This is a genomic window from Bartonella sp. CL435QHHD (assembly GCF_042195095.1).
Lineage (GTDB): Bacteria > Pseudomonadota > Alphaproteobacteria > Rhizobiales > Rhizobiaceae > Bartonella.
Window position 1 is genome coordinate 1 of record NZ_JBHINS010000081.1, and the last position, 57671, is coordinate 57671.

General features: G+C 36.8%; 54 protein-coding genes and 2 pseudogenes. 49 read left to right on the forward strand and 7 right to left on the reverse strand.

The features are described from left to right. The 32 genes and pseudogenes from ACFILH_RS07350 to alaS all read left to right on the forward strand — a co-directional run. A pseudogene (locus tag ACFILH_RS07350) lies at positions 1-463 on the forward strand (hypothetical protein); the annotation flags it as partial. Between the two features lie 60 nt (positions 464-523). Beyond that, positions 524-832, forward strand: coding sequence for a 30S ribosomal protein S10 (gene rpsJ, locus ACFILH_RS07355; RefSeq protein ID WP_005773267.1), 309 nt, complete (start codon positions 524-526; stop codon positions 830-832). A 27-nt stretch (positions 833-859) separates the two neighbouring features. Continuing rightward, positions 860-1597, forward strand: coding sequence for a 50S ribosomal protein L3 (gene rplC / locus ACFILH_RS07360; protein ID WP_273791404.1), 738 nt, complete (start codon positions 860-862; stop codon positions 1595-1597). A gap of 2 nt (positions 1598-1599) precedes the next feature. Then, complete coding sequence (gene rplD, locus ACFILH_RS07365) at positions 1600-2220, forward strand: 50S ribosomal protein L4 (RefSeq protein ID WP_273791405.1); 621 nt, start codon at positions 1600-1602, stop codon at positions 2218-2220. Next, positions 2217-2510 carry a 50S ribosomal protein L23 gene (locus ACFILH_RS07370; RefSeq protein WP_273723987.1) on the forward strand — a complete coding sequence of 98 codons (294 nt, stop codon included), beginning with the start codon at positions 2217-2219 and terminating at the stop codon, positions 2508-2510. The genes rplD and ACFILH_RS07370 overlap by 4 nt, the downstream gene beginning before the upstream one ends. Positions 2511-2530: 20 nt before the next feature. Then, positions 2531-3364: a 50S ribosomal protein L2 gene (gene rplB, locus ACFILH_RS07375; protein WP_273791406.1), complete on the forward strand. Its 834-nt coding sequence runs from the start codon at positions 2531-2533 to the stop codon at positions 3362-3364. Between the two features lie 15 nt (positions 3365-3379). Further along, positions 3380-3658, forward strand: coding sequence for a 30S ribosomal protein S19 (rpsS, locus tag ACFILH_RS07380; protein WP_004855734.1), 279 nt, complete (start codon positions 3380-3382; stop codon positions 3656-3658). Between the two features lie 2 nt (positions 3659-3660). Further along, a complete protein-coding gene (rplV, locus tag ACFILH_RS07385; protein WP_273791407.1) occupies positions 3661-4050 on the forward strand; it encodes a 50S ribosomal protein L22 in 390 nt (129 codons plus the stop codon). Next, positions 4050-4760, forward strand: coding sequence for a 30S ribosomal protein S3 (gene rpsC, locus ACFILH_RS07390; protein ID WP_273791408.1), 711 nt, complete (start codon positions 4050-4052; stop codon positions 4758-4760). The genes rplV and rpsC overlap by 1 nt, the downstream gene beginning before the upstream one ends. A gap of 36 nt (positions 4761-4796) precedes the next feature. Further along, positions 4797-5210 (forward strand): 50S ribosomal protein L16, encoded by a 414-nt coding sequence (gene rplP / locus ACFILH_RS07395; RefSeq protein ID WP_273791409.1) that lies wholly within the window; start codon positions 4797-4799, stop codon positions 5208-5210. Between the two features lie 12 nt (positions 5211-5222). Further along, positions 5223-5423 carry a 50S ribosomal protein L29 gene (gene rpmC / locus ACFILH_RS07400; protein WP_375660067.1) on the forward strand — a complete coding sequence of 67 codons (201 nt, stop codon included), beginning with the start codon at positions 5223-5225 and terminating at the stop codon, positions 5421-5423. Positions 5424-5434: 11 nt separating this feature from the next. Then, positions 5435-5674 carry a 30S ribosomal protein S17 gene (gene rpsQ, locus ACFILH_RS07405; RefSeq protein ID WP_012231991.1) on the forward strand — a complete coding sequence of 80 codons (240 nt, stop codon included), beginning with the start codon at positions 5435-5437 and terminating at the stop codon, positions 5672-5674. Positions 5675-5818: 144 nt separating this feature from the next. Then, the gene (rplN, locus tag ACFILH_RS07410; RefSeq protein WP_004855715.1) at positions 5819-6187 is read left to right on the forward strand and encodes a 50S ribosomal protein L14; all 369 of its coding nucleotides are present in this window, start codon (positions 5819-5821) and stop codon (positions 6185-6187) included. Positions 6188-6199: 12 nt separating this feature from the next. Beyond that, on the forward strand, positions 6200-6514 hold the full coding sequence (gene rplX / locus ACFILH_RS07415; RefSeq protein WP_015856579.1) for a 50S ribosomal protein L24: 315 nt from the start codon (positions 6200-6202) through the stop codon (positions 6512-6514). Then, positions 6507-7064: a 50S ribosomal protein L5 gene (gene rplE, locus ACFILH_RS07420; RefSeq protein WP_273791411.1), complete on the forward strand. Its 558-nt coding sequence runs from the start codon at positions 6507-6509 to the stop codon at positions 7062-7064. Before rplX ends, rplE begins: the two co-directional genes overlap by 8 nt. Positions 7065-7088: 24 nt before the next feature. Next, on the forward strand, positions 7089-7394 hold the full coding sequence (rpsN, locus tag ACFILH_RS07425) for a 30S ribosomal protein S14 (RefSeq protein ID WP_273791412.1): 306 nt from the start codon (positions 7089-7091) through the stop codon (positions 7392-7394). Between the two features lie 14 nt (positions 7395-7408). Continuing rightward, positions 7409-7807: a 30S ribosomal protein S8 gene (gene rpsH / locus ACFILH_RS07430; RefSeq protein WP_375637438.1), complete on the forward strand. Its 399-nt coding sequence runs from the start codon at positions 7409-7411 to the stop codon at positions 7805-7807. 39 nt (positions 7808-7846) lie between these two features. Next, complete coding sequence (gene rplF, locus ACFILH_RS07435; protein ID WP_273791413.1) at positions 7847-8380, forward strand: 50S ribosomal protein L6; 534 nt, start codon at positions 7847-7849, stop codon at positions 8378-8380. Between the two features lie 12 nt (positions 8381-8392). After that, positions 8393-8755 carry a 50S ribosomal protein L18 gene (gene rplR, locus ACFILH_RS07440; RefSeq protein ID WP_273791414.1) on the forward strand — a complete coding sequence of 121 codons (363 nt, stop codon included), beginning with the start codon at positions 8393-8395 and terminating at the stop codon, positions 8753-8755. Between the two features lie 111 nt (positions 8756-8866). Further along, positions 8867-9415 (forward strand): 30S ribosomal protein S5, encoded by a 549-nt coding sequence (gene rpsE / locus ACFILH_RS07445; protein WP_273791415.1) that lies wholly within the window; start codon positions 8867-8869, stop codon positions 9413-9415. 31 nt (positions 9416-9446) lie between these two features. Next, positions 9447-9653, forward strand: a complete 207-nt coding sequence (gene rpmD / locus ACFILH_RS07450; protein WP_375631283.1) for a 50S ribosomal protein L30 — start codon at positions 9447-9449, stop codon at positions 9651-9653. A 20-nt stretch (positions 9654-9673) separates the two neighbouring features. Continuing rightward, on the forward strand, positions 9674-10141 hold the full coding sequence (gene rplO / locus ACFILH_RS07455) for a 50S ribosomal protein L15 (protein WP_273791417.1): 468 nt from the start codon (positions 9674-9676) through the stop codon (positions 10139-10141). Between the two features lie 162 nt (positions 10142-10303). Next, on the forward strand, positions 10304-11650 hold the full coding sequence (gene secY / locus ACFILH_RS07460) for a preprotein translocase subunit SecY (protein ID WP_273791418.1): 1347 nt from the start codon (positions 10304-10306) through the stop codon (positions 11648-11650). Beyond that, the gene (locus tag ACFILH_RS07465) at positions 11647-12225 is read left to right on the forward strand and encodes an adenylate kinase (protein ID WP_375631284.1); all 579 of its coding nucleotides are present in this window, start codon (positions 11647-11649) and stop codon (positions 12223-12225) included. The genes secY and ACFILH_RS07465 overlap by 4 nt, the downstream gene beginning before the upstream one ends. A 180-nt stretch (positions 12226-12405) precedes the next feature. After that, positions 12406-12774: a 30S ribosomal protein S13 gene (rpsM, locus tag ACFILH_RS07470; protein WP_026500557.1), complete on the forward strand. Its 369-nt coding sequence runs from the start codon at positions 12406-12408 to the stop codon at positions 12772-12774. Positions 12775-12890: 116 nt separating this feature from the next. Then, positions 12891-13280 (forward strand): 30S ribosomal protein S11, encoded by a 390-nt coding sequence (gene rpsK, locus ACFILH_RS07475; protein WP_007347762.1) that lies wholly within the window; start codon positions 12891-12893, stop codon positions 13278-13280. A gap of 94 nt (positions 13281-13374) precedes the next feature. Continuing rightward, positions 13375-14388: a DNA-directed RNA polymerase subunit alpha gene (locus ACFILH_RS07480; protein ID WP_273791420.1), complete on the forward strand. Its 1014-nt coding sequence runs from the start codon at positions 13375-13377 to the stop codon at positions 14386-14388. Between the two features lie 24 nt (positions 14389-14412). Further along, the gene (rplQ, locus tag ACFILH_RS07485; RefSeq protein WP_273791421.1) at positions 14413-14841 is read left to right on the forward strand and encodes a 50S ribosomal protein L17; all 429 of its coding nucleotides are present in this window, start codon (positions 14413-14415) and stop codon (positions 14839-14841) included. A 269-nt stretch (positions 14842-15110) separates the two neighbouring features. After that, the gene (locus tag ACFILH_RS07490) at positions 15111-16505 is read left to right on the forward strand and encodes a DegQ family serine endoprotease (protein WP_375654492.1); all 1395 of its coding nucleotides are present in this window, start codon (positions 15111-15113) and stop codon (positions 16503-16505) included. 8 nt (positions 16506-16513) lie between these two features. After that, on the forward strand, positions 16514-17839 hold the full coding sequence (locus ACFILH_RS07495; protein WP_375643221.1) for a replication-associated recombination protein A: 1326 nt from the start codon (positions 16514-16516) through the stop codon (positions 17837-17839). Positions 17840-18804: 965 nt separating this feature from the next. Beyond that, positions 18805-19848 (forward strand): recombinase RecA, encoded by a 1044-nt coding sequence (gene recA, locus ACFILH_RS07500; RefSeq protein ID WP_273791424.1) that lies wholly within the window; start codon positions 18805-18807, stop codon positions 19846-19848. Between the two features lie 205 nt (positions 19849-20053). Beyond that, positions 20054-22720 (forward strand): alanine--tRNA ligase, encoded by a 2667-nt coding sequence (gene alaS, locus ACFILH_RS07505; protein ID WP_375667591.1) that lies wholly within the window; start codon positions 20054-20056, stop codon positions 22718-22720. A gap of 1211 nt (positions 22721-23931) precedes the next feature. Here alaS and ACFILH_RS07510 read toward each other — a convergent pair. Further along, the gene (locus tag ACFILH_RS07510; RefSeq protein ID WP_375637441.1) at positions 23932-25713 is read right to left on the reverse strand and encodes a glucan ABC transporter ATP-binding protein/ permease; all 1782 of its coding nucleotides are present in this window, start codon (positions 25711-25713) and stop codon (positions 23932-23934) included. 206 nt (positions 25714-25919) lie between these two features. On the opposite strand from ACFILH_RS07510, the gene ACFILH_RS07515 reads away from it, so the two are divergent. From ACFILH_RS07515 to ACFILH_RS07545, 7 genes are all read left to right on the forward strand, one after another. Next, positions 25920-26903, forward strand: a complete 984-nt coding sequence (locus tag ACFILH_RS07515; RefSeq protein ID WP_375643218.1) for an RluA family pseudouridine synthase — start codon at positions 25920-25922, stop codon at positions 26901-26903. 783 nt (positions 26904-27686) lie between these two features. Then, positions 27687-28706, forward strand: coding sequence for an ATP-binding cassette domain-containing protein (locus ACFILH_RS07520; RefSeq protein ID WP_375667593.1), 1020 nt, complete (start codon positions 27687-27689; stop codon positions 28704-28706). Then, the gene (locus ACFILH_RS07525; protein ID WP_375631291.1) at positions 28681-29505 is read left to right on the forward strand and encodes an ABC-2 family transporter protein; all 825 of its coding nucleotides are present in this window, start codon (positions 28681-28683) and stop codon (positions 29503-29505) included. Before ACFILH_RS07520 ends, ACFILH_RS07525 begins: the two co-directional genes overlap by 26 nt. Continuing rightward, positions 29489-30277 (forward strand): ABC-2 family transporter protein, encoded by a 789-nt coding sequence (locus ACFILH_RS07530; protein WP_375657864.1) that lies wholly within the window; start codon positions 29489-29491, stop codon positions 30275-30277. Before ACFILH_RS07525 ends, ACFILH_RS07530 begins: the two co-directional genes overlap by 17 nt. A 3048-nt stretch (positions 30278-33325) precedes the next feature. Next, positions 33326-33685, forward strand: coding sequence for a hypothetical protein (locus ACFILH_RS07535; protein WP_375631292.1), 360 nt, complete (start codon positions 33326-33328; stop codon positions 33683-33685). A 986-nt stretch (positions 33686-34671) separates the two neighbouring features. Next, the gene (locus ACFILH_RS07540; protein WP_375667629.1) at positions 34672-35031 is read left to right on the forward strand and encodes a hypothetical protein; all 360 of its coding nucleotides are present in this window, start codon (positions 34672-34674) and stop codon (positions 35029-35031) included. Positions 35032-35570: 539 nt separating this feature from the next. Then, the gene (locus ACFILH_RS07545) at positions 35571-35936 is read left to right on the forward strand and encodes a response regulator (RefSeq protein ID WP_005773308.1); all 366 of its coding nucleotides are present in this window, start codon (positions 35571-35573) and stop codon (positions 35934-35936) included. 311 nt (positions 35937-36247) lie between these two features. On the opposite strand, the gene rpsI is transcribed toward ACFILH_RS07545, so the two are convergent. Together rpsI and rplM are read right to left on the reverse strand one after the other, a co-directional pair. After that, the gene (gene rpsI / locus ACFILH_RS07550; protein WP_015856545.1) at positions 36248-36733 is read right to left on the reverse strand and encodes a 30S ribosomal protein S9; all 486 of its coding nucleotides are present in this window, start codon (positions 36731-36733) and stop codon (positions 36248-36250) included. Between the two features lie 2 nt (positions 36734-36735). Continuing rightward, a complete protein-coding gene (rplM, locus tag ACFILH_RS07555) occupies positions 36736-37200 on the reverse strand; it encodes a 50S ribosomal protein L13 (protein WP_015856544.1) in 465 nt (154 codons plus the stop codon). A 296-nt stretch (positions 37201-37496) separates the two neighbouring features. Between rplM and recJ the strand changes: the two genes are divergently transcribed. Next, positions 37497-39281, forward strand: coding sequence for a single-stranded-DNA-specific exonuclease RecJ (recJ, locus tag ACFILH_RS07560; protein ID WP_375631293.1), 1785 nt, complete (start codon positions 37497-37499; stop codon positions 39279-39281). A 17-nt stretch (positions 39282-39298) separates the two neighbouring features. On the opposite strand, the gene parE is transcribed toward recJ, so the two are convergent. The 4 genes from parE to ACFILH_RS07580 form a co-directional block, all read right to left on the reverse strand. Next, positions 39299-41365 (reverse strand): DNA topoisomerase IV subunit B, encoded by a 2067-nt coding sequence (gene parE / locus ACFILH_RS07565; protein ID WP_375637445.1) that lies wholly within the window; start codon positions 41363-41365, stop codon positions 39299-39301. 81 nt (positions 41366-41446) lie between these two features. Continuing rightward, positions 41447-42184, reverse strand: coding sequence for a lipoyl(octanoyl) transferase LipB (gene lipB / locus ACFILH_RS07570; RefSeq protein ID WP_375660573.1), 738 nt, complete (start codon positions 42182-42184; stop codon positions 41447-41449). A gap of 146 nt (positions 42185-42330) precedes the next feature. Then, positions 42331-43182 carry a YgcG family protein gene (locus tag ACFILH_RS07575; protein WP_273791580.1) on the reverse strand — a complete coding sequence of 284 codons (852 nt, stop codon included), beginning with the start codon at positions 43180-43182 and terminating at the stop codon, positions 42331-42333. Continuing rightward, the gene (locus ACFILH_RS07580; protein ID WP_273724085.1) at positions 43182-43814 is read right to left on the reverse strand and encodes a LemA family protein; all 633 of its coding nucleotides are present in this window, start codon (positions 43812-43814) and stop codon (positions 43182-43184) included. Before ACFILH_RS07580 ends, ACFILH_RS07575 begins: the two co-directional genes overlap by 1 nt. A 390-nt stretch (positions 43815-44204) precedes the next feature. Here ACFILH_RS07580 and ACFILH_RS07585 point away from each other — a divergent pair, with 390 nt between their 5' ends. The 9 genes and pseudogenes from ACFILH_RS07585 to ACFILH_RS07625 all read left to right on the forward strand — a co-directional run bounded on the left by ACFILH_RS07585 (position 44205) and on the right by ACFILH_RS07625 (position 57155). After that, on the forward strand, positions 44205-45014 hold the full coding sequence (locus ACFILH_RS07585; RefSeq protein WP_375667595.1) for a class I SAM-dependent methyltransferase: 810 nt from the start codon (positions 44205-44207) through the stop codon (positions 45012-45014). Between the two features lie 1306 nt (positions 45015-46320). After that, a complete protein-coding gene (hutH, locus tag ACFILH_RS07590; protein WP_273791578.1) occupies positions 46321-47859 on the forward strand; it encodes a histidine ammonia-lyase in 1539 nt (512 codons plus the stop codon). 415 nt (positions 47860-48274) lie between these two features. After that, the gene (locus ACFILH_RS07595; RefSeq protein WP_375631298.1) at positions 48275-48634 is read left to right on the forward strand and encodes a hypothetical protein; all 360 of its coding nucleotides are present in this window, start codon (positions 48275-48277) and stop codon (positions 48632-48634) included. Positions 48635-49083: 449 nt separating this feature from the next. Next, positions 49084-50460, forward strand: coding sequence for an amino acid permease (locus ACFILH_RS07600; RefSeq protein WP_375660074.1), 1377 nt, complete (start codon positions 49084-49086; stop codon positions 50458-50460). 741 nt (positions 50461-51201) lie between these two features. Further along, positions 51202-51492, forward strand: a pseudogene (locus ACFILH_RS07605) (hypothetical protein); the annotation flags it as partial. Between the two features lie 215 nt (positions 51493-51707). Then, entirely contained in the window at positions 51708-52121 is a 414-nt protein-coding gene (locus ACFILH_RS07610) for a hypothetical protein (RefSeq protein ID WP_375657865.1), read from the forward strand. Positions 52122-52484: 363 nt separating this feature from the next. Continuing rightward, a complete protein-coding gene (locus tag ACFILH_RS07615) occupies positions 52485-52886 on the forward strand; it encodes a hypothetical protein (RefSeq protein WP_375631301.1) in 402 nt (133 codons plus the stop codon). Positions 52887-53048: 162 nt separating this feature from the next. Continuing rightward, positions 53049-53498, forward strand: coding sequence for a hypothetical protein (locus ACFILH_RS07620; protein ID WP_273791501.1), 450 nt, complete (start codon positions 53049-53051; stop codon positions 53496-53498). Positions 53499-54404: 906 nt separating this feature from the next. Then, positions 54405-57155 (forward strand): autotransporter outer membrane beta-barrel domain-containing protein, encoded by a 2751-nt coding sequence (locus tag ACFILH_RS07625; protein ID WP_375667597.1) that lies wholly within the window; start codon positions 54405-54407, stop codon positions 57153-57155. The last annotated feature ends 516 nt before the right edge of the window (positions 57156-57671 follow it).

Consider the following 57671-nt stretch of genomic DNA (forward strand, 5'->3'; position numbering starts at 1 on the left):
TCAAGGTCAAGCGGGTGATAATATAGGAGCTCTTCTACGTGGTGTTGATCGTGAAGGGATTGAGCGTGGTCAAGTATTGGCGAAGCCAGGATCCGTTACGCCTCATACACGTTTTAAAGCAGAAGCTTACATTTTGACAAAAGATGAAGGTGGACGTCATACGCCATTTTTCACGAATTATCGTCCTCAGTTTTACTTCCGTACGACGGATGTTACAGGTATTGTTACACTTCCAGAAGGAACGGAAATGGTTATGCCAGGTGACAATGTTGCGATGGATGTTTCGTTGATCGTTCCGATAGCGATGGAAGAGAAACTTCGTTTTGCTATTCGTGAAGGTGGTCGTACTGTTGGTGCCGGTATCGTCTCTAAGATNATAGCGATGGAAGAGAAACTTCGTTTTGCTATTCGTGAAGGTGGTCGTACTGTTGGTGCCGGTATCGTCTCTAAGATCATTGAATAAATAATGCTTGTTGAGTGCTTTAATTATTAATGCACTTTGTATAACAGGGAAATAAAGAGCATGAACAGTCAGAATATTCGCATTCGCTTGAAAGCGTTTGATCATAGAATTCTTGATACGTCGACGCGTGAGATTGTATCGACTGCTAAACGTACCGGTGCAAATGTCCGTGGTCCCATTCCGCTTCCGACGCGGATTGAGAAGTTTACGGTCAATCGTGGACCGCATATCGATAAGAAAAGTCGTGAGCAGTTTGAGATGCGAACACATAAGCGTCTTCTTGACATTGTTGATCCAACGCCGCAAACAGTGGATGCGCTTATGAAGCTCGATCTTTCTGCTGGTGTGGATGTAGAAATTAAGCTCTGAGGTTTGAGGACAGAAGGAACAGACCCGATGCGTTCAGGTGTAATAGCACAGAAGCTGGGCATGACCCGTATTTATAATGATGCTGGTGAGCATGTGCCGGTGACGGTACTTCGTTTGGAGAATTGTCAAGTCGTTGCTCAGCGTACAGTTGAAAAGAATGGTTATACTGCTGTTCAATTAGGTGTAGGCTTTGCTAAGGTTAAGAATACTTCACAAGCTCTTCGTGGACATTTTGCTAAGGCTTCTGTTGAGCCTAAAGCCAAAATAGCAGAGTTTCGTGTGAGTCCCGACAATCTTCTTGATGTTGGTACTGAGATTACAGTGGAACATTTTGTTCCAGGACAAAGAGTTGATGTGACTGGTACCAGTATTGGTAAGGGGTTTGCTGGTGTTATGAAACGACATAACTTTGGTGGGCATCGTGCTTCCCATGGTAATTCGATCACACATCGTGCTCATGGTTCTACGGGGCAGTGCCAAGATCCTGGTAAAGTTTTTAAAGGCAAAAAAATGGCCGGCCATATGGGGCAAGTGCGTGTAACAACACAGAATATTGAAGTTATTTCCACTGATAGTGAGCGTGGTTTAATTTTAGTGCGTGGTGCTGTTTCTGGTTCTAAAGGTTCTTGGATTTTGATACGGGATGCTGTGAAGAAGCGTCTTCCTGATAATGCTCCAAAGCCTGCCGGTATTCGCCGTCTTGTGAAGGAGAAAGCGGAAATGGTTACTCCGGTGACGGAAACCTCTGAAGTTGAGGGAGCCTAATAATGGATCTTGTAATTAAAACTCTTGATGGTAATGAAGCTGGCAAATTAAAGGTTTCTGAAGCTATTTTTGATCTTGTTCCGCGTGAGGATATTTTGCAACGTGTTGTTCGTTGGCAGCTTGCACGTCGTCAGCAGGGAAGTCATCAATCCCAAGGTCGTTCTGATGTGTCGCGAACAGGGGCAAAAATGTTTAAACAGAAAGGAACTGGGCGTGCTCGACATTCATCTGCACGTGCACCGCAGTTTAGAGGTGGGGGTAAGGCACATGGACCGGTGGTTCGCAGTCATGCGCATGATCTTCCTAAAAAGATTCGTGCTCTTGGGTTGCGTCTTGCTTTATCTGCAAAATTAAAAGCAAAAGATTTGATTATTGTGGATGAGTTGACTGTTAAGGATGCTAAAACGAAGATGCTTGTTTCTCATTTTTCTAAGCTTGGATTTAATAACGCTCTCTTGATTGGTGGTAAAGAGATTGATATTAACTTTTTTCGTGCAGCCTCTAATATCCCTAATATTGACATTTTGCCTATTCAGGGAATTAATGTTTATGATATTTTGCGTCGCAGCAAACTTGTTTTATCAAAAGCAGCTGTTGAGGCTCTTGAGGAGCGTTTTAAATGACAGATCTTCGCCATTATGATATAATTATTAGTCCAGTTATTACTGAAAAGGCGACTATGATTTCTGAATATAATCAAGTTGCTTTTAATGTCGCGCCGAAAGCGACGAAGCCTGAGATTAAGGCTGCTATTGAAGCGCTTTTTAGCGTAAAAGTTAAAGCAGTTAACACGATAGTCCGTAAGGGTAAAGTGAAGCGTTTCAAAGGTATAGTTGGTCGGCAGAGTGATGTCAAAAAAGCGATCGTAACTCTGGCCAGTGGTCAGACTATCGACGTTTCGACAGGTCTTTAAGAGGCTCGGAGATAGGAATAATGGCACTTAAGCAATTTAATCCAACTACACCTGGGCAGCGTCAGCTTGTTATTGTGGAACGTTCTTGTCTTTATAAGGGAAAACCTATAAAGATGTTAACTGAAGGTTTGTCTTCAAAGGGTGGACGTAATAATCGCGGTCGTGTTACTGCTCGTTTTCAGGGTGGTGGACATAAACGTAGTTATCGGTTTGTCGACTTTAAGCGTCTTAAACGTGATGTTTCAGCAAAGGTTGAGCGTTTAGAATACGATCCTAATCGTACCGCTTTTATTGCTTTAATCCGCTATGAGGATGGGCAATTGAGTTATATTCTTGCGCCACAGCGTCTTGGTGTTGGTGATTCTGTTATGGCTGGTTTAAATGTGGATGTTAAACCAGGTAATGCTATGCCTCTTGGTAATATGCCAGTAGGCACAATTATTCATAATGTTGAGATGAAGCCAGGAAAAGGAGGGCAGATTGCGCGTTCAGCAGGTGCTTATGCGCAGTTGGTTGGACGAGATCATGGTATGGCTATTCTTCGTTTAAATTCTGGTGAACAGCGTTTGGTTCCGAGTAGCTGTTTTGCAACTGTTGGCGCTGTTTCAAATCCTGATCATGGGAATATTAATGATGGTAAGGCGGGTCGGTCACGTTGGCGTGGTAAACGTCCACATGTTCGTGGTGTTGCTATGAACCCCGTTGATCATCCGCACGGTGGTGGTGAAGGTCGTACATCGGGGGGGCGCCATCCAGTATCTCCTTGGGGTAAACCTACGAAAGGTAAGCGTACGCGCTCCAATAAAGCCACTGATAAATTTATTATGCGTACGCGTCATCAACGCAAGAAATGAGAAAGGTAGTCTGAAGTGGTTCGTTCAGTGTGGAAAGGTCCGTTTGTTGACGGCTATCTTCTTGGTAAAGCAGAGAAGGTACGTGCAAGTGGGCGCAATGAAGTTATAAAAATATGGAGTCGTCGCTCTACTATTTTACCGCAATTTGTTGGTTTAACTTTTGGTGTTTACAACGGTAATAAGCATATTCCTGTTTCTGTTTCTGAAGAGATGGTTGGGCATAAGTTTGGTGAGTTCGCTCCTACCCGGACTTATTATGGTCATGGTGCCGATAAAAAAGCGAAGAGGAAGTAGGAATGGGAAAAGCTAAAGTTTCGCGCCAGCTTAAAGATAATGAAGCAAGAGCTGTCACGCGGACAATTCGTGTTAGTCCGCAGAAGCTTAATTTAGTTGCTGCAATGATTCGTGGTAAAAGAGTTAATGTAGCGCTCGCTGATTTGATGTTTTCACGCAAGCGTATTGCTGCTACTGTGAAAAAAACGCTTGAATCAGCAATTGCAAATGCAGAAAATAACCACGATCTTGATATTGATTCGCTTGTTGTGGCGGAAGCTTATGTTGGTAAGTCGATAGTGATGAAGCGCTTTCATGTTCGTGGTCGAGGGCGTGCTAGTAGAATTGAACGTCCATTTTCGCATCTTACTGTTATTGTTCGTGAAGTTACCGAAAAAGTGGAGGCCGCGTAATGGGGCAGAAGATCAATCCAATAGGACTTCGTCTTGGTGTTAATCGGACTTGGGACTCTCGTTGGTATGCTGATAGTGGTGAATATGGGCGCCTTCTTCATGAAGATTTGAAAATTCGTTCATATGTGCTTGAGGAGCTTAAACAGGCGGCTATTTCTAAGGTTGTTATTGAGCGTCCTCATAAGAAGTGTCGTATTACGATTCATTCTGCACGTCCTGGTTTGATTATTGGTAAAAAGGGTGCTGATATCGAAAAGCTTCGTCGTAAGCTTTCAGAAATGACGGATGCTGAAACTTCATTGAATATTGTGGAGATTCGTAAACCGGAGATTGATGCGACAATTATTGCGCAATCAATTGCTCAACAGTTAGAGCGTCGTGTTGCTTTTCGTCGTGCAATGAAGCGTGCTGTTCAGTCTGCTATGCGTCTTGGTGCGGAAGGTATTCGTATCAATTGTTCTGGCCGTCTTGGTGGTGCTGAAATTGCTCGTATGGAATGGTATCGTGAAGGTCGTGTTCCACTTCATACCTTGCGTTCTGATGTTGATTACGGTACAGCAGAAGCTAAGACCGCTTATGGTATTTGTGGTATTAAAGTTTGGGTCTTTAAGGGTGAGATTCTTGAGCATGATCCGATGGCTTCAGAACGTCGTGCTACGGAAGCTGATCAATCTGGTTCTTCATCGAATCGTCGCCGCGAAAATGCTTAGTTTTTGAGATTGAACTAAAATTTGGAGTAGAGAACAATGTTGCAGCCAAAGCGCACAAAGTTCCGTAAACAGTTCAAAGGCCGTATTCACGGTTCTGCGAAGGGTGGTACGGATTTGAATTTCGGTGCCTACGGTTTGAAGGCTGTTGAGCCGGAGCGGGTTACTGCTCGTCAAATTGAAGCGGCGCGTCGTGCGATTACACGTTATATGAAGCGTTCTGGTCGTGTGTGGATTCGCATTTTTCCAGATCTTCCGGTTACATCTAAACCGACTGAAGTTCGTATGGGTAAAGGTAAGGGAAGTGTTGATTATTGGGCTGCACGTGTTGCTCCTGGGCGCGTCATGTTTGAGCTTGATGGAGTTCCGGAAGATGTTGCACGTGAAGCGCTAAGGTTGGGTGCTGCAAAGTTGCCTATAAAAACGCGTTTCATCCAGCGTATTGCTGAATAATGAGGTTAAGCGATGAGAGCCACAGAATTACGGGCGCAAACGCTCGACCAAATGAAAGATGAATTGGCTAAGTTAAAGAAAGAGCAATTTAATTTGCGTTTTCAACAAGCAACAGGTCAATTAGAAAAGACTGCGCGTGTTAGACAAGTTCGTCGTGATATTGCGCGTATTAAAACTTTTCTTCGTCAAAAGATAAGTGAAACTAAGGTTTAAGGAAATAAGAGATGCCTAAACGCGTTTTGCAGGGTGTTGTTATTAGCGACAAAAGTGATAAGACTGTTGTTGTCAAAGTTGAACGCCGTTATTCTCATCCGCTTCTTAAGAAGACTGTTCGGCAGTCTAAAAATTATAAAGCGCATGACGAAAACAACCAATTCAAGATTGGGGATCAAGTTTCTATTCAAGAATCTAGACCAATTTCGAAAGATAAATGTTGGATTGTTGTAAAAGACAATGTAGCGTAATGGGTTAAGTTTATTGTTTTAGAATTTAACAGTGTTTTTATCATTGATAAATTTGAAGGCGATGAATTTATCGTTATTTGGCAGGCAAATCCGAGTGTATAAAAGGTACAATCGGATATATGTGTTAAGAGAAGGTGGCCAGTCATGATTCAGATGCAAACAAATCTCGACGTTGCTGATAATTCTGGAGCGCGTCGTGTCATGTGCATCAAGGTGTTAGGCGGTTCAAAGCGGAAATATGCTTCGGTCGGTGACATTATTGTTGTTTCGGTTAAGGATGCAATTCCTCGTGGCCGTGTTAAAAAAGGTGATGTTATGAAAGCTGTTGTGGTTCGTACTGCTAAGGATATTCGTCGCGCAGATGGTAGTGTCATTCGTTTTGATAGTAATGCTGCGGTTTTAGTGGATAATAAAAAAGAGCCGATTGGTACTCGTATCTTTGGACCTGTTCCCCGCGAATTGCGTGGTAGGAATCATATGAAGATCATCTCGCTTGCTCCTGAAGTTCTATAAGGAGTAAATGTTATGCAGAAGATTCGAAAAGGTGATAAAGTTGTTGTTTTGTCCGGTAAGGATAAAGGATGTAGTGGTGAAGTAATTAAGGTTAGTCCAAAAGAGAATAAGGCTTTTGTTCGTGGGATTAATATGATTAAACGTCATCAACGTCAAACGCAGAAGCAAGAGGCTGGAATTATTTCTAAAGAAGCTCCGATTCATCTGTCTAATTTGGCGATTGCTGATCCTAAAGATGGTAAGCCTACACGTGTAGGCTTTCGTATGAATGCAGATGGTAATAAGGTGCGTTTTGCCAAGCGTTCGGGAGAGTTGATTAATGGCTGAGGAAAGACAAGTACCGCGTATGAAAGCGCATTATTTTGAAGTGATTCGTAAAGCGCTTCAAGAGAAGTTTAATTACAGAAATGCGATGCAAATTCCGCGGATTGATAAAGTTGTAATAAATATGGGCATAGGTGAAGCAACTGCTGATTCGAAGAAGCCTTCCCTTGCTGCTGAGGATTTAGGGCTAATAACGGGTCAGAAGGCTGTTGTTACGCGTGCGCGTAATTCTATTGCGACCTTTAAGGTTCGTGAAGGAATGCCTCTTGGGGCTAAAGTTACATTGCGTAAAGATCGTATGTTTGAGTTTTTAGATCGTCTTGTTACGATTGCTCTTCCGCGGGTTCGTGACTTTCGTGGTTTAAATCCAAAGAGTTTTGATGGTCGTGGCAATTTTGCTATGGGTATTAAAGAACACATTGTGTTTCCAGAAATCAACTATGATAAAGTTGATCAAATTTGGGGCATGGATATTATCGTTTGTACGACAGCAAAAACGGATGATGAGGCTCGTGAATTATTGCGTGCTTTTAATTTTCCTTTTCGTTCGTAACGGCAAACATAGTGAGGTGAGATTATGGCCAAAGTAAGTGCCGTTGAAAAAAATAAGCGTCGTGAGGTGATGGTAAAGCGTTATGCTGCCCGTCGTGCACGTTTGAAAGCAATAGTTATGGATCAGAAGGTTTCTCTTGAAGAACGTTTTAAAGCTTCTGTTCAGTTGGCAGAGTTACCGCGTAATTCTTCGAAAGTTCGTATTCGTAATCGCTGTGAGGTTTCAGGTCGTCCGCGGGCTTATTATCGTAAATTAAAAATGTCGCGAATTGCGTTGCGTGAGCTTGGCTCTATTGGCTATATTCCTGGTATTGTAAAATCTAGTTGGTAAGAGGAGATTATTTAATGTCTATGTCAGATCCTCTTGGTGATATGTTAACACGTATTCGTAATGCACTTGGTCGTAAAAAAGGTAAAGTAGTTACTCCAGCTTCGAAGCTTCGTGCGCACGTTCTTGATGTTCTTCAGTCGGAAGGTTATATTCGCGGATATAATCAAATTGATTTAGGTGATGGAAAAGCTGAGATTGAAATCGAATTGAAGTATTTTGAAGGGCTGGCTGCTATTCGTGAGATTGCACGTGTATCAAAGCCAGGGCGTCGTGTGTATGTTTCTGCTAAGTCACTTCCACAGGTGGCTAATGGCCTTGGTATTTCGATTTTATCGACTCCTAAAGGCGTCATGGCAGATCATGAGGCGCGTGAACAGAATGTTGGTGGAGAACTCCTTTGTCGTGTTTTCTAAGTTATGTCAAGAAAACGGAAGAAAAAGTAGGTTAGAACAATGTCTCGTATTGGAAAGAAACCCATTTCAATTCCTTCTGGAGTTACTGCTACTGTTGAAGGTCAGCTGGTTAAGGCAAAAGGTCCAAAAGGTGAGTTGAGTTACGTCGTCAATGATGAAGTCTTAGTCAAACTTGAGGAAAATATCATATCAGTTATGCCGCGGGATCAGTCAAAAGATGCGCGTTCTAAATGGGGAATGTCGCGCTCAATGATTGAGAACATTTTTTGTGGTGTGAAAGATGGTTTTGAAAAGAGGTTGGAGATTAATGGGGTTGGTTATCGTGCTGCTTTGCAGGGTAAGGATGTTCAACTATCTCTGGGCTTTTCGCATGATGTGGTTTATAAAGTTCCGTCGGGTGTTACTGTGACTGTTCCTAAGCCAACAGAAATTGTTGTTTCTGGAATTGATAAACAGCAAGTTGGACAAGTTGCAGCGGAGATTCGGGAGTATCGTAGGCCTGAACCTTATAAAGGTAAGGGTGTTAAGCATGCAGATGAACGTATCTTCCGTAAAGAAGGTAAAAAGAAATAAGGATTTTGTATTATGGTTTCATCTAAGGACATTATCCAACGTCGTGCAAGGCGTGTTCGTCGTAGAATTAAAATGGTTTCTCATGATCGTCCTCGGCTTAGTGTTTATCGTTCAAATCAGAACATTTATGCTCAAGTTATCGATGATTTGCGGGGATGTACACTTGTTTCAGCCTCTACTCTTGAAAGTGATTTAAAAAAGTCGTTAAAGAGTGGTGCTGATAAAAAGGCAGCTTTTGCTGTTGGTAAGTTAATTGCTGAGCGTGCGAAGAAAGCGGGTGTTAATGAGGTGGTTTTTGATCGTGGAGCGTATGTGTACCATGGTCGCGTCAAAGCTTTAGCTGAGGCTGCTCGTGAAGGTGGTTTGAATTTCTAAAATTTCTTATTTATGAATGAGTAAGGAGAGTTTAGAGTTTTTCGTTTAAGTTCTTCCAGTTTGGTGAGGGACTTTGTTATCGTGCTTCCGGAAAAGAAAAAGGAATGAGGAATGGCACAAAAAGAACGTGGTGATAGAGAAGAACGCGATAATGAATTTGTCGATAGGCTCGTTCATATCAATCGTGTTGCTAAAGTTGTAAAGGGTGGTCGGCGTTTTGGTTTTGCTGCTCTTGTTGTCGTTGGAGATCAAAAAGGACGTGTGGGTTTTGGACATGGTAAAGCCCGTGAAGTTCCCGAAGCCGTTCGTAAAGCAACGGAATCTGCAAAGCGTGGGATGATTTATGTTCCGCTTCGGTCTGGGCGTACATTGCATCATGATCTTGAAGGTCGTCACGGAGCTGGGCGTGTTTTGCTACGTTCGGCTTCTGCTGGTACTGGTATTATTGCTGGGGGACCGATGCGTGCTATTTTTGAAGCTCTTGGTATGCAGGATGTCGTTGCAAAATCGCTAGGATCGTCGAATCCTTATAACATGGTTCGTGCAACATTTGATGCATTGAAACATCAAATGCATCCTAGAGATATTGCTGCTCAACGTGGTATAAAATATTCGACTTTGCAGGCGCGTCGTCGCCATTTAGTCGACCTAGAAGGGTAGTTTCTGAGATTATCAGAAAAGGAATTAGGAAATGGTTCAGAAAAAATCTCAGAGTAATAAAACTGTGACGGTGGAGCAAATTGGAAGCCCTATTCGAAACTCACAGATTCAGCGTGCAACCTTAAAGGGGCTTGGACTAAATAAAATGCGTCGTCGGCGCGTTTTAGATGATACACTTTGTGTGCGGGGTATGATTGCTCGGGTTCGGCATCTTGTTCGCGTTATAGATGAAGGTTAAGGGTTGCGGGAGTATTATATATGAAACTCAATGAACTGCGTGATTGCGAAGGCGCAATAAAAAATCGTAAGCGTGTTGGGCGTGGCATTGGTTCCGGTATGGGTAAGACTGGTGGTCGTGGTGTAAAAGGGCAAAAGTCACGTTCTGGTGTTTCCCTTAATGGTTTTGAAGGTGGGCAAATGCCTATCTATCGTCGTTTGCCAAAACGTGGATTTAGAAATTTCTTTGCCAAAACCTACAATGAAGTTTCACTAGGACGTATTCAGTTGGCAGTTGATGCGGGTAAGTTGAATATTGAAAAGCCTGTTGATATGATTGCTTTGAAAGAGTCTGGTATTATTCGTCGTGAAAAAGATGGGGTTCGTCTTCTTTCTGATGGTGATTTGAAGGCTAAGATTACCTTTCATGTTTCTGGTGCTTCACAAGCTGCTCGTGTTAAGATTGAAAAAGTGGGTGGTCAGGTCATTTTTCCTGATATTGCTCGATAATTTTTTTAATATGAATAGAGACCTAAAGAAGAATTATATTTGTTTTGTGGGATCTTTTGTGGAGACTTGTTTAAGTTCTGCATTTATTTGTGTATGCGTATGTGAATTTTAGGATTATACTTCTGTGATTTAAAGAACTGGAGTGTAAAGTGGAGACGTTTTATGGCATCAGCAGCAGAGCAATTTGCTTCCAATATAAACTTCGGTACCTTTTCGCGTGCAACTGAATTAAAGAAACGCATCTGGTTTACTCTGTTGGCGCTTCTTGTATATCGTTTTGGCACTTACATCTCTCTTCCAGGTATCAATATCGATGCTTTGCGGCAAACATTTGAACATCACGCGTCTGGTGTATTAGGACTCTTTAATATGTTTGCTGGAGGTGCCGTTGGGCGTATGGCTATTTTTGCGCTGGGTATCATGCCTTATATATCGGCATCTATTATTGTGCAATTGTTAACATCTATTATTCCTTCTTTGGAGACTCTTAAAAAAGAAGGGGATTTAGGTCGTAAGATTATCAATCAATATACGCGTTATGTAACAGTCGTATTGGCAATTCTACAAGCTTTTGGTATTGCGGTTGCGCTTGAAAGCGGTATAGGGTCGGGGCTTCAAATTGTTTTAGAACCAGGTCTTATGTTTCGTTTTTCTTCTGTTATTACACTTGTTGGCGGAACGATGTTTCTTATGTGGCTTGGCGAGCAAATTACGTCACGTGGTGTTGGTAATGGGGTTTCTCTTATCATTTTTACAGGGATTGTAGCCAACTTTCCTTCTACTTTTGCTCAGCTTTTGACAGCTCATAGTCAGGCTGATTTATCAACTTTTCTTTTAATAGGAATCGTTCTTATTGCTGTTTTGGTTATTGGGCTTATTGTTTTTATAGAGCGTGCACAACGGCGAATTCTTATCCAATATCCGAAACGTCAGGTCGGTAATCAAATGTTTCAAGGAGATATGTCGCATCTTCCTTTAAAGTTGAATACTGCTGGTGTTATTCCACCTATTTTTGCTTCATCTTTATTATTATTGCCTGCCACTATTAATAATTTTTCTGATAAAATGCCACAATGGGTTCAGGAGATTTCTTATGCTCTTGGTCATGGACAGCCACTTTATATGATTGTTTATGCATTTTTAATGGCGTTTTTTTGCTTTTTTTATACAGCTATTGTGTTTAATCCAAGTGATACTGCAGATCAGTTGAAAAAGCATTCTGGTTTTATTCCAGGGATTCGTCCAGGTGAGCGTACAGCCGAATATATTGATTACGTTTTGACGCGTATTACTGTTGTGGGCGCTGTTTATATTATCTTGGTTTGTTTGTTACCTGAATTTATGATATCTGCATTACAGGTTCCTTTTTATCTTGGGGGAACATCCTTGTTGATTGTTGTTACTGTTACACTTGATACGGTTGCTCAAATTCAGGGGCATCTTGTTGCCCACCAATATGAAGGGTTGATAAAAAAATCAAAACTTCGTGGAGGTAGAAGGAATCGATGAGAGTTATTCTTTTAGGTCCTCCTGGAGCGGGAAAAGGTACGCAAGCAAAAATGTTGACTGAGGAATATAACATTCCTCATTTATCAACAGGGGATATGTTGCGTGAGGTGATTGCCAAAGAAACGGAGATTGGTAAAAAAGCTAAAGCTATTATAAGTTCTGGTGCTTTGGTTCCTGATAGTATTGTTAACCAAATCGTATCAGATCGGATTGATGAAGCTGATTGTGTAAACGGTTTTGTTTTGGATGGATATCCGCGAACTGTGGGGCAGGCGGAAGCGTTGCAACAGATACTGGATTCAAAAAATACGCGGCTTAATGCTGTTATTGAGTTGTGTGTTGATGAAGACGTGTTGATTGAACGTATGAAGAAGCGTGTTGAGGAAACAATAGCGGCTGGTGGACAGGTTCGTTTAGATGACAATCCTGTTGCTTTTGCAAAAAGATTAGTGGAATATCGTGAAAAAACAGCTCCCTTATCAAAGTTTTATTCAGAGAGGGGAATGTTGAAAGTTGTTGATGGAATGATTGGTGTTGCTGAAGTGACACGTATGATTAGAAGTTTTCTTTCATGAGATTTTTTTTAGAAATAAATGAAAAGAGTTGACTTTTGAGATGAAATCTATCAGAAGTAAGTTTAATTTATTTTAGTGAAATAAGAGGATTCGGAAGAATTTTTTTCTGAGTCTATTTTTTTCTGTAAGGTATATCAGGTATTTTATAACAATTTGTCAAAATAACTAAGGAGAGTAGGCGTGGCTCGTATTGCTGGCGTCAATATCCCGACAAATAAGCGTGTAATTATTGCGCTTCAATATATCCACGGGATTGGACCAAAATTTGCTCAAGAAATTATTGAAAGAGTTGGCATTCCTTTGGGGCGTCGTGTGCATGAGCTTTCAGATGCTGAGGTGCTGCAGATTCGTGAGGCTATAGATCAGGGCTATCAAGTTGAAGGTGATCTTCGTCGTGAGGTTGCTATGAATGTTAAGCGTTTGATGGACCTTGGTTGTTATCGAGGATTGCGTCATCGCCGGTCTTTGCCTGTCCGAGGACAGCGTACACATACGAATGCCCGTACGCGTAAAGGTCCGGCTAAGGCAATTGCTGGTAAGAAGAAATAAGGGCCTTTGTGGAAGGTTTTTATATATTCTTTTTTCTTGTTTGATTTGTTTGACAAGGAAAAAAAAGGTGGAGCTGCTGATGTTACGGCAGTGATGAGATCGTTGAAAGGGAAATTATGGCCAAGGAAGCCACACGTGTTCGTCGTCGCGAACGTAAGAATATTTCATCAGGTGTTGTGCATATTAATTCAACATTTAATAACACAATGATTACTATTACTGATGCTCAGGGTAATGCAATTGCTTGGTCATCTGCTGGGGCTCAGGGGTTTAAAGGTGCGCGTAAATCGACACCTTTTGCTGCTCAAGTTGCTGCGGAGGATTGTGCAAGAAAAGCGCAAGAGCATGGTATGCGTTCTTTGGAAGTCGAAGTTTGTGGGCCTGGATCAGGGCGTGAATCTGCTCTACGTGCATTGCAATCTGTTGGTTTTGTCATTACTTCTATTCGCGATGTAACACCAATTCCTCATAATGGATGTCGTCCACGGAAAAGGCGGCGTGTTTAATTGGGTGTTGTTTTTTGTTGTCGGAGATTTCTCTGATGTTCACATTGGTCGTTACGATTGAATGGTAACGGAACTAAAGAACGGGAATAAAAATATGATCCAGAAAAACTGGCAGGAACTTATTAAACCCAATAAGGTTGAATCATGTGCACATGATAATCCAAATATTATAAGTGTGATTGCTGAGCCTCTTGAGCGTGGTTTTGGTTTAACCTTAGGAAATGCGCTTCGTCGCGTGTTGTTATCTTCGCTTCGTGGTGCTGCTATTACTGCTGTGCAGATTGACGGTGTCTTGCATGAATTTTCATCGATTCCAGGTGTGCGTGAGGATGTTACGGATATTATTCTGAATATAAAAGAAATTGCGCTTCGTATGGAAGAAGAAGGGCCTAAACGTGTCGTCGTTTATAAAGAGGGGCCTGGTGTCGTGAAAGCGGGAGATATCAGTACAGTCGGGGATATGGAAATTCTAAATCCAGATCATGTTATTTGTACTCTTGATGAAGATGCTGAGATTCGTATGGAATTTATTGTCAACACAGGAAAGGGTTATGTTCCATCTGATCGTAATTGTGTTGATGATGCACGTATAGGGCTTATTCCAATTGATAGTCTTTATTCACCAATTCGTAAAGTTTCTTATAAAGTGGAAAATACGCGTGAAGGTCAAGTTTTGGATTATGATAAATTGACCTTAACGATTGAAACGAATGGTGCTGTTAATGGAGAGGATGCTGTTGCTTTTGCAGCACGCATTCTTCAGGATCAATTATCGTTATTTATTAACTTTGAAGAGCCACAGAAGGAGCCTATTGAAGAGGTTGATTCTGAGCTTTCTTTTAATCCTGCACTTCTCAAAAAAGTGGATGAATTAGAACTTTCAGTTCGTTCGGCAAATTGTCTTAAGAATGATAATATTGTCTATATTGGTGATCTGATTCAAAAAACAGAATCTGAAATGCTTCGGACACCGAATTTTGGTCGCAAATCGTTGAATGAGATTAAAGAAGTTTTGGCGTGTATGGGTTTACATCTTGGAATGGAAATTCCTGCGTGGCCGCCTGAGAACATTGATGATCTTGCAAAACGTTATGAAGATCAATATTAAAATTAGAATTTAAGGAGAGGGCTTATGCGCCATAGTAAGTCAGGACGCAAGTTGAATCGTACTGCCAGTCACCGTAAAGCGATGTTTGCAAATATGGCAACTTCGTTGATCGAGCATGAGCAGATTGTGACAACGCTTCCAAAGGCTAAAGAAATTCGTCCTATTGTTGAAAAACTCGTTACTCTTGGTAAGCGTGGTGGTTTGCATGCGCGTCGGCAAGCAATTGCAGCACTTCGTGATGCGGGAAAGGTTGCAAAATTATTTGATACGCTTGCGCCACGTTATGCATCACGCAACGGTGGGTATTTGCGTATTATGAAAGCGGGGTTTCGTACCGGTGATAATGCACCCATGGCTGTTATAGAGTTTGTTGATCGTGATGTTGAAGCGAAGGGTGCTGGGGATCGTGCTCGCATGGAGGCTTCTGAGAATGAAAAGGGAACATCTTCGTAGAGTTTTTTTTATTCTGTTGGATTTTTAAAGGCCGCCTTGTTTTGGGCGGTTTTTTTGTGAGTATTTTTAAATTTATTTTAGTTGAGAAATAGGTGCAGAGAGAAAATTATAGAGTATTGAATTATCTTATTTTTATAATATTTATTGTTCAAATAGGTTGTTTTTATTCTCTATTATGAAATATTAATAGAGATCCTTAATTTGCGGGGATGCGTTTTTTTATTCTATTAATCTTCAACAGAATGTGCTGATTTTATAAGGAGTGGATTATGAGGTATTCTTTTTGGGTGCGGATTTTTTTTGCAATTATGATGCAGATATCATTTGATCATGTATATGCTCATGTTCCTCAAACACAAACAGAAATCACTCTTTCATTTTCTCCTTTAGTTAAAAAGACAGTTCCATCTGTTGTAAATATTTATGCAGCTCGACAAATTAGAGCACGATCACCTTTTGAAGGCGATCCATTTTTTGAGCAATTTTTTGGTCGTTTTCAAAATAAATTTCCTGTTCGTAAGCAATCGTCATTAGGATCAGGGGTGATTGTTGATGCACGTGGTTTGATTGTTACAAATTACCACGTCATTAAAGATGCAAGCGAAATTAAAGTGGCTTTTTCTGATGGGCGGGAGTTTGAGAGTAAGGTTGTGCTCAAAGATGAAGCGACTGATATTGCAATTCTTGAAGTTGAGGAAAAAGATGCTCAATTTCCTGTTCTTTCTTTGGGAAATTCTGATGCTGTTGAAGTTGGTGATCTTGTTCTGGCTATTGGTAATCCTTTTGGTGTTGGTCAAACAGTTACAAGTGGTATTGTTTCAGCGCAAGCGCGTACACGTGTTGGGATTTCTGATTTTGACTTTTTTATTCAAACAGACGCAGCCATTAATCCAGGGAATTCTGGTGGCGCTTTAATTGATATGAAAGGTCAGTTAATCGGAATTAATACGGCTATTTATTCGCGTTCCGGTGGTTCGGTAGGGATTGGTTTTGCTATTCCAGTTAATCTTGTAAAAGTAATGCTTGATACTGTTAAACGCGGTGGAAAATATTTTGTGCCGCCTTATATTGGGGCTTCTTTTCAAAATGTTACACCTGATATTGCTGGTGGTTTAGGTTTAGAACGTCCCTATGGTGCTCTGATTATTGAAGTTATCAAAGATAGTCCTGCTGAAAAAGCTGGATTGAAAGTAGGTGATGTTATTTTGAGTGTGCAGGGGGTACGCGTTGACAGTCCAGATAGTCTTGGTTATCGTTTGATGACAGCTGACGTTGAGCATAGTCTTGCCTTGGAATATTTACGAAGTGGAAAAACTTTAAAAACACAAATAACAGTTTCATCAATATCAGAAACTGCATTTTTAAAATCTGAAAAAATTACGGGTGACAGTCCTCTTGCTGGTGCTGAGGTGTTAGATTTAACACCGCAAAATAGTCGACGTTTTCATCTTCCTATATCTGCAAAAGGGGTTGTGATTACCAATCTTGAGGAAATGAGCAATGCAGCTGGAATTTTTCAGTCAGGAGATATTCTACGTGTTGTAAATGGCCATAAAATTCAAACAGTTCATCAGTTAAAAAAGGTTCTTATGCAAGGTCGCTCAAATATGTGGCAATTGGAATATGAACGTGATGGTATGTATATTCGCCAATTTATTCGTTGAGGTTTTTTTTGAAGAAAGATTTTTTTACTTCGTCGTTTGATTTTCAAGTTAATAAAAATCAGCCACTTGCAGAAAGAATGCGCCCTTGTTCTCTCAATGATGTTGTGGGACAAAAGCATTTGATTGGAGAGGATGGTTTGCTTTCACGTATGGCGGCAACTGGCTCAATTGGATCGATGATTTTTTGGGGACCTCCAGGGACGGGAAAAACGACCGTTGCACGTTTGTTAGCCCTTGAAACAAATTTCGCGTTTGAACAGGTTTCTGCTATTTTTACAGGAGTTTCTGAACTTAAAAAGATTTTTGAAGTTGCGCAGAGGCGTTTTATATCTGGGGATAAAACACTTCTCTTTGTTGATGAAATTCATCGGTTTAATCGTGCTCAGCAGGATAGTTTTCTTTCTGTGATGGAAGAGGGTACTGTGGTACTTATAGGTGCAACAACCGAAAATCCTTCTTTTGAACTGAATGCTGCCCTTCTTTCGCGTGCACGTGTTTTAACATTTCTTTCTCATGATCATGAAAGTTTGGACATGCTTTTGAAGCGTGCTGAAGAAGTGGAGGGAAAAACTCTTCCCTTGGATAATGATGCCAGAGACGTTTTGATAGAGATGTCTGATGGTGATGCGCGGGTAGCGTTAACATTGGCAGAGGAAGTTTGGTCTATTGCTCCATTGGGAGAGATTCTTGATGTTGTTGCTTTGCAAAAAGTTATTCAGCGTCGTGCGCCCATTTATGATAAAGGACGAGATGGGCATTATAATCTCATTTCAGCGTTGCATAAATCCGTTCGTGGATCTGATCCTGATGCTGCGCTTTATTATTTGGCACGTATGTTGGATGCTGGTGAAGATCCTCTCTATATTGGGCGAAGATTGGTTCGTATGGCTGTTGAAGATATTGGTTTGGCGGATCCTCAAGCTCTTGTCATTTGTAATGCAGCAAAAGATGCTTATGATTATTTAGGATCACCAGAAGGAGAGTTGGCTTTGGCGCAAGCATGTCTTTATGTTGCAACTGCGCCAAAGTCAAATGCAGCATATCTCGCGTATAAAGCAGCACTGCGTTGTGCGCGCAAAAATGGCTCTTTATCACCTCCTAAGCATATTCTTAATGCTCCTACGAAATTTATGAAGGAAGAAGGGTATGGAAGTGGTTATTGTTATGACCATGATGAACCAGACGCTTTTTCAGGACAAGAATATTTTCCCGAAAAACTTGGGCGTCAGAGTTATTATAAACCAGTTGAGCGTGGTTTTGAGCGTGAAATTGTGAAACGTCTTGAGTGGTGGCAACAGTTGCGTAAAAAACGTAAAGATCAAAATAAAATTTGAGTTGAAATACGTTTTTTATTGATCTCTTATGTTATTGTATGAGAAATTTAGCTTATATTTTAAACATTTATTGCATTGCTTGTAGAGATTTTTTTTGATATCTTCGAAAGTACATAGTTTTTCAAATTTAAATATATCATTCAACTTTTAAGCTGCTTTATTTTTTTTGGTTTTATTAAATAATATATTGACTTATAATAATAGACTGTTTCGTAAGTTGAATGAAAGTTTCAAATACCGTAAATTTCTCTCATCCCAAGTCTGTTATTTGTTGAATCAATCAAATCATTTACTTGCATGTTACGAGCAGGATTACCGTGTGATAAAAACTGTACAAGAAAGGACTAAAAATCCTTCTTATGAATTGTCTCAAGTGCCGAGAACTGTTGCAACATTGGGGGATGATAAATAGTGTGATGGGTGCCGGCTTTCTCCTTCCATAGAGTAAAGATGGTGGCGCCTAAAGGGTTTTGTAGTATACCACATTCATAGGTGTTGTCACAAAACGAGCTTAGAAGTTTTGAGAGATGTTTCTTAAATCAAGTGTATGAATATGCAACACAATGGCGTTTTGTTCTTCGATGCAATAGGGTATGAGGTTGATTGATGATGCGTTTTTTTGTGATCAATAGCAGGAGAATTCTTAGTCTCTCAAGTATTTAATCAAAGGGATAAGCAGAAGGGCTGTAGAACATTGTGTTTAAAATTAAATTGTTCCTTTTCTAGAGAGATATAAATATGTTAACTATGCTCCCATAGAGATATTACTTTATTAGAGTTTATTATGTGTCATAAGATAAGCAATGCCAATTCTTTATTGTGATGGTCATGAATGTTTATGGGCATAATGTGGAGATAGGAATGGAAATAGTCTGTGAAAATCTAAACTCAAGCCTTTAGTTAAATTAAAAGTACAGTGTACACTAAATTTTTAGGTTATTATGAATTCGGTCAAGGATATAATCGTGGATAAAACAAAAGCTCTCGATGCTGCTCTCTCACAAATTGAACGTTCTTTTGGTAAAGGCTCGATTATGCGTCTTGGGCAAAAAGAGCAGGTTGTTGAAATTGAAACAATTCCAACAGGGTCGTTATCCTTGGATATTGCTTTAGGGATTGGTGGATTACCGAAGGGGCGTATTGTTGAGATTTATGGACCAGAAAGTTCTGGGAAAACAACATTGGCTCTCCATGCTATTGCTGAGGCACAGAAAGGTGGTGGGATTTGTGCTTTTATTGATGCAGAGCATGCGCTTGATCCTATTTATGCGCGTAAGCTTGGTGTTGATTTAGAAAACTTGTTCATTTCTCAGCCAGATACCGGTGAACAGGCATTGGAAATTACAGAAACGTTGGTTCGTTCTGGTGCAGTTGATGTGCTTGTTGTGGATTCTGTCGCAGCTTTAACTCCGCGAGCAGAAATTGACGGTGAAATGGGTGATGCTTTGCCCGGATTGCAAGCTCGGTTAATGAGTAAAGCGTTACGAAAATTAACCGCAGCAATTTTTCGCTCTAACTGTATGGTTGTTTTTATTAATCAAATTCGCATGAAAATTGGTGTGATGTTTGGTTCTCCTGAAACGACAACGGGTGGAAACGCTTTAAAGTTTTATGCTTCTGTTCGTTTAGATATTCGTCGCATTGGATCCATTAAAGATAGGGATTCAATCGTTGGTAATCAGACGCGCGTTAAAGTGGTGAAAAATAAATTGGCACCTCCATTTAAGCAGGTTGAGTTTGATATTATTTATGGTGAAGGTATTTCCAAAGTAGGTGAATTGATTGATTTGGGTGTCAAGGTTGGTGTTGTGGAAAAATCTGGTGCATGGTTTTCTTATAATTCTCAGCGTTTAGGACAGGGGCGTGAGAATGCAAAGCAGTTTTTACGTGAACATGTGGAAATAGCTACAGAGATTGAAGCAGCTTTGCGCCAAAATGCTGGTTTGATTGCGATTGAACTGTTAGAAAATGCAGGGTCAGAAAATATAGAAAGTGATGAAGCCATTTGATGGAGTGTTTTTTTCGTCTATAATTTTTTCCCTTTCAGATTTTTCTGTTTTTTTGTTTGAGTTTTTAAATACGCAGTCATTTTTTTCTCAATTTTTTAAAACAAATATTCCATTTTTGATTAAATTGACTCCATGCGTGGCGAAGAGAATTTAATGAGGGGGATTTTTCTTTTATGGTTTTGTGCTGTATTGAGCAGGTGTCAACATGAATAGTGTTAATAATATTCGGTCAATATTTTTGGATTATTTTCATCGTAATGGGCATAAAGTTCTTTCTTCTAGTCCGCTTGTTCCGCGGAATGATCCTACACTTATGTTTACAAATGCAGGAATGGTGCAGTTTAAAAATGTTTTTACTGGACTTGAACAACCTTCTTATACGCAGGCAACAACGGCACAAAAATGTGTTCGTGCGGGTGGAAAGCATAATGATCTTGATAATGTTGGATATACGGCGCGCCATCATACATTTTTTGAAATGCTGGGTAATTTTTCTTTCGGTGATTATTTCAAAGAAGAAGCCATTTTTTTATCATGGAATCTTTTAACAAAGGAATTTTGCCTGCCAAAAGATAAATTGTTGGTGACAGTTTATCAGAGTGATGATGTTGCTGCTGAACTGTGGCGTAAAATTTCAGGTCTTCCAGATGAAAAAATTGTCCGTATTGCGACAGCTGATAATTTTTGGTCGATGGGAGAAACAGGCCCTTGTGGGCCTTGTTCGGAGATTTTTTATGATCATGGTGATGAAATCTGGGGCGGTCCTCCTGGAAGTATGGAAGAAGATGGTGATCGCTTTATTGAGATTTGGAATCTTGTTTTTATGCAGTATGAGCAAGTTTCCAAGGAAAAACGTGTTAACTTACCTCACCCTTCTATTGATACAGGCATGGGATTAGAGCGTATTGCTGCTGTTTTACAGGGCGTTCATGATAATTATGACATTGATCTTTTTCGTGCATTAATTGCTGCATCAGAAGAAATTACAGGGATTGAGGCAAAGGGTGATTTTATTGCCAGCCATCGTGTCATTGCTGATCATCTTCGTTCATCGGCATTTTTGATTGCTGATGGTGTGCTTCCTTCTAATGAAGGAAGAGGATATGTTTTACGTCGTATTATGCGTCGTGCTATGCGTCATGCGCATCTTCTTGGTGCTAAAGAGCCCTTAATGTGGCGACTTTTGCCTGCTTTAAATCGCGAAATGGGACAAGCTTATCCTGAGTTGGTGCGTGCTGAATCTTTGATTTCAGAAACTTTAAGGTTAGAAGAAATACGTTTTCGTAAAACGCTTGAACGAGGACTTGGTTTGTTGAACGAAGCAAGTACCGATCTTAAAGAAGGAGACTATTTGAATGGTGAAGTTGCTTTCAAACTTTATGATACCTATGGTTTTCCGCTTGATTTGACGCAAGATGTTCTTCGTCGTCGCGGAATATCTGTTGACGTTGGTGCTTTTGATAAAGCGATGGAACGCCAAAAAGAGGAAGCACGTGCCAATTGGTCTGGTTCTGGAGAAGCTGTAATAGAGAAAATCTGGTTTTCTGTTCGTGATCAAGTGGGGGCCACAGAGTTTTTAGGTTATGAAACTGAGACAGCGAAAGGTATTCTTACAGCTCTTGTATGTGATGGTAAAATTGTTGATCATATTTCTTCAGATCAGAAAGCTATGCTTGTTGTTAATCAGACACCTTTTTATGGTGAATCTGGTGGGCAAATTGGTGATAGCGGTATCATTTCTGGTGAAAATTTTATTTTTAAGGTGCATGATACCCAAAGAAAGGGTGATGGTGTTTTTATCCATATTGGGGAGGTGAAATCTGGTCAGGCATCGAGGTCTGATTGTGTAGAATTAACGGTTGATATTGTTCGTCGTAAGAAAATTCGCGCGAATCACTCTGCTACTCATTTGTTACACGAAGCTTTACGCCAAACATTGGGGGACCATGTTACACAAAAGGGCTCTCTTGTATCGCCAGATCGGTTGCGTTTTGATTTTTCACATCCAAAATCCGTTTCACCAGAAGAGTTGAAAAAAATAGAAGATTTAGCCAATGAGATTATTTTGCAAAATAGTAAAGTAATAACGCGCCTCATGGCTGTAGATGATGCAATTTCTGAAGGTGCCATGGCATTGTTTGGTGAAAAATATGGTGATGAAGTTCGCGTTGTTTCTATGGGGGAGCCATTTGAAAAGGGAGGATTTAAAAAGCGTTGGTCAATTGAGCTTTGTGGTGGCACACATGTGGAGCGAACAGGTGATATCGGTTTGATTCATATTGTTTCTGAAAGTTCTGTTTCAGCTGGAGTGCGGCGTATTGAAGCTTTAACAGGCAAAGAAGCACGTCTTTATCTTAGCCGCCAAGATGAACGTATTCATGAAATTGCTGATCTTTTAAAAACTTCTTCTGCTGGTGTGGAAGAACGGGCGCGAATTTTGCTTGATGATCGTCGTAAACTTGAAAAAGAATTGAATGATGTACGCAAGAAAATGATGTTGAGTGGTGGAATAACAGAAAGGAGCCAAGGTGATATTATCATCATCAATGGGTTTTCTTTTACCGGACGCGTTGTTAAAAATATTTTACCACGGGATCTTAAGGCGCTCGTCGATTCTGAGAAAAAACAAATCGGATCTGGAGTGGTTGCATTTATTAGTGTCTCGGAGGATGGAAAAGGGAGTGCTGTTGTCGGCGTTACGGATGATTTAACGGATAAGTTAAATGCTGTAGATCTCGTTCGTATTCTTTCAGAGATGCTTGGTGGTAAAGGTGGAGGTGGCCGTCCTGATATGGCGCAGGCTGGTGGTCCTGAGGGGAACAAAGCTGATGAGGCATTTGCGGCACTAAAAGATTTTCTTGAAAAAAATTAAAGAATGAAATCATTCTGCATAGGTATTTTTTACATTGTTATATTGGGTTGGCATCTATGTATCATGAATATCTGTCTGGTGTATTTCTGAAATGCAGATACAGCGTAATTGGGGAAAAATACAATTGTAAAGATAAAAACAGTGTTTGTCTTTATAACGTCCAAGCGTTTCAGGAGTCACCTTTTTAAGATAAGATAGATTATTCAGCACTTCATGCTTTGCTGTGTATTCTTTTACTAGGAAGACTAGTTATTGTGTTGCTCTTATAGATTTTTTAAAGAAACCTCTCTTTTTATGAAAGGAAAAATCAAGATTTATTGCATACGATTCTCCTTATAAAGTTATAAGCTGTCATTATTCGATTAGTTTTCAAATGAATAAAATCTCTTTCCTTGAAAAGGCTTATAAAAGAGTTGTTATATCTTAGAGCTATTGTTTTCATTTTGCTTGTTATGTACACAGTTTTTTGGTTTATTATTAAAAGGTTTTGAAAAGAATATTCTCCTATCTTTATAAATCTTTATTTAAAGTTATAAAGTAATGAATTATCAATATAAATCAAAGGAATATCACATAAATCTAAAGATTTAGATTAATATTTAATTTATTTATGATAAAATTGCTTTAATACATTGAGTTATAATGATAATTTATCGTTTTATCTTTTGAATAAGAGCTACGAATATTCGTAGGATTTTATTATTTCAAATTCTGGGTATGTTAAATTAATCAAAACCACTCACGAATGTCGTTGTGAAATGGGCTTAAGAGCATTGAAAAATGTTTCTTAAAAAAGTCATATGAATGTGCAAAACAATGATGTTCTGTTCTTTATGAGAGGACTATAAAGAACGTGATAAACAAAAGTGCAAAGCAATACATAATATTCATTATTTAAAAGATGTTTCTTTAGTTCGTTTTGAAATTCGTAAAGCTGAGTAAAAAGAAGACGATAAAACTGGAAATTGTTTTTACCTTTACATTTTCCCTAAATGAGAATGTATACTCGTCAATATGCACAGATATAGGAAAATATTTTTGTTCTAATCTAGTAAAATTGCAATAGCAGAGAAAATACTAAACTGTTTTAATATTTTTCTTAAATACCTAAAATGAATTGTGGCATTTTTAGAAATCTTTTTACTTGTATCATATATAAGAACTCTTGTTATCTTGAGGAGGATTTTTTTGCTTGAAAAAGAGTATCAATTTTATGATGCTATGGCTTCATGTAAGGGGATAACATTTTCTCCTTCTCTTTCTGGTGGTTTGATTGTTAAACCACTTGCCTTTAAAAAATTAGAGAAACGTCCCCCTTTATCGATCAATTCTTGAAAGTTTCCTTTTTCCATTAAGTGACCATGATCCAGAAAGAGTATCACATCAGCATTGCGTACTGTTGAGAGGCGATGTGCTATAATAAAAGTAGTGCGGTTATGGCTTATGCAATCGAGAGCATCTTTGACACGTGCTTCTGTTTCAACATCAAGAGCGCTTGTTGCTTCATCTAGAATGAGAATAGGGGAATTTTTTAAAACAGCGCGTGCAATTGCTAGTCGCTGTTTTTCTCCACCGGATAATTGAGATCCTCGTTCGCCCACCATTGTGTTATAACAATCAGCTTTTTTTAGAATAAAATCGTGAGCTTCTGCTATTTTTGCTGCTTCATAAAGTTCTTCATTTGTTGCGCTCGCTTTTCCTATTGAAATATTGTCATGAATAGTACGGTTGAAAAGACCCGAGTCTTGAAATACTGTTGCTAGAGATTTGCGTAAAGATTCGCGATTGATTGAGCATATATTTATTCCATCAATGGAGATATGCCCAAGGGTAGGGTCGTATACGCGCTGCAACAGATTGATCAATGTTGTTTTTCCAGCCCCTGTTGGCCCTACAATTGCAACAGTTTGTCCTGCTTTAACCTCAAAGGAAATATCAAAAACACCTTGAGAAGAATTGGGGAATTTATAGGTCACGTGATGAAATTGTATGGCGCCTTTAACATTTTGGAGGGAAGGAAGATTTTGCGGTTCGTTGATATGAAAGGTTGAGTCTTCCATTTCAAAAAATTCTTGCAGTTTTGCTTGTGAGGATATTGCACAATTAATAAAATTGCTCATTTGGTCTAGGCGGCTAATCATGAGTTGTGCAAATCCAACAAAAGCAACGACTTCACCTACTCGTAATTGATCTTTTGCAACAAAAAAAGCTCCAAGGAGGAGAACACAAACGATTGAAATTGTTGAAGCCATTCGATTTAAGCCACTGGCGAGCGCCCACCAATTGAGAACAGGATTTTGTGCTTTAAGCAGAGCATTTGTATGTTGATGCAGTATAGAAGCTTCTTCTTTTATTCGGTTATAACTTTGTACAATGGAAACATTAGAGATTGAATCACTGACATGTTTAAAAAGGTTGTGGTGGTAGCATTCCACAGCGGCTTGTCCGTCTTTTGTTTTTCGCATCACTAAACGTGCAATTAATACGTAGGTGATGGCAAGCACAACCAAGACTATTGAAAGACGCCAATTCATATTAAACGCTATGGGGATGAGAACTAATAAGGCGACAAGCGTTGAGAGGTGTTGGCGCATAAAATCAAGCCATATGGTTGACATGGAATCTATTGCGCGCAAAAGTGTATGGAGTGCGTTGGAAGTTCCACGTTGTTGATGCCAAATTAAAGGCATGGCAATGATACGTTCGAAAGATTCCGTTAAAACCGTTAAGCGGCGTCTATGGGCTAAGCGGTCAGCACCGCGAGCAACAAGGACATAAGCAATAATATGTGAAAGTCCAAAACAAACCCAAATGGTAAGAGTAGGAATGATAGCTGATTTTTCTGAAATAGAATCAATAACACGTCCGAATAAAATAGGTTCTGCAATAGTGATAATAGCTAACATAACATTAGCGGTACAGATTAAAAGGGATGCATTTTTTTCTCTATTTAGGTAAGTGAGAACACGTGCATAGGTTTTGAATAAGGACACGGTTAATTATCTCCATTCGCTATTAAGCGTAAAGGCTGTTGATTTTTACAACGCTTAGTTTTTAGCTAATAAAATTTGGATGTTAAGAAAAGGCAATTTTGGATACTAACTGTAATATGGTGTGATAAAACCAACTAAAATATGAATTTTTGTGTTTATAAAGGCGCAAAAATAGATCAATAAAATTATCAGGTAAGGGAATTTTCATGGCAGGCATAGAAATAAAAAAAGTTGAGGCAGATGAAAATGGAATGCGCTTAGATCGCTGGTTTAAAGTGCATTATCCAGGACTTGGTTTTGGAGCTTTGCAAAAATTGTTGCGTTCTGGTCAGATACGGGTTGATGGTGGACGTGTTAAAGCCGATACGCGTCTTTGTATAGGACAGGCTGTTCGTATTCCACCTCTCCCTATTAATGACAAGGAAAATCTTTCAATAACGGATAAAACACTTCGTGGGCAGGATGATGGGACCGTTTTGAAAAAAATGCTGCTTTATGAAGATCCAAAGGTATTTGTTTTTAATAAACCAGCTGGATTGGCTGTACAAGGAGGCTCTGGTTTAACACGTCATATGGATAGTATGCTTGAGGTATGGCGCAATAAAAAAGGTGAAAAGCCGCGTTTGGTTCATCGTCTTGATCGTGAGACGTCGGGTGTGCTTATTGTTGCGCGATCAAGGGGAGCTGCTCAGTCCTTAACTGCTGCTTTTAGAGCGCGAGAAACAAAAAAGACTTATTGGGCGTTGGTTCGGGGCGTGCCTAAAAAAAAGCAGGACAAAATTTCAACGTGGATGGTTAAGGAAATGACTGCACAAGGTGACAAAATGCGTGTTTGTGAACATGGGGAGCCAGATTCACATCATGCGGTTTCCTACTATCGCGTTTTAGATACACGAGGGCGGGCTCTTTCGTGGCTTGAAATGGAACCCTATACAGGGAGAACACATCAGCTTCGTGTGCATGCTGCCCATATGGATCATCCTATCATTGGCGATACAAAGTATTTTTTTTCTGATAGTAATTGGACATTACCAGGAGGAATTCAAAATCGTCTTCATCTTCATGCACGTCGTATTCGTATTCCTCATCCTTCAGGAGGAATATTGGACATTGTTGCACCTTTACCACCTCATATGGTTCAAAGTTTTAATCTTTTGTCTTTTAATGAGAGTGATGCTGAAACAGAGTAAAGAAACTTCATTTGTTCTTTTTGATTGATATAAATTTGATAAGATGAATAGGGCATCATTTGAAGGAAGTTTTTGATAAGTCAATCGCTATGAGAAAATTATGTTTTTGAGTGATGAAATTTTCGAATATCATGGCTTTCTTTCTACAGCTCTTTATCCATATTGATTGTATTGTTATTTTTTGGATATGGTGTATCATTTAATAATCTGAGTTTATGAAGCTGCTTCTTTGAATTATCTATAGAGGTCATATATTGGGAAGGCGTGTCTATTGAGCGAGATGAGTTAGATAAAATCTGAAAGATATTTACTAAAATAGAGAAAGCGATTTTAGTTTTTTTATGGGGAATAATGGAGGCGTTTTATAGTAATGCTGAGGAAAAGTAACCTCTCAAAAAATTCCTGTTGTCAAGGAAGTTTGTTTTATTATCAATGTGGTTTGATATGCTTATAGTATAGATTTATGCTTTGTATCTTTGCTTACACAATGAAGCCTTCTTAGCAAAGTTCTCCTTTCAATGACCAATTATTTTTCTACTTACTTAGTTTATCCAAAAGACTATCTTTCATAAAAGAAGAAATAAGTTTTTAGTATCTTAATGCTTCATTGAAGTGAACTCATCACATTGAAAAAATATCTAGACAAAAAATTGGAGATAAAACGTCAGGCGCGTTTTATTGCTCTAGGGAGGGCTTGAACAGTTTTGTTTTTTCTAGTGAACAAAACAGATATTTATTATGGGAACATTCAAAAGGGGGATAAATTGAAATTAGGAGTGACTGATGGGATCATTATTGATTGACGTTAATAACGTCTCAAAAATATATCGCAACATTGACAGAGGAATTGGTTTTAAAAACAAGGTGTTTTCTCTCTTCAAGCCGGTTTATACAAATCATCATGTGTTAAAAGATATGAGTTTCACCCTCTTTTCAGGGCAATCGTTAGCAATTCTTGGCCCTAACGGAGCGGGTAAATCGACACTGATTAAAATACTTTCTGGTATACAATACGCTGATGAGGGATGTGTTAAAGTCCTTGGTGTTGATCCTTATAAAGCGAAGAAAAATCTGTTCAAGTCTTTGGGTGTGGTCTTTGGTCACAAGAATTGTTTATGGTGGGATTTGCCCTTACGCTACAGTCTGGATATGGTTCAACCATTATATGGTCTTGAATGCGCCTCTTTTACCCGTGATCTTAAAGAGATCGCTGAGTTGCTGGGTCTTGAGCATATTATAGATAAGCCAGTGCGGATGCTTAGTCTAGGTGAGAGAGTGAAAAGTGAATTGGCATTTAATCTCTCCTTTAGACCTAAACTGTTGTTTCTCGATGAGCCAAGTATTGGTCTTGATATTACAGCTAAGCATGAAATCAGGGAGCTTCTTAAAAAACTGAAAAAGGAGCGTGGCACTGGGTATATCATTACAAGTCATGATATGGGAGATATTGATGGATACGTCGATGATATTATTCTTTTGCATAAAGGAAAGAAACAGTTTCATGGTAATCTTCATGCGCTTAAAAATGTCATTCCTTCTTTGGTGAGAATGACACTTTTTTGTGAACACATGGCTGCACCTTCAGCTGTTGTAGAAAAAATTGATGAGATTGCGTTGAAATTATCTACTCCTTTAAAAGATAAGCACTTTAACGCTGAAGAATGCTCGCTGGAGGTTTCGCTGCCCCGTGAGGATTTTGCGCGTTTTGTACGCGAAATTACAACCGAATTGAACTGTACGTTCTCTGTATCCACTCCCTCGCTTGAAGAGATGCTCCGTGTTAAATTTAAAGAATTTATCTAACCACTGCTTTGGTATGTTTCTTTTTGCCAAGAATGGATTACTCACTGTTCTAAGTGATAGAGCAATGTTTTTTACCGATATTATCATTGGGACACTTTCGCCATTTGTTATTCAACTTCTATTATGGAATGCACTTTTCTCTGATACGGGCAACACCATCAATGGCTTTAGCTTTTATGATATGATGTATTATTATGCTTTTGCTTTAGTCCTAGGTCGCTTAAATAATGGTTATAATGTGATTAAGTTTTTCTCTCATCATGTTAAAGAAGGTCAATTAGAAGTATATCTTACAAAGCCCTTTAGTTATATGACACAAATGCTTTTTACTTTTTTAGGGGAGAGTGTATTATATAGCATCCCGTTATTGGCTCTTTTTGTTGTTAAGCTTGTTTTATCCTATGAAAATATTCTGGGATTGGTCATCGCTTTTCTGTTCTTTTTTCTGGTTGTTATTCTATCACAATTGCTTTGTTTTTTACTCTCTTTTGGAATTGCCTTATTAAGCTTTTGGGTGATTGAGTACAATATATTACTCTCTTTCAGTATTCTCAGTTCAACGCTTCTTGGGGGTGTTCTTTTACCACCATCTTTTTGGCCGGTGTGGCTTATTCCGCTTATGCAATTTAATCCTTATCGTTTCATGATATCAGCTCCTGCCGAGTTTTTCGCGACGCAAAATTTAGCGTTGTTTCAGCAGTTTATTTTCGGAAGTTTTACTTATATTTTGTGTTTTTTATTCTTAATTTATATTGCTTGGAATAAAGGGATGAAAGCATATAATGGAGCGGGTGGTTGAGATGAAAATAATCCTTCATTTTATCAGTTTGAATATCCGCCGACAGATTGTTTATGGTAAGAATTTGGCTGGGGAGTTTATTCTTTCTCTATGCTATTATTTTATTCAATTCATATTTATTAATAGAATATCTTCTTTTTCAGGAAAGATCGGTAACTATAGCAGAGATGAAATCCATTTTATCTTTGTTGTCTTTGTTTTACTTGGAATATTTTTGAATATTTTTACTAATTCTATTGAAACGTTTTTTGAAAAAGTAGCGGATGGTAAAATTGAACCATACTTGATAAAGCCCGTTTCAATCTGGTTGTTGATGTTGTTTGGTTGGTGTAAACCTCTTAATCTGATCAAGCTCTTTGTTCTTTATGTTAGTGCCTATTTATTTGTATCATTACCGAATATATCCGATCTTAAGCTAAGATGGATCTCTTTTATTGTTGCAATATTTTGTGTTTTTATTGTCAATATTTGTTTTTTCATGATGTTTAATTTTGTAACATTTATTATTAGCCGTAAGATGCCTGTCGAATATTTTCATGAAATGATTTACGAGCTTTCATTTGTGCCAATAGGAATTTATCCTTTAAGCATCGTAAAATGGCTTTTGTTTATGCTTCCCATGGCTTTTTCTGCTTCCTTGCCTGTGTCATTGTTGCTTGGTAAAGGCGAATGGAATATTGGATATCTTCTGTTGAGCGCTTTTCTTTCCATGGTCATGACTTTCATAAGTTATAAGAAAACAATGCGTAAATTTAATGGATTAGGGGGATGAGATGAAAGTCAGCATGATTATAAAAATAAAAAAAATTGAGTGAATAATTCTATTGTACCATAAATTATCGTTATTTATTCTGGCGATATAAGGCATGTAGAATTTTCACATGAGGATTTTTTTATTGTTAGATAAGATTGAACAATAATATAGGCCGCATTCCCACAGTTACTGGCAAGGAGCGTGAAATAGAAATCAGAGGTTTAAACTGTTCGATTTTAGATGGCAGCTTGATGACAAAAGCCAATGGTAAGATGGCATACAATTTAGTATCATTCATAATACGAGCCAGATGTGTTCTTTTTCGGTTATAGTGCTAAAAAATTGTCAAAGTGGGTAATTTTTATATGCGTAGAATGTGGTTATTCGTGCGGATTTTGTTGGTGCATTCAATATATTATTACGTGGATGAGTTTTTTGCTTAAACAATAAGAAAATTGATAGAATAAAGCTTTTAAGTTGCCCGATAGAAAGCTAAGAGTTGTGCTAAACAACATGATAGCAATTATCAAGATAACGATCACATAGAGATTTTCAGCATGCTGAGTAGGAAAAATTCCATCAATAATTGCTTGAAAAATAAAAGGATTCACCAAGTCAAGTAGCTGTAAAACGATAGCAATAAGATTAATTTCAATAACGTAATAAATATATTTCTTTGTTGTGCGAGTAAATCAAGAGAAGGTTCTTAATTTTTCTTATGCAAACTCATTTTAAGTTATGATTTTGTTAAGAGAAAGAAAAATATAATGTGTTATATTTTAATAGTATTTGCGAATATTATTGTTTGTACGGTGTTTTTATTTTATTTTAATTTAAAATTAGGTTTGACAATTGTCTAAAACGCGTAATAATCTAATCTAATTGTATCGATATGATGCGTTTTTCTATAAAAGAAAAAGGAGAGTTCAAGCTCATCAAGTGCTTCAGGTAATTCATGCCGTCCTTCGGGTTATTATTGGGATACAATAAAATCTACAGGACAAACAGGAGTAATGATAGTGGCGCCTGTTGGGACAGTTGGAGGTGCTGTGCTTGGAGGAATCGTAAGTATAGCGGGTGCAGTTGCAATAGAAAATAGATGGTATAGTTCCTGTTAATCGTAGCTGCTGCTGTGCGGAGGGGGCTACACTAAGAGAAGGCAGTAGGCAGCACTATAAATGGTGCTCTAGTAGGGAGTTTTTAGAGTTGTGCATCATTTTTATAATTGTGTACGGTAATTTATAGAATATCTGCAATATATCTCTAAAATCATAATAATTTTGTAGATATGTTAATGAAAAATATGTCTAAGAAATATTGTTAGAATATCTTTTAATGGTATATTATTTATAATTCTATATATTTTAGTTCATAAATTTTAAGTGTTATAGATACTTTAAGTACTATTAATATTATTAATAAATTTATTTAAATTATATTATGCTTCTAAAGCGCATATTAAAACTGATATTATAAAAAATCATCAATAATATTCATTTTATTTTTTATAGTATTCTTTATTTAAGTATCTTTCTATAGAGATTATGAGATATGTTATTAATAAAGTTATGTTTTTAAATTTGTCCAAAAAAATAAAGAGAAATCCAGACAGCTTCTTTTTCAATAAACAAAAATAATGCTTTAATTTGATGTTGTAAAATAACTGATAACGATCATATGTTTTTGATTATCAGTGATGAAAATAATGTGATTTTTGATATAGAGATTGAAAAGATTGAGAACTTTTTCGCGTATCACTCATATTTTCTTACCAAATTTTTTGAAAAATTATATAAAGCAAAAAAATAAATTCTGTTAAGTTATTAGCATTTATAATGAGTTTTTTATTTTCCAGTTTTGTGATTGTTTTTGCATTTAACAATGCATTAACAACATGTGTGGTCCATTTTAAAGTTTTGTTTAAAATTACATAAGTAAGTTCTATTTTGATTTGTTATTGCATCGCTCGTATTGATGTATAACAAAAGCGTTTGAGACAATATAAGATCACAAGAATAAATTTTTAATTGGGTATATAAACTACCGATTGCTTACAGATAAAAAAATCTATGCATATCAAAGTTACGTAAGTTTTTTCTCTTCAAAATGTGTATTTGAATTAATTTTTGTGATTGATAGCTTTACTACGATGAAAATACTTGTGAGTTTATTGTTATTCATTAGATACCTATGAATTTTACATATCGATTCAAAAATATAGAATAATATAATTTTACGATTATTGTGGAGTTCATTTTGATAAACTGAAAAACATAATGCTGAGCATTACAAATATTTGCAAAAATGCTTTTATTAGGTGTTATTTTGTTTCTTTATAGTTTACATTTTTTATCTTTTTAACCTTGGTTAGAGAGAGAATTTGTATTCATTATCTATTTCTCTATTTTATTTTGAATGGGTGGAGCACTATTAATATCAAAAAGTAATGATCGTGGAAGATAATGAGCTTAAACTGAAGTTATTCTGCGATTCTGTAGAAACGAATTGTCGTAAAATCGTTGAAATGTTTAATGGCTTTATGGATTAAAGTTGGCGATTTCATCAATATTATCTCTTATCTTATCTCGTTTAGCTTTTCTAATCAAAGAGCGAAATTTTTGTTTACGCTAAATTTTTACTCGGTTAGCTATTGCCTCTCAACATACAATAAGAAAAAAATTAGCTTACTGTATGCTACCAATATAAAAAATCCATTATGTGTAATAAAAAAGACAATTTAGTAATATTTTTTTTATGTTGTGATTTAAAAATGTTGTGATTAAAAAAATCAATCGTTTTGAAGAAAAAATACAATTTAAACAATAATATAATCATATTATTGTAATAAAATTTTATCATCTAATCAGTCAGCTTAAAAACAAAAATAGAATAATTGACAAAACAAATTAAATATGGAAAGAATAAAAATATAATACAAAATGATAACTATTTTTGTATTATATTATCATTCTCTTCTCAGTAGGAAAATATGAATCATCGGTAGATGATGTGATGTTTTCTGTTTAGAGAGTAAGGTTTTATTAAATATTGTAATAGGTTATTATAATGAGAATATTTAAGCATTGTATATCATGTGTTGTTGCAGTCGCTATTTTCTTTTCACAAGTTTTAGGAGCCAATGCCGATTCTTTAAATGGTAGATCTCAAAACGCTGATTTTATTTCTGTAATGAAACAAGAGAATAGAGTTATTAAATCTGTTAAGGAGATTATTAGTCAATTTTCAGAACAAAGCAGAGAAAAAGATGTCCAAAAGGTGGCTGGTTTGATAGGAATGGAGCCAGCGATTTTTGGTTTAATCGCATTTCTTGTATATTTCTTTACTAGAAAGCCACCGGATCCTAGAAAAAGCGCAGGTGAAAAAGCATTCACTGCTTTTACTCGAAGTGCATGGGCTCTTAATTAAAAATGTTGATTTGATGAATTTTAAATTATTCTGTTTTTGAATCTTTTATAATTAATAAACCGTGATTTCTAATCACGGTTTAGCTATTTTTATATTTATTAATATGCCCATTAAGCTTTAAGTTTTTAGGCTGTACTCTTTTTTTAATATTATTACAGAAATACTTTATTGTACATAATATAGTCTTTTTGAGGTTTAAAATTTTTAATCATTTTATCTTGGTTAGAAAGAATGTGTATTTATTTCTATTTCTCTAAGTCGTAGAATTATATTAATGTTAGAAAGTTAGAATCTTGAAAGACAATGAACTTTATTAAAATTATTCCACGTTCTTGTAGAAACGAATGGCTGTGAAATCTTTGAAATGTGTAATGGCCTTATGGCATTAGATTTGGCGCGTTCACCAAAGTTATCCCTTATCTTACTTAATTTAGCTTTTTCAATCAAAGAGCTAAGTTGATACTTACGCTAATTTTTGCTGGGAAAACTATTTCTTCTCAATCTATACTAAGAAAAAATTATTTTAACAGAATATTTCAATAAAATATTTTTTTGTTTTTTGTAAATTTTAAAAATATTTATCTTACTATATTATACAAAAAATAAAAAACATTACGTGTAACTAAAAAAACAATATATTGATATTTTTATGTTATAATATCTAATAATATTTATGATAATAAATATAAAATTATAATAAAAACAATAAAATAATTTTATTTTAATACATTTTTGCCATTAAATTATACATTATTAAAACACGAATAAAATAATTGACAATATTAAAATAAACATGTAACGGATATATTGTAAATGTAATATAATATAAAATTAACAATTAAAATAAAACTGTTAATTAAATTTTGTATTATATTTTTTGTTATTAGAAGATAAATATACTTTATCGATAGATGATGTAATGTTTTCTATTTAGAGGGGGCGGTAAAGAAAATTTATTTTATTAAATATTGTAATAGGTGTTTATGATGAAAATATTCAAGCATTGTATAGTATGTTTTGTTGCAGTAGCTATTTTCTTTTCACAGGTTTTAGGAGCCAATGCTGATTCTTTAAATGGTAGATTTCAAAATGCTGGTTTCATTTCTGTAATGACACAGGAAAATAGAGTTATTAAAGCTGTTGATATGATTATTAGCCAGTTTGGAGGACAAGGGGCTGAGAAAAATGTCCAAAAAGTCGCGGGTTTAATGGGGATGGAGGCAGCGATTTTTGGTTTAATCGCATATCTTGTATATTTCTTTACTAGAAAACCGCCGAGTCCTAACAGAGAGACAGGTGGAAGAGCATTCGATGCTTTTGCTTATAGTGCATGGGCTTTGAATTAAAAGATAATTCCTTGATGAACTTTGAATTATTCTGTTGTTGAATATTTTATATTAAATAAACCGTGATGTTTAATCACGGTTTATTTATTTTTTACTTTTAATAATATGGTAAATTTATCCTTTAATATCATTAAGATATTGTTGGGGGATGGCAGTATAGGGGACATTAAATTTAAATAATCAGCTGCTTTTTAAAGTTAATTAAATTTTTTCTCTTCAAAATACGCATTTGAGCTAAGTTTGTATTTGATATTTTTTCTATGATGAAAATGCATATGCTGGAATTGAGATATTCATAAACGGTGCGTATTCACTCAAAAATATAGGGTAATACAATACTTATGGTTATTGTGGATTTTATACTGATGAACTGAATAAGTATAGCGATGCGTCTTACAAATATTTGTAAAAAATGCTTTTATTGGAATCTTTTAATCTCTTTGTGGTTTACAATTCATTTTATCATTTTATCTTAAGCAAAGAGAATGTGGATTCATTTCTATTTCTCTATTTTATTTGAGAAGGGTGGAGTTATACGAATGTCAAAAAAAGTCATGATCGTGGAAGATAATGAGCTTAATATGAAGTTATTCCGTGATCTTGTAGAAGCGAGTGGTTATGAAACTGTTGAAACGCGTAATGGTCTTATGGCATTAGATTTGGCGCGTTCATCAATGCCATCTCTTATCCTTGTGGATATCCAGTTGCCAGAGGTCTCTGGAATAGATGTTATTAAACAATTAAAAGAAGATGAAGAACTTCGATCAATCCCTGTTGTTGCTGTAACAGCTTTTGCTATGAAAGGCGATGAGGAGCGAATTCGTGCCAGTGGATGTGAAGAATATATGTCAAAGCCTATTTCTGTTCCTCATTTTATCACAATGGTAAAACATTTTGTGGACTAAAGCTTGTTAAGTGATGATAGAAAAAAATATTGAAAAGCTTATAAAATTGCTAAAGTTTTCGTGCAAATATTTTTCTGCTTTAGCACGTGGATATATTCAAGTTAGTAAAACAGATTTTAAAAATTGAAACTGAAGTTTCGAGATTTTTCGGTTTATTTTCTTGCCTTTTATCTTAAGAGAGGAGGTTGTTTTGCATTTTTGTTTTTTCTAATCGGTATAGATTTGTTCCTACATTCATCTAAAAGTCTGTTTTAGTAGGGGAAAAAGCCTCGGTTTTGTCCGAGGCTTTATGCATTGTACAAAAATTGAAATTAACGCTTTGAGAATTGGAAAGAACGACGTGCTTTTGCTTTACCGTATTTTTTACGTTCAACAACGCGGCTATCACGGGTAAGAAAACCACCTTTTTTCAAGATTGAGCGAAGTTCTGGTTCATAATAGGTTAAAGCTTTGGAAATGCCATGGCGCACTGCACCGGCTTGTCCGGAAAGACCACCGCCTGCAACGGTTGCAATAATATCAAACTGGGTATCCCTATTTGTTGCAACAATTGGTTGACGAAGAATCATTCTAAGAACAGGACGAGCGAAATATTTGTCAAATTCCTTATTGTTGATTGTGATTTTTCCAGAACCTGGTTTAATCCATACGCGTGCAACAGCGTCTTTACGCTTTCCTGTTGCATAAGCACGTCCTTGTGAATCAAGCTTTTGCACGTGGACAGGAACAACATTTTCATGTGTTTCTGTAATACTTGTTACTATGCTAAGCTCAGAAAGAGAATTAATTTCAGCCATAATCAAGCAATCCTTTTGTTTTTGCGGTTTAAAGCACCAACGTCAAGAGATTCAGGCTGTTGTGCTTCATGTGGATGTTGGCTTCCAGCGTAAACACGTAGATTCTTCAATTGACGGCGACCAAGAGGCCCTCGAGGAATCATGCGCTCTACTGCTTTTTCAATAACGCGTTCGGGAAAACGTCCCTCAAGAAGTTGACGTGCTGTACGTTGTTTGATTCCACCAATATAGCCGGTATGCCAATAATATTTTTTATCCGTATATTTTTTGCCAGTGAGAGCTATTTTATCTGCATTAATGACAATAACATTGTCACCATCATCAACATGTGGAGTAAATGTAGCTTTATGTTTGCCACGTAAGCGGTTAGCAACAAATGTGGCAAGACGACCCAAAACAAGGTTTTCTGCGTCAATAATAACCCATTTTTTCACCACTTCAGTTGGCTTTTGTGAAAAAGTTGCCATAGAAGTATCCTTTATTAGAACCCTTTTAATATAAGGGAATTTTTACTGTTTTGCGTTGAAAATTGTTACCATAGCGAAATATTTAACGCATACTACTTGCTCTGATATAATGTCTTTTGATTGACGTCAAGAGAAAATAAAAACTTTATAAAACAACATGTTATTAGAAAGGTATTATAATACCCCATTAAAAGAAGTTTGTAGACCATTTAAACTTAAAATGAATGTTGCAAAAAACTATTTTATCTTTAACGCATGATTGTATTTTATTGTTCTTCATTATAAAATAAGAAATAATGCAGTGGTCTCGTTATTTTCTCAATGTTGAATCTTCTGCTTGTGGTCAAGCTTGGTTAGATGCCCTTGATGTTCAAGGGATAAATAATGCGCGCGCTATTTCTCAAAAATTTGGCTTTCCAGATCAGTTAGCTCGAGTACTTTCAGCAAGAGATGTGGATGAAGCTGAGGCTGTTGCTTTTATTAATCCAACATTACGTACGCTTATGCCTGATCCAGAAAGTTTTAGGGATATGCAATGCGCTGCAGAGCGTATTGTTAAGGCTCTTCTCAATCAAGAACAGGTTGCTGTTTTTGGGGATTATGATGTTGATGGTGCTTGTTCATCGGCACTCATAGCGCGTTTTTTTCGTTATTTTGGTATTGAAGTCAAAATTTATATTCCTGATCGTATTGTTGAAGGCTATGGTCCTAATGAACAAGCAATGAGGATGCTTGTGCAAGAAGGCGCTCGGTTAATTATCACTGTTGATTGTGGCGCAAACAGTCCTGATGCCGTAAAAGCAGCGAGGCTTGCTGGTGCTGATGTTGTGATTTTAGATCATCATCAAATGTCAGAGATTCATCAAGAAGCCGTTGCTCTTGTCAATCCTAATCGCCCTGATGATTTTTCTAAACAGGGGCATTTATGTGCAGCTGGCGTTGTTTTTGTTACGTTAGCTTGGGTTCATCATTTGCTGCGGAAAAAACAATTCCAAGGGCAGCTGCCTGATCTTTTAAGTATGCTTGATCTTGTTGCATTGGCAACCATATGTGATGTCGTTCCATTACAGGGGGTTAACCGTGCTTTTGTGATAAAAGGGCTTCAAGTTGCTCGTTCTATGCATAATCTAGGAATAACAGCTTTAACAAAGGTTGCACGAATAGGGGAGCCGCTTAATAGTTTTCACTTAGGTTTTTTGTTAGGTCCTAGAATTAATGCAGGAGGGCGCATTGGTGATCAAGCTTTGGGAGCACGTTTACTTAGCTGTGAGAATAAAGATGAAGCGGACAGAATAGCAGAACAATTAGATCGGCTTAATCAAGAACGCCAAGAAATGGAGAACATTCAATTAGCACAAGCGGAATCTTACATTACTTCTCTTTATCAAGATCAAGAAATACCATTATCGCTTGTAATTTCACATAAAGAATGGCATCCGGGAATTATTGGTATTCTTGCTTCCCGTCTCAAAGAGCGTTTTTTTTGTCCTGTTTTTGCTATTGCTTTGAAAGAAGATGGAAATGGCGTAGGGTCGGGACGCTCAATTAATGGTATAGATTTAGGAGCACTCGTTCGTGAAGCTGTTACATTAAATTTATTAGAAAAAGGAGGGGGACATAGTATGGCAGCAGGAATTACAATTCAATCAACAAAAATTGAAATTTTTCGAAAATGGCTAGAAGAAAAAGTTTCTTTAATGGTTTCACAGTTGCGTGCAAAAAAATCTCTTAGTATAGATGGTTCTCTTTCTGCTTCTGGTGTTAATGAAGCGCTGTTTGAATTGCTTGAAAAAGCAGGGCCATTTGGGGCAGGGAATGCAACACCTGTTTTTGTTCTTCCCTCTCATCGACTGGTGAATCTATCTGAAGTTGGTAAAGGACATCTTCGCCTCATTGTATCTAATGTTGAAGGAAAAAAACTGCAAGGAATTGCTTTTCGTGCTGTAGGGACATCGCTTGGTGATTTTCTTTTTGAAAATATTGGTGAAATGATTCATTTAGCTGGTCATCTTAGTTTGAATTATTGGAATGGAACGATCAATCCGCAGCTGCGCGTGATTGACGCAGCAGCAGTGGTTTGAAAGGGATATTTTTTACATTAGATGTCTAGATTAGAAGCAAAAGTAGAATTTTCTTGTATGAAACGAAATCGTGCTTCTGGTTTTGTTCCCATGAGACTTTCTACAGTCTTTTTCGTTTCTTGCATTTCCTCGGCATCAATAGAAACACGAAGCAATGTACGTTTTTGAGGATGCATAGTCGTTTCTTTAAGTTGTTCTGCGCGCATTTCACCCAGCCCTTTAAAACGCCCGATTTCTATTTTAGCTTTTCCAGTAAATTCAGTTTTGAGCAATTCATCCTTATGAATGTCGTCACGAGCATAAGCAACTTTTCCTCCTTGCGATATTCTATAAAGGGGAGGGACGGCGAGATATAAATGTCCCTGATGAATAAGGTCAGGCATTTCTTGAAAGAAGAAGGTAATGAGCAGTGACGCAATATGAGCACCATCAACATCAGCATCTGTCATGATGATAATACGTTCATATCTGAGATCTTTTTCACGATACTTGGAGCGTGTTCCACATCCAAGAGCAAGGATAAGATCGCTAATTGTTTGGCTTGAGTTCATTTTTTCATGTGCAGCACTGGCGACATTTAAGATTTTACCACGAAGAGGTAAAATTGCTTGGTTTGCTCTATTTCTTGCTTGTTTAGCAGATCCTCCTGCAGAATCCCCTTCAACAATGAATAGTTCAGCACCCACAGCATGGTTCTGGCTACAATCTGCAAGTTTACCGGGCAGACGTAATTTGCGGACAGCAGTTTTTCGACTTATTTCTCTATCTTGGCGTCGTCTAACACGTTCTTCAGCACGTTCAATAACCCAATCGAGAAGTTTTGTTGCTTCTTGCGGGGAATTTGCTAACCAATGATCAAAAGGATCGCGGATTGCATTCTCAACGATACGCTGTGCTTCAATGGTTGCTAATCGATCTTTTGTTTGTCCAACAAATTCAGGGTTACTGATAAAGACTGAAAGTATTGCGGCTGTTGAAATCATAATATCGTCAGACGTAATAATCGCTGCGCGCTTGTTTCCTATTAACTCAGCGTAGGATTTTAATCCACGCAAAAGAGCTTGACGTAATCCTATTTCGTGCGTTCCGCCTTCTCCTGTAGGAATCGTATTGCAGTAAGATTGCACACAAGAATCACCACCATGCCAAGCGATAGCCCATTCAACGGAGCCATGGCCATTATTGTGTTGTGTTTTGCCAGAAAAAATTTCTGACGTTACTCGATATTCATCTTTTAGTGACGCAAGTAAATAGTCTTTAAGCCCATTGGGAAAATGAAAAACAGCTTTTTCAGGAATATTTTTTACGCCTTCAAGTATGACGGGATCACAAGTCCAGCGAATTTTTACGCCACCAAAAAGATAGGCTTTGGAGCATGTCATCTTATAGATTTTTTCTGGATCAAAAGCTGCTTTTTCACCAAAAATTTCATGATCAGGATGAAAACGAACGCGCGTACCACGACGATTATAAACATCTCCCAGATCTTCCAATCCAGATTGAGGAATACCGCGTGAGAAACGTTGGCGGTACAGTTTTCGTTCTCGTGCAACTTCAACTTCCATATCATCAGAAAGAGCATTGACGACAGAAATTCCTACTCCATGAAGTCCACCTGCAGTTTGATAAGCCTTTCCATCAAATTTTCCCCCAGAGTGGAGTTGTGTCATAATAACTTCAAGAGTAGATTTCTCAGGCATTTGAGGATGATTTTCGACAGGAATACCGCGTCCATTATCTGTAACGGTTATATAACCGTTCCTATCTAATGAGACCTCAATAGAATCTGCATAACCCGCAACAGCTTCATCCATCGCGTTATCAATAATTTCGGCAAATAAATGATGAAGCGCTTTACTGTCTGTTCCACCAATATACATTCCAGGGCGTAAACGCACGGGCTCTAAACCCTCAAGAACTCGAATAGAGAGGGCATTATAGTCATCTTCTTGCGTATCTTTTGCACTTTTTCTTGAAATCATCGCTTTTGATTTCATTGGAGGCTGCAGAGTGTTTTCTTTTGTATTTACCCGAGATTGGGCTTTATTTAAAACACTAAAAAGATCCTTTTTGTTATCGCTCATAGCGTTTAACTATCTACCTCATAAAATAAAATATTTATTAAAATAATTTTATGCCTGTTTTTTATTTAAAAATCAATGCACTTAGAAAACATCAATTGTTGGACCAAAAATTTGTTCAAAAGCGTGTTTGAGAGCAATATCAATATCATGCATTGCTACAGGGCAACCTAGATCAAGAAAGCTCGTTACACCGTGGTTTGTAATTCCACAAGGAACAATTCCTGAATAATGGGCTAAATTAGGATTAACATTGATAGAAACTCCATGAAAACTTATCCATTTTCGCACTCGAATGCCAATAGCTGCAATTTTATCTTCGGAAGAAAGATCATTTTGTTTTGATGGGCAATGAGATTGTTTAACCCAGACACCAACGCGATCTTCTCTGCGTTCGCCTTTAATATTAAAGTTTGCAAGCATCTGTATGATCCATTCTTCTAATGCACTAATGAAAGCACGAATGTCTTGTTTTCGGCGTTTAAGATCAAGCATGATATAAGCAATACGCTGTCCTGGACCGTGATATGTAAATTCACCTCCACGTCCTGCTTCATAAACAGGGAATAAATTAGGCGCCAAAAGATCTTTTTTATTTGCACTCGTCCCCGCTGTATAAAGGGAAGGGTGTTCAAGAAGCCAAACTTGTTCATGCGCGGTTTTTGCAAGAATTTTTTCTACACGTTCTTGCATATAACGCAGAGCTTCAGGATACTCAACTAGATGATCACTTATCTTCCATTCAACGGGTGGATTTCCTAGAATTGCATTAAAATGATGTGATAAGTGATTACGATCCGTATGTTTCAATTCAAATGTCATTGGTAATACTTATCTTGATGTTTGAGTTTATATTGTAATCAATAAAAGTGATTACAGAGTAAGGTATAGAATTGTTGAATAAAAGAGAATACGTTCATAAATTTTATCTTAAGAAGATTTACTACGCTTAAAAATCCACGCTCCTTTTACCATCTTCCTGTTGCACCGCCTCCACCTGATGATCCACCACCACCCCTAAAGCCCCCTCCACCTCGAGGACCACCGAACCTTCCACCAGGATATCTGCCACCGGCACTTAAGTTAAGAAACCAAGGTGTGAAGATGATCCCCAGCCAGAGATACTTTTGTGGACCCACTTTTTTACCAAAAATCATTGCAAGAATAGGAAGACCAAACATTATAAAAAAGGCTAAAAACATAATTGCATTGATTACCATTTCTTCTTTTTCAGCTTGTTTACGTTGTTCTTCAACGATTTTAGCTTTTTCTTTGATACGAAAAGTAAAATCAGAATTACTTTCTGTAATAACTTTGATAATTGCATCAACTGCTTCAGCAATTCCTTTTTGATAATTTCCTTCGCGAAAATTAGGAATCATGAAGCTATTAATAATGACAGAGGAAAGAGCGTCTGTTAGCTCTCCTTCCAAACCATATCCTACTTCGATACGTGCTGTGCGTTCATTCGGTGCAATGACCAGTAATACACCATTATTGATCTTCTTTTGGCCTAATCCCCATGTACGAAAAAGAGAATTGCTGTATGTTTCTATATCATTGCCCGAAAGAGTAGGGAGTGTCACAAGAACAATTTGATCTCCCGTTTTCTCTTCGAGTGCTGCCAGTTTTTTTGTCAAGTTTTCCTTGGTTGCATTATCGAGCAAATGAGCCACATCATTAACATAACCTGTTAAATGAGGAAATTTTATTTGCGAACAAGCGATACTTCCCAATGCAGCAACTAAATACAGAGAGCAGATAAAAGCCCATAATTGTGGAAATACAATACGTTGCAAAGAGTATCGAAATGATTTCATTAATTAAAATTAACCTTTGGTGTTTGTTGGCTATCAGTATCGATGGTAAAAGTTGGCATAGGTTTAGCATCACGAAACCATAATTTTGCCCAAATCATCGTCGGCATTGTTTTGAGTGCAGTATTGTAGGCACGTACTGTTTCAATATAATCGCGGCGCGCAACGGAAATACGGTTTTCTGTTCCTTCTAATTGTGATTGAAGAGCAAGAAAGTTCTGGTTTGCTTTAAGATCCGGATAGTTTTCAACAACAGCCATAAGTCGCGAAAGTGCACTTGATAAATTTGCTTGATTTTTGAGATATTGCTGCATAACTTCTGGATTATTCAACATATCTGCATTAATGTTGACTTGCGTTGCTTTAGCACGTGCTTCAATTACATTTGTGAAAACGCTTTGTTCATGAGCTGCGTAAGCTTTAACTGTTTCTACAAGATTGGGGATGAGATCTGTACGACGTTGATATTGATTGAGCACTTCACTCCATGCTGCATGTGCTTTTTCTTCATTTGTTGGTATCGTATTAAATCCGCACCCACTTAAAAATGGCACTAACCATGCCAAAAAAATCACGATTGAAAATTGTTTTAATATTTTAAACATTGAAATTGAAGAAGTTTGTACATTTAACATAAAGATGTCTCCACAGATATTTTATGTATTATATAGGGTTTATCTTCTTGGTGGAAAGTATTTTGAATTTTATAAACAGGCATATTTATCAATAAATCGACATCTCTATGCGTTTTAGGCACGCTTAAGTGACTCGTTGATATTAAAATAATAAGGGTAATATAGATGTCATCTTATAAAAGTTCAATAATATTTATATCAATTATTATTACAGAAAATTATATTATTTTCGTAGTATTTTTGTGTTTCACAACGTGCAGATCACAATTGGAAAAGGGAAAAATGTAAGTATCAATCTTATGGAAAGATAGAAGGTAAGGGCAGTTCTTATTTTCTCTCCTTTAGAAGGTGTGCTTAATAGATTGGACAAAAAGGGCTTTTTAACTATGTATGGTAGTAATTGTGAAGGAGGCGGAAAATCCTGTGATAGAAGGTGTTCAACGGCAAAGTGAAAAGTTTGATGGATTGGCTAATGATTATGATCGTTATCGTCCTCGCTACCCCCTCACTTTATTTAAAACCATGCTCCATTCTTTTAAGAACAAAAAGCATTTGTCCATTGTGGATGTGGGTGCTGGGACAGGCATCGCATTAGAGGGAATTGTTAAATTTTTAGGAAATGAGCACCAATATCATGCTATCGATGTATCGGCAGATATGATTAAGCAGGGGCGAAAAAAATTTCCTACGGTGCAGTGGTATCAGGGCCGTGCCGAAGACCTATTGCCTCAAATTGGCGAGGTTGATCTTGTCATTGCAGCGCAAGCGTTTCAGTGGATGGATCGTCCCAAGTTGCTTTGTTCTGTTTCAGATCAACTTCGAGTCAATGGTGTCATGGCGGTTATTCAAAATAATTGCGATTTCAAGCATAGCGAATTTCTAGAGGCTTATGAGACATTGTTAGAAAAAATGAGTCCGAACTATTCCCGTTATTATCGTAATTTTGATTTTTTACAGGAAATGAGTGATGGCTTTGGGGTAGATCCAGAAAAGATTTTTTTTCATACGCATAATTGGACGATGATGATCCCATCTGAAGCTTTTATTGGAATGAGCCGCTCTTCAACGCAAGCGCAACGCGCTATTGCTTGCTATGGGAAAGAATATTTGCGGCAATTGGTCGCATTGATAAAGAAATATGAAGTGCAAGGCAATTTGGAGCTTTTGTATCGAAGTGAGCTCTATATGTATGCGGGATAATCTGATATCGATGATTACTTTTGCTCTTTTAGCACATCAGAGTAGGCGGTATTCAGGAAATTAACGCCTTATTAAGGCAGATTTTGAGGGGGACGGTTTTTTTCTTCAGCATTCACGTTGACATCTTATTACGTCTGATTTTCATTGTTCACTTGATATGAGAGAGTTTAAATAGAAAATTTATGCACTGCATTATAGTATTGAAGCGCTTTCTTTACTGCAGTTTAACAACAGATTATTTTATAAAATAAGAAGAGGTAGATTGAATAGAAATATTTGATAATTCTTTGTTTTTATGATTGTTTTTTATTATTAAATGAGAGTGTTTTTAATAAATTTTGACAAAAACAACTGAAAAAGTATAAAAATTATCATAATCAGAAATTTGTAGTAAAAAAGGTAATGGCTTGGAAGCACCTTTAAAAAACAACTCATTTTGAAATTATCTCTAAATTCAGATTCAATATAACAAAAAAGTAAAATATAAATATGTTATATGGAGCATTTCTCTTTTTTAAAGATATAATATAAAAACAATATGTTAATTAAATTTTTTGATATAAGAAAACTTCTTTTATTTTTATTTTAAATAACGGGTTAGGGCGAGTCTTGTGTGGTTTTATTGAAGATGTGCTTTTTAGGTTTAAATCTGGCGCTTTAAATACAATTTTAGAAGTAGCAAAAAAGCTCAATTTCTTCTCTGTTGTGATGTGTTGAATAAGTTTTTTAATTTTCTATAGAGTTTAATTTTTGCAATCATGATAGATTGTGACAGCTGTCTGTCTAAGATTTTTATAAGTTTAGTAGGAATAGCTTAATGATAAATCCATTGAGTTCTTCATCTTTACGCTTCATAAAAGAATAAGCCTGCACTATCACACACTTTGTCATCTCCCAATGTTGCGACAGCTCTTGACACGGCTCATAAGAGGAGTAGTCCTTTTTTTTTACAGTTTTATCTATACGCCAATTTCGCTTATGACGTGCAAGCGAATGGTGTTGATTGATTCAACATACACAGATTTGGAATGAGAGAGTCTTAAGATATTCCGCTCTCTCATTTAATATGAATCATGCTAGATTATAATTATAAATTAATGCGTTATCTATTTTTGAAATCCATGACCTTAGTTGTGTTTGTCAATATTTCATTTATCGTCAACTATTCTACTTTTGAATAATAACTCCATTATAAGGAATACCTTTAAAAAAGTATTCTCGCTTTAAAGAGTCGTTATAGTTTTTTTGTTTTATAGAAGCATCAATAATGCTAAACATTATACTTTGATAAAAAAGAAAGTAAATTATGACTATTATACTGAAACCGAGCGAGGTGACGCTTAGTGAACTTGCGGCTATTTATTTTAATGGTGAAGTGAGTAAACTTCATAATGACACGCATTTAGCTATCGAGAAAGGGGCACTGCGCATTGCTGAAATTGCTGCTGGAAGTGAGCCTGTGTACGGTATTAATACTGGTTTTGGGAAGTTGGCTTCCATTAAAATTGATGCGGACGATGTTACTGTTTTACAGAGAAATCTTATTTTGTCCCATTGTTGTGGGGTAGGAGAACCTTTAGCTGAAAATATTGTGCGTTTGATAATGAGCTTAAAGCTTATCTCTTTAGGAAGAGGAGCTTCAGGAGTTCGTCTAGAATTGGTAAATTTGCTGGAAAATATGCTTGCAAAGGGCGTCATTCCTGTCATCCCTGAAAAAGGGTCTGTTGGTGCTTCAGGTGATCTAGCTCCACTTGCTCACATGGCGGCTGTTATGATGGGAGAAGGGGAAGCATTTTTTCAAAATATTCGTATGAGTGGAGCTGTTGCATTAGAGAAAGCGGGATTGTCCCCTATTATTTTAGAGGCAAAGGAAGGTCTAGCTCTTATTAATGGGACTCAAACATCAACAGCCCTCGCACTTGCCGGTCTTTTTCGAGGTTATCGGGCATTGTGTGGTGGATTGTTGGCAGGGGCCTTGACGACAGATGCCATCATGGGATCAACGGCGCCATTTCATCCTGATATTCATATTTTACGAGGACATTATGGGCAGATTGCCGTATCGAAAACATTAGAAAAGCTTGTAGAGGATTCAGAAATTCGTGCAGCACATTTACGGGGTGATGAGCGTGTACAAGATCCTTATTGTATACGTTGCCAGCCACAGGTCATGGGGGCATGTTTTGATATTTTGCTGGCAGCAGCAAAAACACTGATTATTGAAGCAAATGCTGTTACAGATAATCCATTGATTTTAAGGAATGGTGAAGTTGTATCAGGTGGGAATTTTCATGCTGAACCTGTAGCGTTTGCTGCTGATCAGATTGCTCTTGCTTTATGTGAAATAGGATCTATTTCTCAACGGCGTATTGCTCTTATGGTTGATCCAGCAGTTTCTTATGGACTTCCAGCTTTTTTAGCGCATAATGCGGGTCTTAATTCAGGTTTTATGATTGCTGAAGTAACAGCGGCAGCTTTAATGTCTGAAAATAAGCAAATGGCCCATCCTGCTTCCGTTGATTCAACCCCAACTTCAGCCAATCAAGAAGATCATGTTTCAATGGCTTGTCATGGAGCTCGTCGGTTATTGGTAATGAGCGAAAATCTTTTTACACTTATTGGCATTGAAACGCTTGTTGCAGCACAAGGAATTGAATATCGTGCACCTTTAAAAACAAGTACTTTTTTGCAATCTGTTATGGAATGTTTACGCAAAAATGTTGCTTCTCTTAAGGAAGATCGCTATCTGGCTCCAGATCTTCATCAAGCACATATACTTGTGCGTGAAGGGCACTTATTATCTGTTTTACCAGAAACAATTTTTCCTTCATTAAGTTTTCAATAATATTTGTTTTAAGGACAATGATGAAGGGCGGATATTGAATTTTGAAACTTCCTCATATGAAAATATAGAAGATCAATACTATATTTGAATTATTTAATGAATTATGTATATATATGTTATTTATAGTCAACTAGATATTTTATTATTTTATAGGTATCTGATTTAGCATCATAATTTTATAGAAACTATAAATTTAAAGTACCTATACTTTCTGATTTCTATCAGAAATTTTAATCTAAGTTAAATAATATTCACAAATTATATGTTGTAATATTATATTTTTATAAGTACAAATTATAATATATGTATTATATTAAGTAAAAATAAAAAATTTATTGTAGATTCTTCTTATTTGTTAATACTTTATGAATTTTATATTTCATTTTTGATATTTTAAATAAAAAAGGAGAAAGAAATGTTTAAAAGTGCTAGATTATGTGTATCAATAACAGTTATTTTTTTCTCTCAAATTCTTGAGATTCATGCAAATTGTAGGAGAGGTGGCTTTCCAGAGGAAGTTTTCATTACAATAGTGGATCAAGAGAAGGAGCCTCTGATTTTAGCGAAAAACAAAGATTTTATTGCTATCTCAGGGCAAAATCCCGAAGATAAGGAGAATGCTATCATTAGGCCAACAGTCAAAGATTCTATTTTTAGCGCATATTTTTTTTCCATTGGAAAGTTTATCTTTAAGACAGTTGGAGTCCTTAAAAGATGGGTTGTAAATACAATTTCTCATACTTTTGAAGGCTTGCGAGATTCGTATTATCATTGATTGAGCTATTCAATTGGCGTAAAAAGTTTGCTTTGTGGGCTCAAAGAGAGTTTTCTTAAAGTAACAAAAAATTAATTGTACGCATAGTTAATGCGTTTGTTATGAAGTTTTAGGCTTCTATTTCCGCGCACGGAAATAGAAGCCTAAAAGTTTAGATTACATTAAGATTAATTTTCTCTGTAAAAAACTAGAGAATACGAAATGAATTAAATGACAATTATAAAAAAATTCATTATCACTTTATTTGAATAAAATAATACGAAATTGCAGGCTATAAAAGCTGAGTAATTCGCAATAAAAGTATTTTTTCATTGTTTAGAGCAAAGTGTTTGACGGGCTGGTCTTCAATGTTTTTTGAAATATATTTGTGAAAGAAACATGAGGCTTTATTTATCATAAAGCTGTTATCGTGGTGTGGAGTGTCAGCATTTCAAAAAGTAAGGAAAGAAATGGCAATAAATAAACTGAAAAGAGGGATGAGTAAGCGCCAAGTTATTTTTTTAGCTCTTGGCTCTGCTATTGGAACAGGTCTTTTTTATGGGTCTGCACAGGCAATTAAGCTTGCCGGTCCCAGTGTTTTGATTGCCTATTGTATTGCTGGTTTAGCTATTTTTATGGTTATGCGGGCTCTAGGAGAGATGATACTTCATAATCCATTACCTGGTTCTTTTGCTCGTTATGCGGCAAATTACATATCACCATTAGCAGGTTTTTTAACGGGATGGACATACGTATTTGAGATGATTCTTGTTGGTTTGGCTGATATTACAGCTTTTGCGACTTATATGGGGTTTTGGTATCCTGATGTTGCTCCTTGGGTATGGGCACTGAGTATTACATTAATCATCACAGGTATTAATTTAGCTGCTGTAGAAGTCTATGGTGAACTAGAGTTTTGGCTATCTTCTATTAAAGTTATCGCTATCATTGCGATGATTATTTTAGGAATAGCAATTATTTTTTGGGGGTGGGGTGAAGGTGCAAATTTTTCTACCGTTACTGTTCATAATTTATGGAAAAATGGTGGACTTTTTCCCAATGGTTGGTTTGGTTTTTTAGCTTGCTTTAGTGTTGTTGTTTTTGCTTTTGGTGGCATAGAAATTATTGGCATGGCAGTCATGGAAGTTCAAAACCCTCATCAAACGATTTCAAAGGCAATTAATTCTACTCCAGTTCGTATTTTGCTTTTTTACGTCATGACGTTAGCTATTTTAATGTCTCTTTATCCTTGGAATGAGATTGGTCTTATGGATAGCCCTTTTGTATCTATTTTTGAAAATCTTGGGATTTCGTATGCAGCAAATATTTTAAATATTGTTGTTGTTACAGCGGCTATTTCAGCAATGAATAGTGGAATGTATGGTGCTTGTCGTATGATCCATGGTTTATCGCAGGAAGGTTATGCTTTAAAAAAGTTTCAATATTTATCAAAAAATGGTATACCAGTTTTTGTTATTTTGATGATCTTCGGTATCTTTCTTCTTGGTGCTGTCCTTAATTATTTTTACCATGAAAAGCTTTTTTTTCTTATTGCCGCAATGGCAACATTTGCGACAGTTTTTGTTTGGATGATGATTCTACTTTCACAATTTTTTATGCGAATTAAGATGCCTAAAGAAGCACAGAATGGTTTAAAATTTCCCATTCCATTTTGGCCAATAGGATCGATTTTTTCTATTTTATTTATGGTTTTTATTTTTATTCTGTTATGGTATTTTGATGAGACACGACCGGTTTTAATTATAGGTTTTAGTTGGATTGCTTGGCTTATTATGTGTTTCTATGCACTTAAACTTTATAATTTTAAGCAAAAGAAACAGCAATAAAATGTGAATAGAGATAAAGCTCAAAACAAATAGCTGATGTCATCAGGAAAACAGGTGTTTGATTGTTATTCTCTAAAGGTTAGAACAATCTAGATTGAAAAAATCTGCTCGTTATTATTTTGCTTTGGAAGTTTTGTGAGCCATTGCTTACGGTAACGACCAAATCATATAAATATTAGGCATTTTTTGATGGTGAGCCCTGCAATCAATATAAGTCTTTCAGGTAAAAATGCCTAATAGTGCAAATAGATTTTACCAGATACAAGATTATAGGCAGATATCTTTTTCTAAACGTATTAATGAAGTTCTGTTCCACAAGAGAAGTTATTGTAAAAATTGTTCTTTAAGCTCTTTAAAAAATTGGTTGTTTAAATTTTATTGTTTAGAAAACTACTATTGCTTTTAGAATCGAAGATAAAGTTCTTTATGTATTTTTTCTCAAAGAGGATTGGCGTTAGTAGAAAATAGTGGATAACAAAGTCATTAGAGGCATTGTATGATTGTATTTGCAAAAACTTTAATAAAGAGCAGCAAGGTATCACAATAAAATCTCATAGAAGAGTAAATTAAAGAGAACAATGAACGTGTGACAGTGTTACGACTCTTATTGTTTATTGCGCTCACAATAGCAAGGATCAAACTTATTTTTTATAATATTGATACGAGAGTAATTTTTATCACAAGTGGAGGCGGACAAAATGCACTCCGCAACTGTATTGCGGTGCAAAATTATTCAATACTACCATAAAAGGTGCTCAAGAACACTACGATCAGCAAAAACAGTCGTCATCAAGTGGCTTTTTGCATGAGAAATCGTCCGATAGTTCTTAATCGCATACCACAACGGTCTCCTCTATCCTTGGGGCGACGGGCAACATCGTGTTAGACGCACAAGGAGAAGCCAAGATTTCTGCTTCTCATCTGATTTCCGGTCAAGATATCAATGTAATGGGAGAAAGTATGACGATTGTTGGCATGACAGACCATCATAGCAGCCATTCACAGACGCATGAAACAGGTTTTTTGATGGGCATAGATATGACTTTGTAAGCCGATGGATTGGCGGTAATGGCTATACCTACGGGACACTCCCTGCTGGCAGTAACGTTTTGATAGAATGGTTGAGAGTGGCTACAAATCCCATAAGCTCCCATACCTGTCTTGGAGATGTGGGTTATAAATGCCAAAAGTTTTTATGGCACATCTCATCTAGAACAAAAGCCTTGAATTAAATCATGGAGTAAAAAATGAAACAAACTCTAAAATTATTAAGTGCGATAACTCTATTGAGTATAGCCGGATGTCAGTTTAATAAAACTCCTGGAGGGTATTTGAGTGCGTGGGAAAAGCCAAGAGCAGATTTTACTGAGATAGGAAAAGCCCTGTTAGAATGTGGCATGCCAACACCTTATGATGTCGATCCAGAAAATAGAAAGCAGAGCATCAATGCAAAAGCAACAATTTATGCTTGCATGCTTCAATTAGGTTTTCGCTATAAAGATGAAGAAGTAGCAAGAGCGGGTGGGCCATGTTATACTTTTAGAGCCGAAAACCTTCCCATTTGTCGTCCAGGCGCTGTGATCCCTAAGCCCAGTGTCAAGAAGCGCTTGAACAGCCCTTATTGTAAACAGTATAAAAATGCACCTGAATGCAAACCTTAAGTTTTGCTGTTTGTGATGATCAACAATCCCTACCTTCATGCTTCTCATGCCCGTACGGGGATGGCTTAATTCAGCATGTCAATGCTAATTATTTATGAGGACAACAACTGTTGGCGCAATGATATAAAATATCTATTTTGGTTGTAATCAAAATATTGATAATAATTATAAGCATATCGTTGATAGAATATGGTTTTAGTAATAATTTTACCGTATTTTTGCTATAATAATTATGGCATAATCTTCGGAAAGATAAAAATAATATAGGCTGATAATGTTCATCATTGTTTTGGAAATAAAAAACAGCATGTATAATAATTTATAGATTGTTTCGTAATATCAAAATTACTCAAGGATAGGAAAATGAAGCAGATTTTAAAATTATTAAGCGGGATAACCTTATTTGTTATGGCAGGATGTTATCCAGAGCAGCCTTCTCGAACAGCTGTAGATGCATGGGAAAAATCCGGTGCAGATCAGCTTGAGATAAAAAAAGCCCTGTTAGAATGTGGAATACAGCATCTTGATGGTCGTCTTGATACAGAAATAAGTATGGATGAAAAATTCAATGCAGAGGAGTCTGTGAATGCATGTATGATCCAAGCAGGTTTTCAAGATAAATTGGGAAGAATGAAGTGGTGTGAGAAATATGAAAATCTTCCAATTTGTCAGCCTGATGCAGTTATTCCTCAGCGAAGTGTAGAGAGGCGTTTGAATAGTCCTCATTGTAAAGAGCATAAAGAACAACCTGAATGTCAACCTTAAGTATTGAGGCTGCTGTAATCAAAAATCCTTACATTCTTGTTTTTGCATGGGGTGGGTGGGATTGTTTCTTCAATATCTATATGCTAACAAGAGTCATCTTGCGTGTGAGCAAATATTAGAAGACTTATCAGTCTTTCTATCGTAAATATTGAAGGAGGGGGAATGAAAAAAACATTGAAATTATTGAGTGCTATAATTTTATTAAGCACTGCTGGGTGTATTAGCAAACCTCCCCCATCGACATTAGAATTATGGGAAAAGCCCGGTGTCAATAAGTCTATGGTCCAACAAGCACTGTCAAAATGTGGTTGGAAACCAATCTACGCTTCTTCTGAAAATATGGATTCGCGTGCAAGTGATTTTGCAGCAGTTTATGAGTGCATGACTAAAGCAGGTTATCGGTACAAATTACAAGATTCAAAGGGAATCTATTTTTCATCAGCGCCGCGAAGTGATTCATTTTTAGTCAATTTAATGGTAGCAGGGTATCAGCAGGTTATGGACAATGATACTTTTGGTGTAACCAATTCGACAAAACAAGAGCGAGATTTGATGTTACGTTTTGAAAATGATAAAAAGCGCCAGAAAATAAAAAAAGCTTTGCACAAGTGATCGCCAACAGTAGAACGTTGATTTTTAAAGCAATAATTGAATAAAAATATTAAACGGGAGAAGAGAGAAATATCGGTCTTTTGTCTCCAATGTAGTTATATTCATCAGCTACGAGATTGGCAATAGTATTGTTGTCAGATGATGCTAGCGGGGGATAGTGAGTTGTTGTTTAGAGAAATTTATTCAATATAAAGAATGGAAAATAATAGCTTTGCTAAAATATTTGCTTTAACGATAATAAACAGATAGCTTTCATAGAGCTGATTTTGATGAAATTTTATTTTGGTGTTTTTAAATTTCAAAATGGTGAGTATTTTACTGTATTTTAGATTTTATCAAAAGATCTAAAATATTACATTTATTAATTCAAATTTTTTTGTTAGATGTCTAGCATTTCTAATATAGAAATTATGTAGATTAGCTTATACATTAGTGTGCAATTTCTTGTTTTTTTGTTGTGGTTGAAGGAATAATGCGGTTATAGATTGCGTGTACTGTATCTTATTTGTGCTGTGTTTTATTAAAACGTTTTAATCGTTTAATCTTAAAAGTTATTCTCATTTTGTTGTATTTTAATTTTTCGGTGGTGAGATAAATTGAATATTGTATCTCTTCAAAGTTCGCATTTTTTCACGTTTTTTTAAAGATTGGTGTTTCGGCACTTTGTAATTGCAGTTTTCAGCGGTTTTTGAGATGCCTTCTTTAAAGGGATTGTCATCCTAAATGGTATTTTTAAATTTTTTGTTCTTTCTTTACATAAGACACAAAACATATTATTTAATGCTGTAATTTATCATAAAAAATAAAATAATTTTGTTTGTTTCATTCTTGTTGTGTTTAATTTGTGGTTTATTTTTTTTGCCAGCATTTTTTGTTTTTGTTGAAAAAAGAAAGTTTTGAAAAACAATGATAGTCAAGGTATCTAACAATCACTTGTATTCGTGCGTTTTTACAGCAGCTATTTTTTCTTTTTTGTTAAATATAAATGAGGCACATTCTCATTCATATACATCACTGTCATGTGACAAAAACAAATTACCTTATGAATGCAGTGATGGTTCAAAGCATACAATTAGTGATAAAGTATATAAATTCACGGCACCTGTTAAAGAAAAGAATGGGGAGGGGCGGTCTCTCATGTTACCTGCTGCTATAGTAGTGCAGGAGCCAAATACAGTTATTCAGGCAATGCGTGTAGAGGTTGAAGCTACTGCAGGTATAGAAGATATTTATGGTGTTTTGGTATCACAAGGGGGCAAAATTGTTTTGAGCGATTCAGCTTTTAAAAATGTATCAATAGGTCTTAAAGCTGATAGTGGAATGATTGAGGTTAATCGTGGAACAATTGAGGCTTCTCAGATTGCTGCTTATGCAGAGAATCTAGGAGCATCTGTTACGTTAACGGATACAGAAATTAAAGTGGAAGGTTTGGGTATCGGTCAAGAGAGTGCTCTTTTCGTTAGGGCTGATGCGAGTATTCAGATGAAAAGTGGATTTATTGATGTGAATGATGCTGCTGCGCTTTATGTGGGGAGAGGGGGTAGTGCGACTTTAGATGGTGTTACCATTGCTTCAAAATATCAAAAAACAGAAGACAAAGAAAATACAAATGAAAAAATTACACATACAGTTTTCAATGTAAAACATCATGGTTCTGTTTATGTAAAAAATACGAATATTATTTCTACGGATGTTCATGTTTTAACAGTTGGACAAGATTCTAACACACCATCCAATAATGGCAGGGAAGGAAATATTTTAATTTCACGGGTTAATATTGAAGATTCAACAATTAAAGCAATCGGTAACAAACATGGTATGTATTTTGAGAGGGATGGGGAAAATGATGCGTATGAACAGGGACTTGTCTTTTTGAAAAGGACAATTTTTGAGGTTCCAGACGGAACAGCTATTCATAGTAATAAAAGTCGTAGTTATATTGGAGTAACAGAAGGTACAAAAATTTTTGGTGATTTATTATTAACAGCTGAAAAGGGGGGGACTGTAGCGATTTTGGCTGATTCCTCTTCATTGATAGGAGGGACTCGTGTTGCCGATGATTCTATTGCTGAACTTTATTTAACAGGGGGATCAAAATGGTTTTTGACAAAAAGAAAAGGGATAGATTTGCAAGTTGCAAACCGTACAAGTTCGTCTATTTCATTTGTGAAAGTTTCTGATAGTTTTATTGCTTTTGAGATTCCAATGTTTCAGGAGTATCAGACACTTTATATTGGGAAGGGAGAAAAAGAAGTTTATAGTGCGCAAGATAGGGCAGATATTTATCTCAATACACATCTCAGTAGTGATGGTTTGCTCGATAATAAAAAAACTGATCGGCTTTTGATACATGGTGATGTTTCTGGAAAAACGACAGTTTATGTGCAATTTGTTTCAGGAAATCAGGGTGAGATAGCAACCGGTGAAAATGCTCATAGTATTTCACTTATTCAGGTTTCTGGAAAAGCGGCAGAGGATTCTTTTCAGTTAAATCGTGCTTATATCGCATTAGAGGGTTTGCCTTACCAATATTATCTTCATGCTTATGGTCCAGCTTCTGCTCTTGGAAATGCACAAACTTCTCAAAGATTGGTTGAAGGAGATGGAGATTTTTGGGATTTCCGCCTTGAAAGTAAATATATTCAGCCTGCTTTAGAGGTGTCTGCTATTCCCCCTTCTGAGTTAAAGATCAGGGAGGTTGTTCCACAGGTTCCCACTTACCTTCTGGTACCAAATGCTTTGTTTCATGTTGGGCTCATGGATATTAGTCATCAACAAAAGCAGTTGCAAGTTAGGCGGTCTATGCCTCGTAAATTATTAAAAGTTGAAGGGAATTTTGCTTTATCTGTTCAGAGTTATGGTGGACGTTATCGTTATGTCTCAGATCTTTCTACACTTAAATATGGGTACGATGGACATGTTGATTATAACGCTATAGAAACAGATCTTTTGCTTAAAACGGTAGAGAGTGCACATAATACGACATCTTTTGGGATTATGGGAACCTATGGAAAACTTTCCTTACAACCTCATAATGTGGAACAAAGTCAAAAGAGTACATTTAATAAATGGTCATTTACGGCATATGCTAGTGTGAAACATTACACTGATTTTTACGTAGACGGTCTTTTATCTTATGGCTTGTTTAAAGGGGATGTGCATAGCCGTGTTTGGGGTAAGACGGCGACATTAAAAGCAAAACCTCTCAACGTTTCTTTTTCTGCTGGTAAAGTGTCTATGATAGGACGTGAAGGTCTTATTTTTGATCCGCAATTTCAGCTTATTTATCAACATCTTCAATTTGATAAGTTTCGTGATATTGACGGATTTGATGTTGAGATGAAAAAAATAGATCAATGGTTTATGCGTGTTGGTGGGCGTTTAAGTAAAACATTTACAGCCTCTGAAAAGGATCGTATCATTTCTTTTTATGGCACTATTCATCTTGCTCATTGTTTTGATAAAGAACAATTTGTTCATTTTAAAGATGTTTTCCAGTTGGGTTCTTTCGGGTCTTCCTTAGAAACAGGTTTGGGTATCAATGCGCAGTTCTCTTCTAAAGTTACACTTCACAGTGATCTTAGCTATCAGCATAGGTTAACCAAGGCTGGTTTTTCTGGAGTTCATTTCTCTGGTGGTTTGCGCTATCATTTTTAATAAATCTTTTTAAAAATAATAAATGTAATTTTTAAAGTTTTATTTTATTGTCGGGATTTAAACCATTGATGGTGCAGAATTTTAATTGCTTCTTTTAATAATGCTATCATGTGTTTTAATAAGTATGGAAGGATCACGTTGATTTATTTTTTTATCTGGTTGATAGGGGAGCTTAAATGCTTCAAAAAAATTGATAATGGGACTGTGAATCTATTTGTGTTATTTTGACTATAAATATTGGGGATGTGTTTGTCATCAGCTTTTTAAAATAGTAGCCTTATTATCCGATCATGCTGTAAAGTACTGGCGTTTGAGGTCGCTGATATCAATCATGAAAGGCAGGGAGATATTGACTGTTGATTAAAAGCTTTTGCTGTTAAGCAAAGGAGGAGATATGTACAATATACAGCTCGATCGTTTCGTGGATGATGCGTATTTTTATGCTTTAAAATTTTGCAAAAAGCGTTTTTGAAGCTGTTCGTATCGATCGCATTATTGTAGGTGGATAATGAGAAA

What these genes read in the sequence shown, in the direction of transcription:
- rpsJ (WP_005773267.1), top strand. Translation starts at nt 524, where the DNA reads ATGAACAGTCAGAATATTCGCATTCGCTTGAAAGCGTTTGATCATAGA.
- rplC (WP_273791404.1), top strand. Translation starts at nt 860, where the DNA reads ATGCGTTCAGGTGTAATAGCACAGAAGCTGGGCATGACCCGTATTTAT.
- rplD (WP_273791405.1), top strand. Translation starts at nt 1,600, where the DNA reads ATGGATCTTGTAATTAAAACTCTTGATGGTAATGAAGCTGGCAAATTA.
- ACFILH_RS07370 (WP_273723987.1), top strand. Translation starts at nt 2,217, where the DNA reads ATGACAGATCTTCGCCATTATGATATAATTATTAGTCCAGTTATTACT.
- rplB (WP_273791406.1), top strand. Translation starts at nt 2,531, where the DNA reads ATGGCACTTAAGCAATTTAATCCAACTACACCTGGGCAGCGTCAGCTT.
- rplV (WP_273791407.1), top strand. Translation starts at nt 3,661, where the DNA reads ATGGGAAAAGCTAAAGTTTCGCGCCAGCTTAAAGATAATGAAGCAAGA.
- rpsC (WP_273791408.1), top strand. Translation starts at nt 4,050, where the DNA reads ATGGGGCAGAAGATCAATCCAATAGGACTTCGTCTTGGTGTTAATCGG.
- rplP (WP_273791409.1), top strand. Translation starts at nt 4,797, where the DNA reads ATGTTGCAGCCAAAGCGCACAAAGTTCCGTAAACAGTTCAAAGGCCGT.
- rpmC (WP_375660067.1), top strand. Translation starts at nt 5,223, where the DNA reads ATGAGAGCCACAGAATTACGGGCGCAAACGCTCGACCAAATGAAAGAT.
- rpsQ (WP_012231991.1), top strand. Translation starts at nt 5,435, where the DNA reads ATGCCTAAACGCGTTTTGCAGGGTGTTGTTATTAGCGACAAAAGTGAT.
- rplN (WP_004855715.1), top strand. Translation starts at nt 5,819, where the DNA reads ATGATTCAGATGCAAACAAATCTCGACGTTGCTGATAATTCTGGAGCG.
- rplX (WP_015856579.1), top strand. Translation starts at nt 6,200, where the DNA reads ATGCAGAAGATTCGAAAAGGTGATAAAGTTGTTGTTTTGTCCGGTAAG.
- rplE (WP_273791411.1), top strand. Translation starts at nt 6,507, where the DNA reads ATGGCTGAGGAAAGACAAGTACCGCGTATGAAAGCGCATTATTTTGAA.
- rpsN (WP_273791412.1), top strand. Translation starts at nt 7,089, where the DNA reads ATGGCCAAAGTAAGTGCCGTTGAAAAAAATAAGCGTCGTGAGGTGATG.
- rpsH (WP_375637438.1), top strand. Translation starts at nt 7,409, where the DNA reads ATGTCTATGTCAGATCCTCTTGGTGATATGTTAACACGTATTCGTAAT.
- rplF (WP_273791413.1), top strand. Translation starts at nt 7,847, where the DNA reads ATGTCTCGTATTGGAAAGAAACCCATTTCAATTCCTTCTGGAGTTACT.
- rplR (WP_273791414.1), top strand. Translation starts at nt 8,393, where the DNA reads ATGGTTTCATCTAAGGACATTATCCAACGTCGTGCAAGGCGTGTTCGT.
- rpsE (WP_273791415.1), top strand. Translation starts at nt 8,867, where the DNA reads ATGGCACAAAAAGAACGTGGTGATAGAGAAGAACGCGATAATGAATTT.
- rpmD (WP_375631283.1), top strand. Translation starts at nt 9,447, where the DNA reads ATGGTTCAGAAAAAATCTCAGAGTAATAAAACTGTGACGGTGGAGCAA.
- rplO (WP_273791417.1), top strand. Translation starts at nt 9,674, where the DNA reads ATGAAACTCAATGAACTGCGTGATTGCGAAGGCGCAATAAAAAATCGT.
- secY (WP_273791418.1), top strand. Translation starts at nt 10,304, where the DNA reads ATGGCATCAGCAGCAGAGCAATTTGCTTCCAATATAAACTTCGGTACC.
- ACFILH_RS07465 (WP_375631284.1), top strand. Translation starts at nt 11,647, where the DNA reads ATGAGAGTTATTCTTTTAGGTCCTCCTGGAGCGGGAAAAGGTACGCAA.
- rpsK (WP_007347762.1), top strand. Translation starts at nt 12,891, where the DNA reads ATGGCCAAGGAAGCCACACGTGTTCGTCGTCGCGAACGTAAGAATATT.
- ACFILH_RS07480 (WP_273791420.1), top strand. Translation starts at nt 13,375, where the DNA reads ATGATCCAGAAAAACTGGCAGGAACTTATTAAACCCAATAAGGTTGAA.
- rplQ (WP_273791421.1), top strand. Translation starts at nt 14,413, where the DNA reads ATGCGCCATAGTAAGTCAGGACGCAAGTTGAATCGTACTGCCAGTCAC.
- ACFILH_RS07490 (WP_375654492.1), top strand. Translation starts at nt 15,111, where the DNA reads ATGAGGTATTCTTTTTGGGTGCGGATTTTTTTTGCAATTATGATGCAG.
- alaS (WP_375667591.1), top strand. Translation starts at nt 20,054, where the DNA reads ATGAATAGTGTTAATAATATTCGGTCAATATTTTTGGATTATTTTCAT.
- ACFILH_RS07515 (WP_375643218.1), top strand. Translation starts at nt 25,920, where the DNA reads ATGGCAGGCATAGAAATAAAAAAAGTTGAGGCAGATGAAAATGGAATG.
- ACFILH_RS07520 (WP_375667593.1), top strand. Translation starts at nt 27,687, where the DNA reads ATGGGATCATTATTGATTGACGTTAATAACGTCTCAAAAATATATCGC.
- ACFILH_RS07530 (WP_375657864.1), top strand. Translation starts at nt 29,489, where the DNA reads ATGGAGCGGGTGGTTGAGATGAAAATAATCCTTCATTTTATCAGTTTG.
- ACFILH_RS07535 (WP_375631292.1), top strand. Translation starts at nt 33,326, where the DNA reads ATGAGAATATTTAAGCATTGTATATCATGTGTTGTTGCAGTCGCTATT.
- ACFILH_RS07540 (WP_375667629.1), top strand. Translation starts at nt 34,672, where the DNA reads ATGAAAATATTCAAGCATTGTATAGTATGTTTTGTTGCAGTAGCTATT.
- ACFILH_RS07545 (WP_005773308.1), top strand. Translation starts at nt 35,571, where the DNA reads ATGTCAAAAAAAGTCATGATCGTGGAAGATAATGAGCTTAATATGAAG.
- rpsI (WP_015856545.1), bottom strand. Translation starts at nt 36,733, where the DNA reads ATGGCTGAAATTAATTCTCTTTCTGAGCTTAGCATAGTAACAAGTATT.
- rplM (WP_015856544.1), bottom strand. Translation starts at nt 37,200, where the DNA reads ATGGCAACTTTTTCACAAAAGCCAACTGAAGTGGTGAAAAAATGGGTT.
- recJ (WP_375631293.1), top strand. Translation starts at nt 37,497, where the DNA reads ATGCAGTGGTCTCGTTATTTTCTCAATGTTGAATCTTCTGCTTGTGGT.
- parE (WP_375637445.1), bottom strand. Translation starts at nt 41,365, where the DNA reads ATGAGCGATAACAAAAAGGATCTTTTTAGTGTTTTAAATAAAGCCCAA.
- lipB (WP_375660573.1), bottom strand. Translation starts at nt 42,184, where the DNA reads ATGACATTTGAATTGAAACATACGGATCGTAATCACTTATCACATCAT.
- ACFILH_RS07575 (WP_273791580.1), bottom strand. Translation starts at nt 43,182, where the DNA reads ATGAAATCATTTCGATACTCTTTGCAACGTATTGTATTTCCACAATTA.
- ACFILH_RS07580 (WP_273724085.1), bottom strand. Translation starts at nt 43,814, where the DNA reads ATGTTAAATGTACAAACTTCTTCAATTTCAATGTTTAAAATATTAAAA.
- ACFILH_RS07585 (WP_375667595.1), top strand. Translation starts at nt 44,205, where the DNA reads ATGGTAGTAATTGTGAAGGAGGCGGAAAATCCTGTGATAGAAGGTGTT.
- hutH (WP_273791578.1), top strand. Translation starts at nt 46,321, where the DNA reads ATGACTATTATACTGAAACCGAGCGAGGTGACGCTTAGTGAACTTGCG.
- ACFILH_RS07595 (WP_375631298.1), top strand. Translation starts at nt 48,275, where the DNA reads ATGTTTAAAAGTGCTAGATTATGTGTATCAATAACAGTTATTTTTTTC.
- ACFILH_RS07600 (WP_375660074.1), top strand. Translation starts at nt 49,084, where the DNA reads ATGGCAATAAATAAACTGAAAAGAGGGATGAGTAAGCGCCAAGTTATT.
- ACFILH_RS07610 (WP_375657865.1), top strand. Translation starts at nt 51,708, where the DNA reads ATGAAACAAACTCTAAAATTATTAAGTGCGATAACTCTATTGAGTATA.
- ACFILH_RS07615 (WP_375631301.1), top strand. Translation starts at nt 52,485, where the DNA reads ATGAAGCAGATTTTAAAATTATTAAGCGGGATAACCTTATTTGTTATG.
- ACFILH_RS07620 (WP_273791501.1), top strand. Translation starts at nt 53,049, where the DNA reads ATGAAAAAAACATTGAAATTATTGAGTGCTATAATTTTATTAAGCACT.
- ACFILH_RS07625 (WP_375667597.1), top strand. Translation starts at nt 54,405, where the DNA reads ATGATAGTCAAGGTATCTAACAATCACTTGTATTCGTGCGTTTTTACA.